The organism is Alteromonas confluentis, from assembly GCF_001757105.1.
GTDB lineage: Bacteria > Pseudomonadota > Gammaproteobacteria > Enterobacterales > Alteromonadaceae > Alteromonas > Alteromonas confluentis.
Window position 1 is genome coordinate 1 of the sequence record NZ_MDHN01000004.1, and the last position, 57,671, is coordinate 57,671.

Genomic DNA, 57,671 nt, shown 5'->3' on the forward strand with positions numbered 1-57,671 from the left:
CGAGGCCCCATGGATGATGAGATGGACACCTAATGTTGATACGGCGTCATAATGCGCCATGATTGAGTTTTCGAAGCAACAATCAAAACAAAAGGTGTCCACCATGAACGTTACGCTAATTAGCATCGATTTGGCAAAAAATATTTATCAGGTCTGTGGTGTCAATCAGGCCTGTAAGCCGCAGTTCAACCGCCCTATCAAGAGCGATAAGTTACTTCCTTTCCTCATTAAATATCACCCGGGTGTCACTGTAGCGATGGAAGCTTGTGGTGGTTCGAATTACCTTGGCAGAACGCTACAGGCGCACGGGTTCAATGTGCGCATTATTCCAACACGGCATGTAAAACCCTTCGTTAAAGGAAATAAAAATGACCGCAATGATGCCTTTGCGATTGCAGAAGCAGCCATGCGTCCAAGCATGCGTTTTGTTTCACCTAAAACCGTTGAGCAAACAGACCTTTCTATTACGCATAACATTCGTGAGCGTCAGGTAGCGGCCAGAACCAACATCGTCAATCAGCTTCGCGGGCTGTTGAGAGAATACGGCATCAACATGCCTCAAGGCATTGAGCGTGTGAAAGAAATGCTGCCGTTCATCCTCGAAGATGCGGAAAACACGCTGACCACAGCGGCACGTCGTAATTTCAACTTGATGATGGAGGAATGGCGCTATCTTGATGACGCGATTCATCAGCAGGAAAAGATTATTCGGGAACAGGCCCGCACCTCGCCAGCTGCAGAGTTAGCCATGACGATTAAAGGGGTCGGTATTATAACGGCGACTGCCGCCGTGGCGCACATGGGAGACCCGTCACAGTACAAGAATGGTCGCCAATATGCAGCGTGCCTGGGCTTAGTCCCCAGAGAATACTCCAGTGGCGGTAAACAAAAACTGGGTGGCATCACCAAACGAGGTAACCGATATCTCAGAAAGTTACTTGTGCAGGGAGCCTGGTCCATCATAAGGCACAGCAAGAATGCGGATGACCGGTTATCTCGTTGGGTCGAGCAAGTGATTATACGAAGTGGAAAACATAAAGCTGCCGTCGCTCTGGCAAACAAACTGGCTCGCATCCTCTGGGCGGTGCTAGCAAAACAAGCGCCCTTCGAGTTGAAGGGAATGTAAGATAAATCTCACCAAAACGTTGTAGATAAAACAGTAATGAAATAACAGGTTACGCCGGGCCAGACCCAACGCTGAGTGAACCCATGACACATGATGTCGGAGGGATGATAAGAGCAAGTCTGGCGCGGTACTCATTAGGGCCAGGGACATATGAAGCTCCCATTAACAGGCCGGATATACGACAGCAGCGTAATATCTGTTATTTAAAACTGAAAAAATATAGCCCTGGTGAAGCTATTCACTTGCACCAGGTGTCCATATATGGGTTTACGCCGTGTTTAGTCTGCGTTTCCTCTCCTCAATGCCGGACACAGCCGAACATTCAATGCCCGCCCTACAGCCCGGCGATGGGTGTGTCGGTGGTCGAAATTTTGCGGCTGCTTTTGATTAGCATGTAAATACAGGTGGCGAACAGACAAACGCCAAGGTACATCGGTAATCCGTCGGCTGAATCTGAAAGTAGTGCAGCAAACAGCGGGCCGAGTACAGAGCCAAAGCTGTAGCTGAGTAACATGATTTCGGTAGCAGAAACGATTTTACTCACCTCTAGCTTATCGCAGGCTAGCGTAATCGCCACCGGATACAAAGCAAAGCTGCACGCGCCCAACAGCATGTAGCTGGCAATCATGAGAGGTAGCACTTCTGCATTCATTACGCCGACAATACTTAGCGATCCGAAAAGACAGAATAAGGCCATCAGTAAACTTTTACTCATTCGAGGCGACAGGTAACTGACTAATGGTTGCACTGCCATACCACCAAGAATAATCACCGCCATCAGTAATCCGGTTTTTGGCGCCGCATCAGTTTGAGCAATATACAATGGCATTAAGCCATAAATCGGCCCCAATACCAGCCCTGATACCAGACAGCCCATTACCGCCGGTTGACTTAAATTCTTTAAGTCACTGAGTTTGAGTTTCTGGGAATGGTGCCCATCTGGTTGGCCTTTTTTGATAAGCAGCGGCACCATTAACGCCACAATCAACAAGCCTGCAACGAAAAAGTAAGGCACGGGTCCTTCTGTTCCCAAAGGTTTGATAGCAAGTTGCCCAACCGCACTACCACCGTACAACGACGTCATATACAGGCCGAGTCGTTTGGCCCGTGCTTTCGGCGTATTAGCCATCAGTAGCCAAGACTCCACCACAACGAACACGCCAGCCACAGCCATGCCTGCGATTAGTCGCGCAAGCAACCAGACAACCGCGCCAGGGGCTGCAACCTGCAGTAACACAGTGAATGTAAGAAGTGCGAGAAAGGCGATAAAAGCCTTACGGTGACCCACATGTGCAACTATACGCTCAATGAAAAATGCACCAATTAGCAACCCGAGATAAAACACACTGGCAAGCCAGGGAGCCAATTCAGCATCAAGTTGATAGTCTGCTAACGACAGCGGGATCAGCGTCATTAGAAAGCCGGAGGCGACAGCAAAAAAAGATAACCCAATCACGGGCACAAGGGGACTATTCGAGCGGGTGCCGACAGCAGCATCAATCATGTTTTTAGAAACTCTGGAATACGAGCGCAAAGACAGCACAGACACTGCCCACAGCGATACCACACGCTGTGGAATCGGGCGCGAATTTATGCTCGTTCGCCGGCAAAGTAAAGTGAATTTTTCGCTTCGATTGAATTAAATTTGGAACAGCTTAAAGAGGTAATCCTGCAGTAAAATTATGCGACTTTCTTTGCTGTTTTTTGTTACTTTACTTTCCGTACCATTAACAAAAAATGTCGCTGCTCCGGGGTATGCCTGAAACGCGATAATCTGACAACCTTGGAACTTTAATGAAAAACTTACTACTTTGCTGGTGCCTGCTCATGACTGCTTTTACAACGACTGTTTCTGCCGATGAATCTCAGGTTCGTCATATTGTGGTATTTAAATATAAAGATGGCGCTGATCCGTCAGAGATAGAAAGAATCAATCAGGCATTCAGCCAACTGCCAGAGAAAATCCCTGGGATCTTGTCTTTTGAGATGGGGGTGAATAACAGCCCTGAAGGTCTGAACAAGGGATTTACCCACGTATACCAACTGACTTTCACCGATGTTGCGGCCCGAGAGGCTTACCTGCCCCACCCTGACCACAAGCGCTTTACCGATTTACTTGGCGAACTGGATATTCTAGATGATGTGTTTGTTGTCGATTATGCGTTCTAAGCGTTTAAAGCAGCGCTCAGTTCTACAGTATTAAAAAAGCTCGCCAGTTGGCGAGCTTCTTATTTTTGCGACTTATTCTGCCGGATTCAGCAACACAGGTTCACCAAAGCCTAAATCATTCAGCCGTGGTAATTGCGTTTCTGCATCGCCTACCACCAACCAAATCATGTGCTCAGGGTCGGCATAGGTGTTTGCCAGACGTTTGATCTCTTCAACTGTCATGCCTTTCACTGTTTCCAGACGCTGGTTCACGTATCCCGGTTCCCAGCCGTAATCAGTCACCTTCTCTAACAGGTTCAGTTTAGCGCCATAAGTTTCAAACTGGCGCGCTGTGCTCTTTTCCATGAAGCTTTTGGTGTTAGCCAGGTCTTCTTCTGTGAACGACGCAGGATAGTCTTCAAGAATTTCCTTTACCAACGCAGCAGACTCGTAAGTAACGTTAGTACGCACGCCACTGGAAATCTGGAACGGACCTACCCGGTCTGAACCCTGGAAACCAGAGCGAATGCCGTAGGTGTAACCCTTGCCTTCACGCAGTGCCTGAGTAAGACGCGACGCGAAACCACCACCGCCGAGTTTGTAATTCATTACTGTTGCCGGGTAGAAGTCTGCATCGGTTTCTGCCAGAGCCAGGTAACCAAAACGCAGCACAGATTGCTTAGCACCTGGCACGTCATAGAAATACACTTTTGAGGCGTCGGGTTTAGCCGGTGTGCCGAAGTCTGGCAGGGCTACTTGTTTCGCTTTCCATTTCGCGGTCAGTTCTGTCAGCGACTCAGTGACTTGCTGTTGTTTCACATCACCCACAATGAGGAAGTCAGCAACCGACGGTGTGAGGTAGTTCTCATAGTATGTTTTGAGATCTGTCATGGTCACATTGTTTACTGACGCCTCGGTGCCTGTTGCGGGAATCGACAAAATACTGTCTTCACCGTAAAGCAGCTTCATAAACTCAATGCTGGCAATGGCGTTTGGCTCTGCTTTTTGCTGCGCAAGCGTGCTCAGTGTGCTTTGTTTTGCCAGTTCAAATTCACGCACATCCCAACGGGGCTCCAACAACAATTCGGTAACCAGTGCCATGGTTTCTGCGTAGTTGTGAGATAAGGTTGTACCGGAAATAGTGAAGCTGTCACTGCTTGCACCGGCATGAATACTGGCACCCAGCATGTCGATGGCTTTTTGCAGTTGTTCCGGTGTCTTCGTTGCCGTACCGCGGGTAAGCAATTCGGCCAGCAGATTTGCAGTTCCTGATTTCTCCGCCGTTTCGAGCAGGTGACCGCCTTTAATGGTAAGGGCGAATTCCACCAGCGGTAGTTCGGTATTATTAATTCCCGATACCGCCATACCGTTTTGTAATTGGGTTTGCCACACATCAGGAATGGCCGGAACCGGCGCTTTACCATAGGCAGGCTCAACACTGCGATCGAAACTCGATGGCGTACGGGCATATTCAGTTTCTGCGGGTAATTCAAAGTCTTCACCGCGACCATTCGCCACAATGACTTCTTCTTCAACCTGCGCTGGGGCAGAGCCTGCTAATGCCAGTTCCTGTTCGCCTTTCGGCACAAAACTCGTTGCAACAAACGGCTGGCCTTTAATGTAGGTGTTATATACCCGCATGATGTCTTCGCGGGTTACTGCCAGGGACTTTTGCAGATCTTCATTAATATAACCCGGGTCGCCGGCGAAAATATTATACTGCGCCAGCTGGAAGGCCTTGCCCAATACATCTGACAACCCGTTGTAAAATTCGGTTTCCAGTCCGGCTTTTACGCGTTTCAGCTCATCATCACTGAAACCGTCTTTTTCAAATCGGGCAAAGGCTTCATTCACGGCTGCCTGCACATCATCGAGGTCGGTACCAGGATATGCGCGGGTGATCAGATTCACTTCGCCGGCAATTTCAGAAGTACTGTTATAAAAATACACATCACTGGTCAGCTCTTTCTCATCCACCAGCACTTTTTGCAGAGGCGATTCTTTACTGCCAGCCAGCAATTCACCGAGAATTTGCAGCGCATAAGCGTCATCTTCAAAATTCGCTACGCCAGGCCATACCATTCTAAGCTCTGGTAATCTTGCGAAGTTATCTTCGTAAAAGCGCTTTTTGATTTCTTCGAGATCAGACGGACGTTCTTCCAGTGGTTTAATATCGTCGCCACGAGGAATCTCATCGAAATATTTGTGTACCCAGGCTTTTGCTTGCTGCGGGTCGAAATCGCCGGCAATTACCAGCGTTGCGTTGTTCGGCACATACCATTTGTTGTAGAAGTCTTTTACATCCTGCAAGGTGGCATTCTGCAGGTCTTCCAGCGAGCCGATAACCTGCCAATTGTAAGGGTGACTTTCCGGGTACAGGTTTTTGCCAATCACATAGCGGGCATGACCATAAGGCTGGTTATCTACGCCCTGACGCTTCTCGTTCTTTACTACCTGCTTTTCTTTTGCCAGAACCGCGTCGGTCACCGTGTTAATGAAATAACCCAGCTTATCGGCTTCTGCCCAAATCATCTTTTCCAGCGCGTCATTAGGCACAGTTTGGAAATAGTTGGTTCGGTCACGGCTGGTAGATCCGTTAGCGCCAGAGCCACCAATGCGTGAACTCATCTTATCCAAGCCGCCTTTACCTAAGTTCTCAGACTCCAGAAACAACAAATGCTCGAACAAATGGGCAAAGCCGGTTCGGCCTTCCAGCTCACGGGCAGAGCCAACGTGGAAGGTGAGCGCAACGGCGGTAATTGGGTCAGAGTGGTCCTGGTGAAGCACCACTTCCAGTCCGTTGTTTAAGGTGAACTTTTCATAATTAACAGAAAAGGCGGTATCTTCTGCCACGGTGGCGGTTGTTGCTTTAGTTTTTGCCGTGGGTGTTTGAGAACAGGATGCGAGCAGCCCTACTGCGGCTGCAACACAGGAGATTTTAAACAGCGATTTTGGATTCATAATGATGTGATCTTGTTGTTTTTTGCCAATATAGCACCGGCCAGAAAGTAAACCAATTTACCAGCCGTTCAGACGCTTTCACGTGCGACGAGCCGATTCTGACACAAACCATTACATATTTAGCTGACAGCAGGCTGACGGTAAATTTATTGTGAAATATCGAAAATACTCTCGACGGTGTCGCAGCAAAACGGAATTAATCCTCCACTTAGCGCAAGTCAGATAATTCAACCTTGAATAAAACTAAACCGTTCAGTACAGTTTGGATGTTACTTTAATTTTATACCTAAGGGAGTGTATGAAAGCCTTCTCCACATCCCTTCTCACCCTGACATTGCTTCTTTCCTTAACCGGCTGTGCCCATCGCTCTGAAATAGTGAGCCAGGCAGACGCAACTCCGTCAGACGTAGAAGTGGATCTAACGCAATACAACGGACTTTCCAACGCCAGTGCCAAACAGCAATGGTGGACAATGTTCAATGATGCGCAGCTAAATGCGCTGGTTAACGATGCACTGCGTTATAACAATAACTTGCAACTCGCTTTGAGCCGGGTGAAAGCATCACAGATAAATCTGGGCCTGCTTGAGTCGAACGATGCGCTGAAACTGGATTTACACGGCGGCTACGACCGCCAGGCTATCAGCGCGAACTCGCCACTAGCCTTACTGGGCGCGCCCAGTTCCGGATTTTCCCTGTGGGATACTGGCCTGGCTGCCAGTTGGGAATTAGATTTATGGGGGTACGAGGAGAAACTTCAGGAAGCGGCCAGCGAGACAATTAACGCTCAGATGTACGCCACCGATGTGGTGCGCATTTCGTTATCAGCTGAAATTGTGGATGCTTATCTGGAGCTGCAGAACACCTTGTTCATGCAAGACGTAGCCACTGAGCGGGTCAATTTACTCGCTGAAGAGTTAATCTATACAGAAAGTCGCCGTCGCAACGGTGCAGCCGCGCAAACCGCGGTAGACAGCGTGCGCGCCGCGTTACTTTCGAGTAAGAGCATTCTGCCCACACTGGTGCAGCAAGAGCGCACATTACGCAACCGTCTTGCCTACCTCACCGGCAAAGTGCCGGGCGAACTGCACATCGAGCTCAACAGTGACCCCATTAACGTACCTGAACAAGTTAACATAGGCATTCCCTCTGAAGCCGTGCACCACCGGCCAGATATTCTGGCGGCGGAAGCTCGCCTGCGTGCCGCCATATCCACCATCGATGCCGCTGAAGCGAACTTCTATCCCCGAGTGAGTCTGGATGGCAGCTTTGGGTTTCAGGCCTTTACCTTACCGGAGGCCGCTACCTGGAACTCTCGTAATTTCATGATTGGCCCCGCTTTTCATCTACCTATTTTTGATGGCGGCGCACTGCAGAAGAATCTGGAACTCACCGAAGTACGTCAGCAACAGGCTGCCATTTCCTACCGGGACACGGTGTTGCGTGCCTGGCATGAAGTAGACAACGCACTATCTGCCTACAAGCAGTCGAAACTGCGCCGGGAAACCCAGTCCGAAGCCCTTGATAGTTGGGACCAGGTGGTGAATTCCGCCTTGAATCAGTTGTCACAGGGTGCAGCCAGTCGTTTGCAAGTGGTGGAAGCGAATCTCGCTCGCCTGAATGCAAAACAACGCTATTTAATGGACGACACCCAATTTAAGCTGAATGTGGTAGCGCTGCAACGCGCGGTCACTCGCAGCTGGTTGGAAGCCCCGTCGGGTGAGCAGAGCGAACATCTGGCTATGCAGGACACAATTAATGAGTAAAGCGGTACCACAAGGACCCGTCTTTGACTTCAGGCTGGCCATGGGGCTGCTGGGTATTCTGCTGGCCGCCATGCTCTCCGGATTGAACAGCCGGATAGTCGGCTTAGCCTTGCTCGATGTGCAAGGAGCGATGCACATGAGCCACGATATCGCCAGTTGGATGGACACGCTGTATTCCGCGGGAGAATTGGCAGCCATGCCATTTGCCAGTTGGTTTGCGATCACCTTCTCACTGCGGCGTTTTCATATTGCCATGCTAGCCGGTGTGATAGTGATTGGCATATTTCTGCCTTTCATTCATCACCCATGTGCGATGTACGCGGCGCGTCTGCTGCAAGGCATTTTCTCTGGCGCACTGATCCCCTTGCTGATGATGTCTGCGCTGCGCTTTTTACCGCCGCCAATCAGACTTCACGGGCTTGCACTTTACGCCCTTACTGCCACCTTTTCGCCAAATGTGGCGCTTTGGCTAACTGGCGCCATTATTTCGAATCTTCACGACTGGCGCTGGATCTTTTGGGAGGTGGTGCCGCTGGGATTACTCTCAGCTGGCCTGGTGTATTACGGCATTCCCAAAATGCCGCCCGCACTGCCCCGTCTTAAACAGGCGAACTGGATGGGCCTGGTGATCGGCGTGAGCGGATTGATTTGTCTTGCCATCGGCATTGGACAGGGCAGCCGACTCGATTGGTTTAACTCTCCGGTTATTCAAGCTGCCTTCTTTGCTGGCTCGGGCTTGCTGCTGCTGTTCGGTATTTCTGAATGGTTTCACCCCGCTCCCTTTGTGCGCTTTCAACTACTGGCAAAAAGAAACATCGGTATTGGCTTTATCATTTTCTTTTTCATGCTCATCGCCATGACCACCGCCGTAGGATTTCCTGCATCTATTTTGCAGCAGCTTCATCACCTGAAAGTCGAGCAAACTGCGTCGCTGGGGCTGATTGTGGGCCTTCCGCAACTCATTCTGGGGTCGGTGATTGCCATTCTGTTGTACCAGAAATGGGTAGATGCGAGAGTCATTTTCATTATTGGTTTGTTGCTGATGGCCACCGCAAGCGGACTGGCATCATTCATTACACATGAATGGAAAATGCAGGAGTTTGTCCTTATCGAGTGCCTTTATGCGCTGGGCATGCCTATGGCTATCGTGTGTTTGCTGTTTATGAGCACCAGCGTGGTAGTGCCGTCTGAAGGGCCCTTCTTGTCGGGCATTATAAATACACTGCGCTCGCTAGGTACCCTTGCTGGCTCGGCATTAATCGGCCAATTCCTGTCTGACAGTACCCGTACTAATCAACTTTACATGCTGGATGAAGCGTCGGGCTGGCGAGCGATGCCAGGCACCGATGTCACCTCTGCCGTCGCCAATCTGTTTACACGGGAAGCGACCATTATCGCCGCTTCCGACATATTTGTATTTTTCGCCGGTTTATTTCTGATCCTGGTACCACTGGTTATGTGCCTGCAATACATACCCGCGCCTGTTATGCAGAACACCGCCGTTAATAAACCTAAAGAGTCTTAATCATTATGAAACTAACCAAAAACCTCGTTTTTGCCGCGTCAGCCATTGTTGTTGTCGGTCTGGCCTGGGTAATTTTAAGCACCGATGAAGCCGATGCTTCTGATCAGCGAACGAACGATGCCTATCTACGCGCACATTTCACTGCAGTTTCTCCCCGCATTTCCGGCCAGATAGAAACCGTATCTGCCATGGACTATCACGCCGTTAAACAAGGCGATGTACTATTCGAACTGGACAATGCCGAGCAGAAAGTTGCGGTAACAGCTGCCGAGGCCGAGTTGGCTCGCACCCAGGCTACCCACACTCGACTTGAGGCAGAACTGGTGAATCAGAAAAACAAAATCGCCATTGCCAAAAGCCGTGTTGATGCCGCTACGGCGCGCTTGAATGTGGCGAGTGCCGACAAAACCCGATACACCAATATGGCAGAAGATGGTTCCGGTACCCGTCAGGATCAGGAAAATGCGCAGACCGCCCAAATCGAGGCGCAAGCCGCGCTGGATGCTGCCCGCCTATCGCTAACCACCGAGCAAGACACCATTGCTATTATTAACGCGCAACTGGCCGAGGCCGATGCGGCGACACAACTTGCCAATGCCCGTTTAGAAAACGCCAGGCTAAACCTCTCATATACTCGCGTCACTGCGCCATCAGACGGCGTGGTTTCACAGCGAGATGTGCGTGTGGGCGGTTATGTTCATGCTGGCGAGCGTGCACTGATGTTGGTGCCTAAAGACGATCTCTTTATTGAAGCTCATTTCCGGGAAACACAGGTTGCGCACATGAAAGTGGGCGATCCGGTTTCGATTACCTTTGACTCACTACCGGGTGAAGTTTTCCATGGCACCATCGAGACCTTTGCTCCGGCCTCAGGCGCCAGCTATTCGCCGGTCGATCCGATAAATGCCACGGGCAACTTCACCAAAATTGTACAGCGATTGCCGGTGCGCATTCAGTTTGATGCCACGCCAGAACAGCAGTCGTACCTGCGGGTGGGCATGTCTGCCATCGTAGACGTACAGGTTATTTAAATGGATTGCCGCGTTAACAGCGCGGCCATATTTGGAGAAAGAAGATGAAAGGTATCGTCATCACGTTTTGCACTACCCAAGGGCGTACTTTGGAAGACAGCACCGTTGCCGAATGGCTAATGGCCAGTGCGAAGAGAATGAATTTATCCGGAGCCACGGTGAATGGTTCGATTTCCAGTTTCGGCCACCATGGTGAGTTCCACGCCACCAATATGTACGACTCGTATGATCAACCCGTACAAATAACTATGGTAGTATCCGAATCTGAACGAGACGAACTGATGGCCGCGATAAAAGCGACCGGCGCACGACTGTTTTACACGCAGCACCCGGTAGATTACGGCTACACCGACGAAGAAAATCAGTAGGAAGCATTATGCATCAGAGCACCCGTGCGGGACGGAATCCGCGACCGGAAAAAGTAGAGGCCGTGCTTGCCGCCGCCAGAAAGCTGTTTCTGACATATGGCTTCAGCAACACCACTACCGACATGGTGCAAAAGGAATCGGGTGTATCTAAAGCAACCCTCTACAATTGCTACGGTACCAAAGAAAGTTTATTTGCTGCGGTAATTGAACAAGAATGCAAAGTCTTCAGAGAAGTCTTTACTGAAATTCTGCCAGAAACCAAATCGCTGGAGAAAGGCTTATACAGTATGGGCCGGGCTTATCTGGATGTTTTAGTTGACCCCGATACGCTGGCTTTTTACCGGGTAATGGTTTCCGAAGCATCCCGCTTTCCTGAATTGGCAAGTAACTTCCTCGACATCGGGCCGAGAACCACCCATGCACTGTTCACCGATTTTATCCATTCACACTGCAACACACTGACAAACGAACAAGCCGACCGTTTTGGTGCGATGTTCATGTCGTTGCTGCGAGGTGAAATGCACACCCGCTGCTTGCTGCTCATCAACTACAGGCCATCGGCTAAAGAGCTCGATGACCATGCCGTTTATGCAGTGCAAATGGTGATGAGGAATATTGAAGCGCTGAGCCGTTCATCTGACCTGTCGTAATCTGTCTAGAGAAGTGCCGGAACATTTTCTTATAAGCATAAAAAACCCGCTGTAGCAGCGGGTTTCTTGTATATGAAACAGATAATCCTAGAACGGAATATCATCATCAAAATCGAAGTCAGGCTCAGCCATTGGGGGCTTATTGCCGCCTTGCTGGTTTCCACCCTGATTGCCGCCGAAGCCGCCACCTTGGTTGCCTTGTGGACCCTGCTGATAACCACCGCCCTGATTATTATTGCCGTAACCGCCGCCTTGTTGGCCGCCCTGGTTACCTTGTGGACGTTGCTGGTAGCCACCGCCACCTTGTCCGCCCTGACCACCACCTTCGCGGCCGCCCAGCATTTGCATCTGGTCGACAATGATTTCTGTGGTGTAGCGATCCTGGCCTTGTTGATCCTGCCATTTACGGGTTTGCAGTTTACCTTCCACGTAAATTTGTGAGCCTTTCTTCAGGTACTCACCAGCAATTTCTGCCAGTCGACGGTACATGGTTAACCGATGCCACTCTGTACGCTCCTGCATCTGACCTTGCTGATCTTTCCAGCTTTCACTGGTCGCCAGACTCAGGTTTGCCACGGCGTTTCCATTTGGCATGTAACGTACTTCAGGATCGTTCCCGAGGTTTCCTACCAAAATGACTTTGTTGACGCCTCTCGTTGCCATCGATGTCTCCTGTAAACTCTGTCTTATTCTGTAACTTGGTGCATTTAAAGCGTTATTTTACGGACTCTGAGCGGTTAAAGTCGCTCGAACGGTTATCAAAAATTTCGCGCCATAAATTGCGATAGTGGGCCAGTATACCTGATTTTTTTCAGCAACTGAGGGATAATTTTCACCAACGCGATTAAGCCATTCTCAGCGCTCAGTTTTCCTGATTTCAGCCACATTCTGATAGCCGCAAGAGTAGCATGGGAGAAGCGTAAGGAAACTGCACCTTTGACGAGTTTTCGCTTGGTCGGTGTATTACGCTACAGCAGGTTGCTCACGCTCAGGGGCTTAATCTGGCGTAAACAGGCTCACGTGACGGAATTCCACTTGCCCGGCTTCTGGCGCTGCATCGTTGTCGGCAATGAAAGTCATATAACGGTAAGCGCCGTGATTCATCAGTTCGCCCACCGGGATCTCAATTCGCTGCCAGCCGTCAGTGGCTGTCACGTTTTCGGCATTCAGCCCGTAGTTTTGACTACCACCAAACGACAACACGGCCTTCTCATTTTGGGAATTATTGGTGTCAAAGCCCAAGCCCGCTATCTCCACGGTACCTGACAGTCGAACCTGAGCCACCAATACAGAATCGGCTTCAACATTGAAATCGCCTTCCACACGTTTCCACGCATTGCCAGATAACGTAAGTGAAAGCCCGTCGTTACTCACTTCGGCGTTGCTGGTCTCTGCGCTGTCTTGTTTAACGTCGTAGGCTGACACTGTGTTCTGAGTAAAGTTAAGCGCATCATAAAGTCGCACATTGGTTAACGACAGCAGCGGTAATTCTGGTGCTGAAGGTGCGTCATCGTCGAGGGCGAAAACCATATTCGAGTACTCACCGTGTTTTAGCAATTGCCCTACCGGCAAAGAAAAGCGCTTCTGACGTGCGCCACTTTCATAGCCCGATACCGGTATGCCAAAAGACTGTGTGCCATAGAAAGCGATCAGCTCATCATCAGCGATACGTTCATCGTTATCGAAGCCTATACCGGCCAACTCAGGATTGCCCTCGCCATAAACGGTTGCGTCCAGAACCGAGTTTTCAGTTATCTGATATTCGCCTTCCAAGGAAAGCCATGTGTTGCCCTCCAGGCTTAATTCATTGTGCCACGGGGTAAACGCGTTCTTCTGGTTCTGCGAACCATAGCTTTGCAGCGAAGCAGTGTTGAAATCTATGGCACCGGCGACTGGTGCTCTTCGATAATGAAAGGCGCCCACGTCTTCGTCGGTAATCCCCACCACGAGTTGTTCACCACCAACGGAAAAATTTGGGATGCGGTCTGTTTCAGGTACGGGCAGCGTTTTTGGCGCGGGCTGTGTTTTTAGCTCGACGGCGACATCTTGATTAACAAGTGAATCATCATAAAAAGGCTCGGAGATATCGGCATTATCCCTAACCTCGCCATCTTCTAGATTAAACGAATAATTATTAATAAAGCGGCTGCGGTAGCCGCGCTGTGGGTCCCACACACCAAAACCACTGTTTTCGCTGGGGTTGTTGCTGAGTAATACGTTATTGATAGCATTCACCCAGAAACTGTTATCCCCTTCCACATTCGAGGCTGTGATGCCGTTACGCTCGGAAATCACATAGTTATTGAAAAAGTTCACCTGGCCTTCGGGATTGGAACTTAAACCACCCGCTTTGAGTGATGCCCACATCTCGCCCCGTTCATCGCCCATCTTGCGAATGGTATTATTAAATATATAGCTTGGACCCTGCCGGTTCGGCGCAACACTGATCCCCCCGTAGGCATGGGAGAATTCGTTGTTGTACACCAGAACATTGTGCTGACTACCGTCGAGTTCGATGATGTCATCGTTAGCGTAGGCAAAGCGGTTGTTGTATATGGCGGAGTCGCGAATGAACCCGCCCACTTCAGACAAGTTATATCGGCTTTCCACCACATCGTTGAACCTTACGCTGTCGCTACCCATGAAGGTGTTGTTGCGCAAAATTATTTGGCCTTGAAATGCTTCGTCCGGGTGATTTGCAAATGCAATAAAAGCATTTGAACCCTTAGGGTGGCCATAGCCCCAGTGGTTGGCGCTCAGCACCGGATCGTGCACGTAACAATTCTCGATGGTAACCACACCGGTTCGGCGTAAATAAAACGCGGAATCGTGATTAATACGACGACCGTCGTGATCATAAGCACGACCACGATCGTAGCCAGCGGCTTCCCGGCCCCAATTCGAAATATCACACCCATTTACCCAAATATGGTGCGCTTCTTCAGCGAAAAAGCCTAAATCGCCGCCCTGCTCAATGACAATATCCTCAAAGTAAACGTAGCTCTGGGCTCCCAGCCAAATTGCTTGTTTCGCATCGTCACCGGCGATTATGGGAGTGGCTTTGTCCCCTTTAATCATTGCCCAGCCATCTTCGCTGCCCTCGATACCCAGCGCTTCAACATTCAGCACGCCACCGTCGTAAATGTCTTTCAGGTTATAGATTTTGTCCGGATCTATGGGCGGTTTGTTGGCACGGGTAGTCACCGTTTCAACTATGCTGTGTTCGCCGTCGTTATCCTGCACGCTCAATTTTACTTCATAAGCGGTGGCAGGCGTGAGTCGTACAATGGCACCGGAAAGCTGCTCGCCTACAGGGTCGTAATATAAACCATTGGCATCAAGCCATTCGCTGTCTCCGACCTTGCGGTACTGAAGGTTGTTCGATGTTGTCTCGTCAGCGCCTGCCATGGTGATGTTTACCGATTCGATTAACGCGCTCAGGTTCATTGATGGCTGCTCTGTACTTATCGCCTCTGCACTGACAACAGACGAACAGACAACAGATGTACAAAGCATTGCAGGAATGAATAAGCGGCGTAATCGTGACATAGCGACCTCGTAAAGTAGCAAGGTGGAAAAAGGTACTACTAGTCGCTACCGCATGGGCTTAGGAAGGAGATCACTAGAGAACATTACAGTATGTAAATCAAATAACCAGATTACATTAACAGAGCATTAATCGATGCCCTAAGCCCTTGAAATAAAATAAATCGACGGCCAATAAAAAAACCGCCCGGAGGCGGTCTTTTCAGATTACTTGTAACCGGTGTTCGCTTACCACCAAGTGATATAGAACGCTGCAGTTACGATAGCGATGGCAACGGCTGCAATGTTGAAGCCTGAAGTGGTAGCAAAGCTCACTTCACCCAGCTCAATCGCATTTTCATGGTCGCCTTTCTTCTCGGCCAGTGACACGATAACTGCCAGTGCCACACACAGCAGGAAAACAATGCCTACACGGTCGATAAACGGCACATCCGGGAAGAACGAACGACCGGCCAGGCTCAGGAAGAATGAACCCAGAGCAGCAATCAAACCACCGTTAGCCGTGGTTTTCTTCCAGAACATACCTAACGCAAACAGCGCTACGATGCCCGGCGTGAAGAACCCGGTGAATTCCTGAATGTACTGGAACGCCTGGTCAAAGTTACCCAGCAGTGGTTTAGCCACAAGCATAGCGATTATCAGAGAAATCAGGCTCACAATACGACCCACTTTTACATAGTGATTCTGTGACTTATCAGGATTTCTTGGCTTGTAGAAGTCCATGGTGAAGATAGTTGACACACTGTTGGTCATTGATGCCAGTGAAGACACGATAGCAGCAACCAGCGCAGCAAAAATCAGACCTTTCAGACCCACTGGCATCAGCGTCATCAGTGATGGATACGCTTCGTCAGCACGGTTCAGATCGGGTACCAGCAGTACAGCAGCAATACCAGGCAGTACAACAATTAACGGCATCAGCAGTTTCAGGAAGGCAGCAAACGCGATACCTTTTTGTGCTTCCTTTACGCTTTTCGCTGCCAGCGTACGCTGGATGATATACTGGTTGAAGCCCCAGTAAGACAGGTTCATGATCCACATACCACCAATCAGTACTGAAATACCTGGCAGGCTCTTATAGTGCGGGCTGTCTTCAGACAGAATCATGTCGAATTTTTCAGGTAGACGCGTAGTCAGTTCATTGAAGCCGTGGATAATACCGTTGCCGTCACCAATTAGATTCAGTGCCGTGTACGACAGGAATAACCCGCCCAATACCAGCAGTACAACCTGAATGATATCTGTCATCGCTACCGCTTTCAGACCGCCGTACAAAGAGTATGCGAGCGAGAAAACGCCAAGGAACAGCATGCCGTACATCATGTCGACGCCCGCAATGGTATTAATTGCCAGCGCGCCAAGCCACAGAACTGCAGTGAGGTTTACAAATACGTAAACCGCTAACCAGAATACTGCCATGACAACGCGAACGCGATGGTCATAACGTTGTTCCAGGAATTGCGGCATGGTGTAGATTTTGTGCTTAAGGAAGATCGGCAGAAAGTATTTACCAACGATTAACAGCGTGATTGCAGCCATCCATTCGTAGGAAGCAATGGCTAGTCCGATCTCGTAACCCGAGCCAGACATTCCGATAATTTGCTCTGCGGAAATGTTTGCTGCAATCAATGATGCCCCAATTGCCCACCAGGGCAAGCTTGAGCCAGCAAGGAAGTAATCATTGGTATCTTTTTCATGGCCTTGTTTCTCACGAGAAACCCACCATGCGATCCCAATAAGCGCGATGACATATATCACAAATACCGTGATATCCAACGTCTCAATGTTCATATTATTTCCCAACGAATGTTATTTTTATCTGAATATTTTTTGTAACAGGTTAAGCGAAAGCCCCCTGTTCAGCCGAGCAGATGTAAATGGATTGTGTATACCCGGTGCGCGCATAATAATGTTTATTAACGATTTCTTCTACTTGGTTAAGCAAGTTTTTTGGCACCAATGCCACTACGCAGCCACCAAAGCCACCGCCTGTCATCCTTACACCGCCCTGCTCTCCAATAACATCGGCGATAATTTCCACAAGAATATCAATAGGTTTAACGGTAATTTCAAAGTCATCACGCATAGACTTATGCGACTCGGCCATTAGTCTGCTAACGTCGGCGGTACGCTCTTCATTTAGCGCGTCAAACATCTCCAAAGTACGCGCGTTTTCCGTTATCACGTGTCGGGCTCGCCTGAAAACTACCTCAGACATGTCGCTTTTCGCTGCGTTTAAATGGTCTATGTGCGCATCGCGCAGGCTTTGCACACCAAGAATCTCAACGGCTTCTTCGCATTGCTGACGACGAACATTGTATTCACTGTCTACCAGACCACGCTTAACGTTTGAGTTAATAATCATGATCGCATACTTGTCAGGAATGGGAGTATGTTGGATGGCCAGTGAACGACAATCGAGTAGCATTGCCTCCCCTTTTTTGCCCATGGCAGAGATCAATTGATCCATGATGCCGCAAGAGCAGCCCACAAACGTATTCTCCGCTTTCTGACCCAACAGCGCAGCCTGAATGCCGTTAACATCGATGTTGTAAAGGGCCTTGAACATTTTCACAATGGCCACTTCAAACGAGGCTGACGAACTTAAGCCTGCGCCTTGAGGCACGTTACCTGTGACCACCAGATTCGCACCTTTCAGATCCGGAAACACCTCCAGCAGCACCTTGCACACGCCGCGAATATAGTTCGACCAGCTGGCTTCTTTCACATGTTCGATGTTATCCAGGGAGAACCGGTTGCGCTCGCCATCGTAATCCAGGGCAACAACGTCGATAACACGGTCATCTCTGGGAGATGCGCTGATCCAGGTGCCAAAGTTAATCGCCGCTGGAAATACGAAACCACCATTGTAATCGGTATGTTCACCAATCAGATTCACCCGGCCGGGCGCCTGAATTGTTACCGTAGGAGCAGTGCCAAAAGCGGTTTCGAATGCGGAGGCAATGTGTGTATTCTCAGTCATGACGTTGTGTCTCTTTATAATGTACTTCTGGCTGTGCTTTTAATCGTTGTGCGGCTTGTTCTGGCGTTAAGTCTCGTTGCGCTTCCGCCATCATTTCGTAGCCCACCATGAACTTGCGCACAGACGCCGAACGCAGTAACGGTGGGAAGAAGTGTGCGTGCAACCCCCACTCAGCATGCGCCTCGCCATCGAACGGAGCACTGTGCCAGCCCATGGAATACGGGAACGAGGTTTCAAACAAGTTATCGTAGCGCGTGGTAATGTTACCGATGATTTGCGCCAGGCTCTGCTGTTGTCCGTCGTTCAGTGACAGCAGTGAGTTCGCTTCAAAGCGCGGCAATAACAAGGTTTCAAACGGCCATGCAGCCCAATATGGAACCACGACCACCCAATCGTCGTTTTTACAAACCACACGTTCATCGCTTTCCACCTCGCGGCGCGCGTAGTCTGCCAGCATGCTTGTACCCTGCTTAGTGTAGTACTCGCTAAAATGCTGCTGCTTTTTTGCCGCTAACGTGGGTAGATGGCGCTGGGCCCACACTTGTCCGTGAGGATGCGGGTTGGAACAGCCCATCATCGCGCCTTTGTTTTCAAACACCTGCACCCAGGTATAGTCTTTACCTAACTCTTCGGTTTGTGCCACCCATGTTTTCACCACTTCTACGCGTGCTTCATCGGTAAGCTCTGGCAGGGTTTTGCTGTGATCCGGGGAGAAACAAATAACCCGGCTGCAACCTTGCTCCGCACTGAAGGTGAACAGCGGATCGTCTGATGACGCGTCTGGCGTATCTTGCTGGAGTGCAGCAAAATCATTGCCGAACACGAAAGTGCCGGTGTATTTCGGATTCACTTCACCATTTACACGGGTGTTGCCCGGGCATAAATAACAACTTTCATCATAAGACGGACGCACTTCATTCGAGGGAGGCTCGTTCTGCCCCTGCCACGGCCGCTTGGCGCGATGAGGCGATACCAGAACCCATTCGCCAATCATTGGATTGTACCGGCGATGCGGATGGTCAGTAGGGTCGAAAGGTGTAGTCATAGTTATCTCACTTTATTGCTCGCGCGCCGGATTATTTTGGCAAAATAATCATACCTGGCGCTGAAAGCGAACGGTTATAACTTGTTGGCAATTTACTGCGGCTTCGCTGCAGCAGCCCAATGCCATTACAATTAAGGTAAACGTTTTACCTAATTATTAAAAAATATCGCTCCCTCAGGAACGATACTAAGATTAATCCTGAACGCTAAAGTTAAGCTTCATCCAGGTTACGTGCTCTTCCCCCGGTTTAATCCAACCGCCTGGAAATTCTGGATGATTGGGTGTGTCTGGAAAAGCCTGTGGCTCTAAACAGAGTGCACCGTCATCAACAAACGTTTGCGAGCCGGCAGAGGCCATACTCAGGCAGTTTGCAGAATAAAATTGCAAACCTGGCGTATTTGTCCATAAGGTCATTACTCGCCCACTCTGACTCTCAATCACTGTTGCAGCCGGCTCTGCGTTAGGCTCGGCAAAGGTATTGAGTACAAAGTTATGGTCGTATCCCGAACCTAGCTGCAGTTGTTCATCGGCTATTGAGATGTCTTCCCCCATGGTCTTCGGCGCTCTGAAATCAAACGGCGTGCCGGACACACTGCGTAACTCTCCAGTAGGCACACAGTCTGCGTTCAATGGGGTAAAAGTGTCGGCGTTGATCATTACCTGATGATCAAGCACATTGCCTTCACCCGCTAAATTGAAATAACCGTGGCTTGTTAAACTTAACGGTGACGTGGCAGTGGACGTGGCTTTCATCACCAGACTTAGCGTATCGGTATTGTCTAATGAATACTCGGCGATGATTTCCCTATCGCCAGGAAAGCCGCCTTCTCCATCGGGGCAAACAACAGTTAGCGTTAACGTTGCAGTATGGTCATTACTAGAAGATGTCGCCTGCCAAACCTTCTTATTAATGCCCGCGCTGGCACTGTGAAGGTTGTTGGTACCTGCGTTCTGTTCAAGTTGATACTTCTGCCCATCGATGGCAAATGCACCATTCGCAATGCGGTTGGCGTAAGGCCCTACCAGCGCGCCAAGGAAAGCCCCATCATTGGCATAATCTTCCGCGCAATCCAGGCCGGCCACCACATTAGTAAAATGGCCCTGTCGATCAGCAACATTGATTGCCGTAACAATACCGCCGAAATTCGTTACCGATACGGTCATGCCGTTATCATTGCGCAACGTGAACACACTCACATCACAGCCGTTCACAGCCCCAAAGGGTTTTACAGAAATGTCTGGCAAACTTTCACCTCAAAAATGGCTCGGTAAATCACGACCTTCTGTCGCGGTCGCTAAGTGCTTTACAGAAGGGTTAAATCACTGTATCTCTTAATATAGCGCAAAATGTTAACACAATGGCAACAATGAGGGTATACGTTTACCCTTAAAAATAACATCATGTTATATTCTCTTTAAATTTCAGGCAAACCGGTTTTTCGTGCATTTGGGATTAAATTTCTTAACATAGGCGGCCTTGTCCGCACTTTAGTAAAAAAGAACCGACTACAGGCACAATAATAAATGGCAACAATTAAAGATATCGCATCTGCAGCGGGCGTTTCACTGGCTACGGTTTCCCGGGTAATTAATAACGGGCCGAAGGTTGGCGATGCAACCCGAGCCCGGGTGAAAACGATCATGCAGGAAATGGGATATCGTCCTAACGCCAATGCCCGCGCACTGGTAACAAAACGAAGCGCGTCATTGGGGGTGGTTATTCCTGAACTACTTGAACCGTTTTTTGCTGCGCTTGGTCAGGGTATAGAAACCGTTACCCGGCAACAAAAAGTCCAAATTCTGCTGAGCGCTGGCTCAATTGAACAAGAGACCGAGCGCAGGGCAATTGAAACCTTGCTTGAGCATCGGGTTGAGGCCATGGTGGTGCATAGCAAAGCATTATCCGATGCGGAACTTATTGATTTTGCTTGTCAGATCCCCGGTTTTGTTTTGATCAACCGCTACATTCCTGAAATAGCCAACCGCTGTGTCTGGCTGGATAACGAGGCGGGTGGTTTTATTATGGCCGAACATATGATTAAACAGGGTCACAGTAAGTTAGCGGTTGTCTCAAGCAATTATCAAATTACCGACCCGCAGATGCGTATCGATGGCATTCGCCGCGCTGCTAACGCCCATGGTATCGACATACCTGATTCACACATTGAATTTTCCACGCCAGATCAGGAAGGCGGCGAACTGGCTATGCAAAAGCTATTAAGTCGTGATGTGGAATTTACCGGCATTCTGGCCTACAACGATGCGATGGCGTCAGGTGCGATGACCATGCTGCAAGATAACAATATAGCCGTGCCGCAGGATGTTTCGGTGATAGGATTCGATGATGTGTTACTCGCGAAATACTGTCGCCCCAAACTGACCACCCTCCACTACCCTGTGGAAATGATGGCCGGACTGGCCACCCGACTTGCACTCGATTTTGCTATGGGTAAAAGCTGTAAAGAAGAGACCCACAAATACACACCAACGCTCATTACCCGCCAGTCTGTGGCGGCGCCTCGCTAGATCCGTAAAGTCTGTTGAACGTTCTTCGCACGCATTTCCTTTTGTCTGCAATATTGGCATTATGGGGGAAAAACATCGGAGAAGTCTATGTCAGATCAAGGGAAATACGATGCGCTGAACTTAGAAGAGCTGCAGGCTCTTCGTGCTGCACTGAATGCTGAAGAAGAGCCTGAACGGGCGGCAGAAATTGATGCCGCGATAGCTCGGAAGCAGGAAGAAATAATAGCCGCACCAGACGCAGAAACTATTACTGAGCCAAGTGATACCACTATCACACGCTCTGTAAGCCATGAAGCTACACCGGCCAGCACCGCGTCAGAAGGCGCAAATGCTGCCTTCAAACCGGAACAAGAACCGGCACATTCAGCACAGCCCGATGATAGACTGGCATCACTCGGAGAACGCCTTGGTGGCGCCATCATAGACATGGTGATCAGTGTGCTTATCTCTATTCCTCTGGCTTTTTTCGTTGGGATGGAAGCCTTGGCCCAACCTACGTTTTCACTACTGCTGATGTCGATGGTCTACTCTGTAGTCACTTACATCGTGGTCCATGGTTACTTTCTGATTAATTTCGGACAAACTGTTGGTAAGCACTTCATTAATACCCGAATCGAAAATCTCGATGGCACCCAGTCTTCTTTTACCAACATCGTGGTAAGACGATACCTGCCGGTGGCCGTAATAGTGAACATACCGTTTATTGGTGGCATTGCCGCATTGGTAGACATTTTTTTCGTATTCCGCAAAGACCGTCGCTGTGTGCACGACTTCATCGCGGGTACCCGTGTTTGCCGCGTGCCTGAATCAATAGACGCGTAAGAACCCTTACAACAGGAACAAGAATGAAAAACAAAACCCTTCTTTCATTGCTGATCGGCGCATCAGCAATGCTTTCTTCACAAAGTCAGGCAGTAACAGACGATCAAAAAGTTATACTCGACTTACTGCAGTCTAATGCCAAACAAGATTCGCTGTCTTATGACGTTATCGAATCTCTCACCACGGAAGTCGGCGCCCGTTATGCAGGCACACCTGCCGCAGACAAATCCGTGCAATGGGCACAGGATAAAATGAAAGCGTTGGGTTTTGATAAAGTTTGGGTAGAAGAAAGCAAGGTACCCCAATGGACCCGTGGCGATCTAACCGCTGCCATTTCGGGCCCTTACCCACACAAGGTTGTTGCCTTGGCGCTGGGCGGTAGCGTGGGAACTAATGGCAAAGAGTTGAAAGCGGAAGTGGTAGAGTTTGCGTCGTTAGAAGCCCTGCAAGCTGCCAAATCAGGCTCCCTGGACGGTAAAATTGCTTATGTTGGCTACCGTATGGAACGTCACAAAGACGGTCACGGCTACGGTGATGCAGTGGGGGCTCGCGTTGCCGGTGCGTCCATTGCAGCTGAAAAAGGCGCTGTGGCTTTTCTACTGCGTTCTGTTGGTACCGACACCAATCGTTTCGCTCACACTGGCATGATGCGTTACAGCGATGGAATTAAGAAAATCCCCGCTGTCGCCATTTCAAACCCAGATGCCGATTTGCTGGAAAATATGCTGAAGCGTGAACAGCCAGTCACTTTCTCACTCACCACTTCAGCCAGTGGCCCTACCGGTAAAACAGCCACCATAGCCAACGTTATTGGCGATGTTACTGGCAGTGAAAAGCCTAATGAAGTCGTTACCATTGGCGCGCACCTCGACAGTTGGGATGTAGGTACCGGCGCAATTGATGATGGCATTGGTGTGGGTATTACGCTGGCGGCAGGCCACTATATCGCAGAATTACCGCAGCGCCCTGCTCGTACCGTTCGCGTTATCCTGTTTGCTGCCGAGGAAATTGGTCTTTGGGGCGCGAAGGATTATGTTGAACAGCACAAAGGCGATATGGATCAACATGTTATTGGCGCTGAATGGGATTTCGGTAATGGCGCGATTTACGAGCTAACCCCGGGTGTGGGCGCAGAAGCACTGTCTGAAGTGCGAAGCTTTGCTGAATACCTGGCACCATTCGGTGTAGGAATGTCGGATAAAAACGATGCCAAAGGTCAGTCGGATATGAGTGCGCTAGGTGAAGCGGGGCAACCCGCCATCAACTTCTCACCGGATGGCAGCGATTACTTCGATTACCATCACACGGAAAACGACACCTTAGATAAAGTAGATGCAGACGCACTGAAAATTAACACCGGCATTTTCACCGCCTTTGCTTATTGGGCTGCAACCTCTGAGACGAATTTCAGAAAGTGATACCGCGCTAAGCGAAAAATCCGTGACAAAAAAAGCAGCTTCGGCTGCTTTTTTGTTATTTACTCGATGGTTATAAATCTCGCAGGAACAACCGATACTGGCCTATTACATCCGGATACGTCATCGACTTGTTATGTTTACCGCCGGGTACCACGTAAATCAATTTATCCTTACTGGGCGAGACTTCGTAAAGTTGGCGACTAAACGTAATGGGTGTCGTGCGATCTTTATCGCCCACAATCAACAATAATGGCTTGTCTAACTGCCGAATAAAGTCGTCATTCTCAATGATGGCCAGTTCTGGAGATACCTGCAGGAAGGTAAACACTTTGGTCCACTCAGGCACCATGTTCTGCACCACATCGTTCACTTTGTTAATGGCACTGTCGAGCACTAACCCGTCGATATCCCGCTTTACCGCTACGTAACTTGCCAGAATAGAGCCCATTGATATGCCATGCACAACCGTTGGCAAATCATTCTGAAACACTTCTTTTCCGTAGTCATAAACCAGCAAGGCATCACGTTTCAGATTGTACATTCTTGCTTTGCCAGGTTTATCGCTGGCACCTGTGCCCTGATAATCCACCCACAGGATGTTCGCGGGCAGTTTACCAAACTCATGAATGAGCGCGGAATTGTTACTAATACTCATGCCGTTGTCTGGAAACAGCACAATGTTGACCTTGGGTTCGGGATACGCAACGGCAACACCCCGTAACGTGAGATCCTGGCTGTTTTTCAATTCCACCGTAGTGATTGTGATCGCCGCTTCATCTTCCGTTACCGCCTGATTTAATGCGGTAGTGTCCAGTGTGGACGGTGAATTATCCTGATGCAGGAAACTGGAAGAACTGACATCTATGGCACAGCCTGCAAGTGCAGACAGCATAGAAATGACGGCGAAAATACGAAAGCTTATGACCACTGAACGTTACGCTCTTATTGTAATTAATCGGAGTGAGTTTTTAGATTATAGAACCAGCTGGCGCTGACAGAAAGCACTATCAACCTTGTTGCACTTTACCGTTGATCACCATGATGCAGTCCATGCCGGCGCGGGAGGCCGCTTCAAAACCAATCTTTGTATCTTCAAACACCACACAATCTTCTGGCGCTACACCGATTGACTCGGCAGCTTTAAGAAAGGTGTCCGGTGCCGGTTTACCGTTGACGACATCAGACGATGTTACCAATGCATCAAGTTTACCCAGTAATCCGTGATGCCCTAATAGCGTTTCAGCACCAGACCGCTCAGCACCAGTGCCTACTGCGATTTTCTTGCTGCCCAAATTCGCATTGAAGATTTGAAACGTATCATCAATCAGCGTGGGGGTTTGGTCCATTGCCAACCAAGTGTTCTTCTTAAACTGCCCTACTTCTTGCGGGTCGTTTTGTTTGCTGTACTTGGCGTTTAGCAGCTCCGCCGTTTTCATGGTTGGCACGCCACCCAAACCGTACATGTAATCTAAATCGAAGGGATAACCAAAATGCTCACAGGTTTTTTCCCAGGCTTTCATATGTGCCCCCATAGAATCAATCAGGGTACCGTCCATATCGAAAATAATGCCTTTGTAGCGACTTAAATCTACCATCACGACTCCTTACGCGTTGTAAAACTGGTTGATGAGGTTATACACCGGAAAACAACAACTGGATGACTTATTCTACAGCTACCAAGCCTCAAGCATACTGGGCGAGCAATTCTCTGGCCGCTTTGGTATCGAATCCCTTACTGATTTTAAGATATACCGTGCCATCAGATTTAGACGCCACCACCTCATGCACACCTTCCAGCTGCAGCAGTGATTTTTCCAGTGTTTGCGGCTGAACATTGGCGAAGGAAACCTGCATGGATAAGCGACGTAATTTCATCACTTCTTTAAGACCAAACAGGATGACAATCCAACATGCTGCACCGATGGCACCGGCCAGATAGGCCGTTATTGGGGTCCAGATATCGGTTACAAGGCCCGACAATAAACCGCCGAGAAACGCGCCGAAGAATTGGAAACTGGCATATATGCCCATGGCGCTGCCCTTCTGACCAGCAGGCGCAATGGTCGAGACCAGCGCGGGTAAGCTTGCTTCCAAATAATTAAAACCGGTAAAGAACAATACAACAGCCGTAACGACTACCCATAAGTGGTGGTCCTGCATATTCATCATCAAAAATGCCATCATCATCAGCGCTGCTGCCGTGATAACTACCGACTTTGGTGTTTGCCCACGACTGATCCCCATCAGCACAATAAGGCCAATAATGGATACCGCCAGCACCGGCAGGTAGATGGTCCAATGGCTTTCCAGCGACATACCGAACTGCGTCAGCGTAAGCGGTAATTGCACGAACAGCAGCGTAATCATCATGTGCAGCACCATCACGCTAACGTTCAAACGCCAAAGCTGCGGTGACACAAACAGAGATTTGATTTCAGAAACGTGTGGCAGGGTGTCGCCACTGGCGCTGATAGTGACATCCGGCACCACCCATTTCACCAACGGCATACAGCAGATGGCAAGCACACCGGTAACGCCAAATACACCGGCCAGTCCCCAGTTCTGGGCAATCAACGGGCCAATGAGCACGGCAAGGTAGAAAGAGAAGCCAATCGCGATGCCAATCACCGCCATTACCTTTGCCCGCTGGGTTTCCCGGCTCACATCGGTGGCCAGTGCCATAATCGCACCGGCAATCGCGCCCGCACCTTGCAGAATCCGACCAACAATCATCACCATCATGCTGTCTGCCGATGCCGCGATAAACGACCCCACCGCGAACACACACAGCCCCAGCAGGATGACCGGTTTGCGCCCCCAGCGGTCGGACATCATGCCCATAGGAATTTGCAACGCTGCCTGCGTTAGCCCATACCCACCAACGGCCAGGCCCACCAGCAGAGGTGAATAATCAGGATAGTCCATCGCGGCAACTGCCAGCACAGGCATGACCATAAACAGGCCCATCATGCGCAATACATAAACCAGCGCCAGTGCTAATGCGGCGCGAACTTCTAATGCGTTCAAGTGTGTTCTCGACCTAATTCTTGTATGGCGGCGAAGTGTAGCACAAAACCACTCGTCGCCCACCTCCCCGTGCCGGTGAATGAGTGATCTACACCGACAGTTAAACGTAGTTAATGATTAATTTCCGCGCCGTCTGTGGCATACTTTCTCTTTTGGCAATTCTCAGGTTTCAATGGATAAAATCGAAATACGGGGTGCCCGCACCCATAATCTGAAAAACATCGATTTAACCCTCCCCAGAGACAAACTGGTAGTTATTACCGGCCTTTCCGGTTCTGGTAAATCGTCTTTAGCTTTCGACACCCTTTACGCTGAAGGTCAGCGTCGTTACGTGGAATCGCTGTCGGCCTACGCCCGTCAGTTCCTCTCGATGATGGAAAAGCCTGATGTTGACCATATCGAAGGTTTATCTCCGGCAATTTCAATTGAACAGAAATCCACCTCTCACAACCCCCGTTCAACGGTAGGTACGATTACTGAGATATACGATTATCTGCGCTTGATGTTTGCCCGTGTGGGTACACCACGTTGTCCGGACCACGATGTACCACTGGATGCACAAACCATCAGCCAGATGGTAGATAAAGTGCTATCTATGCCCGAAGGCAGCAAGTTGATGCTGCTGGCACCGGTAATTCAGGAACGTAAGGGGGAGCACGTTAAAACCTTACAGAACCTGGCAGCCCAAGGCTTCATTCGTGCCCGTATCGACGGTGAGGTGTGTGATTTATCTGATCCGCCTGAATTGGATTTACGCAAGAAGCACACAATCGAAGTGGTGGTCGACCGCTTTAAAGTGCGTGATGACTTGCAACTGCGATTGGCAGAGTCGTTCGAAACCGCCCTTGAACTGGCAGGCGGTAACGCGAAAGTGGCGTTTATGGACGATCCTGACGTTGAAGAAATTATGTTCTCAGCCAATTTCGCCTGCCCGCATTGTGGATACAGCCTGAGCGAGCTGGAACCGCGCCTGTTTTCGTTTAACAATCCGGCGGGTGCATGCCCCACTTGTGACGGTTTAGGTACTCGTCAGTTTTTCGATCCGGCGTTGATTGTATCTAACGATGAGCTGAGCTTGTCTGGTGGCGCTATCCGCGGCTGGGACAAGCGCAGCTATTACTACTTCCAAATGCTGCAGGCTGTTGCCGACGCCTACGGTTTTAGCCTTACCACGCCGTTCTCAGAACTGTCGAAAGAAGCGAAAGACGTGGTACTGTTCGGCTCTAAAGGTAAATCGCTGAACTTCAAATATATTAACGAGCGCGGCGACGTCATGGAGCGCAAGCATCCATTCGAAGGCATTATTCCGAATATGGAACGCCGCTACCGTGAAACCGAGTCCAACGCTGTTCGTGAAGAACTGTCGAAGAACCTGAGTCAGCAGCCGTGTAACAGCTGTGGCGGTACCCGTCTTCGGGTAGAAGCGCGCAATGTTTTCATTGAAGGCACCAACCTGCCAAAAATCGCCGATATGTCTATCGCCGACGCTTTTGATTTCTTTGAAACACTGAACCTGACGGGGCAGAAAGCGCAAATTGCCGAGAAGATCTTAAAAGAAATTCTCGATCGCCTTGGCTTCCTGGTGAACGTTGGCTTGAACTACCTCTCTATGTCACGCAGTGCCGATACCCTTTCCGGTGGTGAAGCTCAGCGTATTCGTCTGGCCAGCCAGATTGGTGCCGGCCTGGTGGGTGTAATGTACGTGCTCGATGAGCCGTCTATCGGATTGCACCAGCGCGATAACGAACGCTTGCTGAAAACATTGACTCACCTGCGTGATCTTGGCAACACCGTGTTGGTGGTTGAGCACGACGAAGATGCCATCCGCGAAGCCGATTACATTGTTGATATCGGCCCTGGTGCCGGTGTTCACGGTGGTCAGGTAATTGCTGCTGGTACTATGCAGGATATCTTAGACAGTGAAGACTCACTTACTGGGAAATACCTGTCTGGTCGTGAGAAAATTGAAGTACCGAAAAAGCGCAACAGCGCCAAAGACGATAAATGGCTTACGTTAACAGGCGCGTCAGGCAACAACCTGAAAGACGTGACACTGAACATTCCCGTTGGCGTGATGACCTGTGTGACCGGCGTATCAGGGTCGGGTAAGTCTACACTTATCAACGATACCTTTTTCAAAATCGCGCACCGCGAGTTGAATAAAGCCACCACGTCAGAACCGGCCCCTTACAAAACCATGGAAGGGTTGGAGATGATGGACAAGGTAGTCGACATCGACCAAAGCCCTATCGGCCGTACACCCCGCTCTAATCCAGCGACTTATGCAGGCATTTTCACGTCTATTCGTGAATTGTTTGCCGGTACGCAGGAAGCCCGCTCACGGGGTTACAAGGTTGGTCGCTTTAGCTTCAACGTCAAAGGTGGTCGCTGTGAAGCCTGTCAGGGCGACGGAGTGATTAAGGTAGAAATGCACTTCCTGCCAGACGTGTATGTGCCCTGTGATGTGTGTAAAGGCAAACGGTACAACCGCGAAACTCTGGAAATTCAGTACAAGGCCAAGAACATCCACGAAGTGCTGGAAATGACGGTGGAAGAAGCACGAGAGTTTTTCGACGCAATCCCGGCCATCGCCCGTAAGCTACAAACACTAATCGACGTGGGCTTGTCTTACGTTCGATTGGGTCAGGCGGCAACCACACTATCTGGTGGTGAAGCACAGCGGGTAAAACTGGCGAAAGAACTGTCGAAGCGAGACACCGGCCAAACCCTGTACATTCTAGATGAGCCAACAACGGGGTTGCATTTCCACGACATCAAACAGCTGCTGGCCGTTCTGCACAGACTGCGGGATCATGGCAACACCGTGGTGGTTATCGAGCATAACCTCGACGTGATCAAAACCGCCGACTGGCTGGTTGATTTGGGTCCAGAAGGGGGCTCTGGCGGTGGCCAGATCATCGCTGAAGGCACCCCGGAAGACATCGCTAAAGCGAAGCAGTCTCATACCGGTCGATTCCTGAAACCCATGCTGTAAACACGGTAAGCGCAGGATAGCGGTAGCTGAGTCGCCGCTACCCTGCGCTTATTTATGTCATAATCGCTTTGTCAAAACCTAAGATGAGTGAAGAATGGCTTTATCACGCAAATTTTTGAGCATGTTCATGCTCCTTTCCGCTTTTATCGCAACCGCCACACAAGCTGCAGAGCCAATTGAGGTGTTCTGGGAAGATCTGGAGCCTCCAGGATTCAGTGCGTTGCCGCCAGAACCAGTTTCTGACCATCAAAGCACTATGGCACAGGCCCAACCTAACGCGCCAGTGGTAAAAAAATACGATGGAAAACTGGTAAAAGTCCCGGGCTTCGTGGTGCCGCTGGAAGGTACAGACGAACTCACCACAGAATTCCTGCTGGTGCCATTTTTTGGTGCCTGCGTGCACGTGCCGCCACCGGCATCCAATCAGATTATTCACGTTACCTTTGAAGAAGGCGTTGCCGTGGAATTCAGCAGCAGCCCAATTTGGGTGACCGGCGTTATTTCCACCGACGGCTGGCAGGGTGACATTGCGTCAGTAGGTTACAGCATGAAAGGCGCAGAAATCGCACCGTATAGTTTGTAGGTGGCTTAAGAGTGAAGGCTTAGCGTCGCGCTTCCGCGGGGATGGTTTCCAGAGACAAAATCTTATCCCGCTGCGCTGCTATTCTCGGTTTCATTTACACACGACTTCGGTTACCAGCAAGTAAACCGGATACACTTAAGTCCTCGTCAAGCTGTGGCCAGTGAATCCCCTCTCCGTCTCCTAACAACTCCCACTCCTTTAGCTGAGACTCGCTGGCTTGAGAAAGTACTGGGAACCAGGAAAGTGGAACCGAGATAGTTCTCCCATCAATGAGATCTACGATTAAAGAGCTATCATCAAATGACACTGCCAGTGCCTGAGGATGATGTTCAACTGCCAAAGTAGCCACCCCTCTATTTCGTATAAATGTGCTCGGCGCGGTTGAACAGCATCCATGAAGTAAGTATGTACTTATCGTTGCTTTCAGGTATGCAGCCGCGATGGGTGTGAGTGAAGCCTGCTGGGGCGATGACCATGCGTCCCGCTTTGGGTTTCACACTACGCTGCTGATAGTAAAACTCGGTCTGACCGCCCTCTTCCACATCATTCAGATAGAACATAAACAGCACCACCCGGTGCAAGGCATCGTTGTGCTGCATCTGCGGATACACTTCTGAATGCCAGTAAGGATAACCACCTTCACCGGCTTTGTAGCGCTGGGCGTTAATATCTCCGATACGAAACAGGTAGTTCACCAGATTCGGTAATGCCGGACGACCCACTTCGGCGTAGTTCTCGCCGGTCATTTTTACCGGCTCGCCGGTTTTCGGATGGCGAACAGTGAGGCCAATAGGGCCTACCAGTGAGAAGAAATACTCATCGATGTATTTCATCAATTCGTTGCCTACCTGGGCCATCACGTCCTTCAGGTAGGGTCTGAATACTTCATCCCGGGAGAATGACACGTCCACGCTGCGCTTTTTATCCAGATCTACGCCGCCACCAGTCTGACCCGGCTTAAGATTGGCGCTTTCCTCGAAAGCGGCAATAATGCTTTTACATTGCTCTGGCGACAGTACGTCATCGATTACGGCGATAAAGTCGGTTTCTTTCGGGTGCATGCTCAGTCCTTTAAATGCTGTTCCATTTTTGCGCGAATGTCGTCGGGGATAGGCGCTGATTTCTGGGTTTCATAATTAAAGTGAACCATCGTAGTGGTACCGGTGGCGCAATGCTTGTCGTCCTGCCAGATTTCCTGATACACATCAAAAGAACTACCGCCCAGACGTCCTATCCAGGTTTTCACCGTAGCGGACTTGCCGTAGTAAATTTGCTGAAGAAAGTCGACTTTGTAGCTCGCCAGGATGAGCGGCCAGCGGGATAAATCCAGATCTGGCAGGAAAAGTTTAAACACCGGATCCCGCGCCGCTTCCAGCCAACCAACATGCACTGTATTTCCCACGTGCCCGAGCCCGTCGGTTTCGTAAAAACGTACGTCAAATGTGGTTTCAAAAGGTGTTGTTGTCATTGTTGTACCCTTTATTTTCTGTCGATACTCCCAGCATATCATTTATAACAGGATTCTGTAGCGCCATTCCGAAGCACACGTCACCCCATCTTGCTACTGCCTGAGTCGACAAGTGAATTCTGGGTAATTCGGCTCCTCTGCCCCCACATCCAATTCAGAAAATGCGTTTACCACTTCCTGATAAGCGGGCTTATCCCGCAGTTTCAGCACATCCATCTGCATAAAGTGCATAGGTTCGATAACAGGATCATATGCCATAATCGCTGACAACATCTCAATCATGTTACTGCGCTTACCCTGTGTGGCAATCTGGTAGAGCACAAGATAAAGCGGATCAGGCATATCGGCACCGGTCTAATAGGGCACCTCGCGTTCAGACAAATAGGTCATTTGCTCCGGTAGCCAGGCAGCTGCAGCCACATAAAGTAGCGAACGGCCATATTTATCCAGTTGGTAGAGGTCAAAGCCTTGCTCGGCCAGCAGTGAAAAGCTTGCGTTGAAGCGGGCGGAATAATCCAGTTGCTCAGGCACCAAACCGACGTTTAGCAAACCACTTAACGCATCTGCTTTATATTCTAAAACTGCGTAAAACGTGTAGTCGATTGCGGCAGGCTCACCGAACAACATTTCCTGGGCCTTGCCGGGATCATCATCCAGAATACGGGAGAAGGCTCTGCCACCTTCTTTTTCAGCATAAGGGTGATGAAGTACGTGCCATGTGTGCCGTTCTTTTCGTCGACATGCCACTAATTCGGGCGCTAACGCAAATAGTTCGAAGTCACTCAAAGATGAATTTCTAATACCTGAAAAATGTTCCGGAGACCAACTATTTTCAAGATTTCTGGCAAATTGAACGCAGCTTGTCATCCGGCTATTAAACTGCCCGTCATTCACTTCGTTTAAGCGACTATCGAGCCGTTCTCTATCAAGAGCAAGAAGCTCTTCCCCGCGGGGACTTGCCATTCTATTAGCTGCAGGTAAGCCTATAACATTCAGACCTGTAAGCTCACTAATACCATTAATCTCGTCGATACTTATAAAATACGGGTTCCGCACTCCGCGATAAGACGCATACCCTTCTTCACCATCAAATCTTATTTCAATACCCGCATGTGCAAACTGACCGAGGGAAGCCAACTCATCGATTAATCTAACCTGCATTTGCAGCTTGCTCAGAGCATCCTCAGATTCATGTCCTCGGTAAGCACCGTAGAGTTTTTCCAATCCATAAAGCCCATTGTCCAGCGCACCGCCGGTATAGTCATCCTGCAAAGGCTCAGCGTTCATGCTCAGCAGCCAGAAGCCCAGGTCGCTTCGGCCTTCGCGAAGGGCTGCATCAAGTATATTCACTTCATTTCTAATGCTACCATCAACTGAGATGGTGGCGTTGATATCATCCAGCAGCATTACCGCTTGCTTGATCGCCTTATCAGCTACGTCGTTTTGTTTAATCAGCCAAGCCACATCATCCGGGAGCATCTCGTCCCAGATAGGCACTTCAAATTGCTCCCCCTGTTTAACCGCCTTTCTGAGCCAGTCAGGCGCGGCTCTGCGCTCAGTATTAAGCGAAGCCTTCCCACCCATCACATCAAATGAAGTCAGTAATTCAGGGAAGTGTTCTTTGATAAATTCATGAATGTACTGATTAATAGTATCCAGTTCACTTTCCTGAAGTCGGGTTTGATCACGCCACATTATGGCCTGATTAGTGTGCCTGCTATCCAGCAACACTGTAACATCATCAACACTAAAGCCTTCCTGCAGATAATCTTCAGGACTGTAAGAGCGAAAATGCTCCCGCATTATAGTGTTTGCATTAATCTCGAACGCCTCGCAGGTTGTCGAATTAACAATAAACGGTTTGTCAGGCTCGGTGATGGTAGGCAAGATTGTAGAGGTTGACTTGTTCAGTCCGCTGACTGTTCGCGATGCCTGCATTGTATGGCTTTGAGTTGTTTCGTGGTCTTCACTGGGGGTGTTTATCCACACCCAAAAACAAGTTCCTAGTGCGGCAATCACACACAAAACAATCCCTGTTTTTTTCATTTTTAATCCTTTATTCGCTCTAACTTTCGCTTAGAGGCATCTCTTGCAAACTTACTTTTATCGATGCTTGCAGACGTGCGGTTCTTGTTAGTCCAGATAGCAGGTATAGGAAGGATATTCCGTATCCGCTCCTTCTACCCCAAGCTGAGGAAACTGTGCTTCAATAGCGGCATACACTTCTGGCGAGCGAAGTTTCAGCACCTGCATCTGACTAAGGTGCATAGGTGTTATGGGTGGGTCGTACGACATCACCGCTTCGAGCATTTGCTGATAATCCTGCTTATTGCGGGTCGCAATGTAATAGAGAACCAGATACAAAGGGTCTGGCGCGTCTGGAAGATGATAGTAAGGAACCCGTTGCTCAACCAGATATTCCATCTGCTCTGGTGACCACTGGGAAGCTGCAACATAGAGTAGGCTGCGCCCATACTTATCCGGCTGTTGAAGATCGAAACCCTGTTCAGCCAGCTTTGCAAACCGGAGGCTGAAGCGGTAAGAATAATCCAGTTCGGTGGGTATCAATCCGGCGTTCAGCATGGGCTGATAGGCTCGGTCCAGCATGTCGTATACTACTTCATCGGTAACAGAGGGATTTTCAGCAACTAACGCGAAGGCCGCTTCATAATCCTTTTTACTTATCAAACGAACAATGGGGTAGATGTCGATATCACCATCTGCTCGGAAGCGAGATCGGTGTCGTCTTTGTAACATTTCACGCTGGCAACTAACCAGCTCAGGGGCTTTGGTAAACAGTTCGTCCTGCGTCGAATCCTGAAAGTCGGCAGTGTGTAGTGTTTCCGGCTTCCACTTTATGGCAATTCGCTCCCTGAATTGCTTACAAGACGCAAGTTGTGTTTCGTAATCTTGCCCCGCCACTTTCGTTATCTCTTCCGCCTTCGCCTGTTTATACGATGCGATTATGTCTTCGCTAGTTGCGCTTGATAAAGGAGGAGCTTGCGGAATTGAAAGTAAGTTAACTCCGTACTGTTGCTCAATATAATCAATAGCGACACGCTCTATATAAAAAAGATTCACAGCGAAGTAGCTATTCAGGGTTTTGGTACTTTTTCCTACGTAATATTCACCATGCAATTCAAGCCCTAACCCCTGGAGCCGTTGAATCAGTGCGAGCTGCGCCGCGATAGTTTGTTGCGGCACGCTTTCGCTTACTATTTCAGGTTTATCCTCTTCAACGGGCCAGGATATGCTGAACATTCCCTGCAGGCCTCGTAGTGCAAAGTCTAGCGTTCCGCCCAGATAAGCGTCCTCAACAGGGCTAACGCCCTGATTTAATAACCACTCAGCTAAAGCCGGGCGACCTTTCATCGCCGCCGCATCCAAAATGTTAGTAGCCTGGCGGAATTCCATAAGTTGGACATTGCTCGACAACATCGCTTCCGGTTCACTCATTAACGCAAACGCTTCTTTGAGCCGGGAATCATCGATATTTTCCTGCCCGATCAGCCAGGCAATATCTTCTGGCGATACTTCTTTGTCCTGGTATTTGGTGAAAGGCTGGTTCGCTTCTATTGCCTGTTTGAGCCAGGGAGATGGGATTTTTGTGACAACGCTTAAGCCTGAAGCTCGCAGCTTATCTGAAAGCAATGCCTGGAACTGTTCATTCAGCGATTTGTCCAGCTGACTCAGTTTGGCAGCCTCTTTACGCTTTACATCCCGCCATTCTCTGGCGAAGTTTTCATTTTTCATCGCCTGAATGAGTAGGGTTACATCATCAATGGAATTGCCTTCTGATAAAAGCGTATCGGCATCGATAGCTTGTCCGAACATTCTGGAGGCTTGCTCGACAAGACGTTCAAGATTATCACAGCGGGATTCTGAAGGCTCAGACCAGGAGACATCTGATGACGGCTGCGGAGCCGACATGACATTTAAGTCTCCAATAAAGATTTTTCCGTCGGATGTTTTGATTACGTCAAGACCATCCTGTAGTGGCTCTTCATCAGAAGTCGCCAACAAAAAGTAAGCGCCCACTAGCATCGCAATGCCTAGCAGGCTAAATATTAGCTTTCTCACATCTATCCTTGCTGTTGAGAAATTGAAGAAAGAAAAAGCTATCACATCAGGTGGAGCATTACCAAATATCTAATCAATCTTGTTACTCAGCCACAGCGTGCGACAGAAGCTATTTGTAATGTTTGTAAATGATCTTCCTTTACAAACCCTCCCGTAGAGAACAGGACTTATTCAGTTCCACCGGCCACATTGTCGCAGTCTGACATTCAACACACCACAGGCCATTGCTGAATTTACTACAGGCAAAAACACCACAGATAAACCAGGAGTGATTCATGGCACATGATAAATCAAGGCCATTAAGTAAACACCGGGAAGGTTTTAAAAGTTATACGGCATCCCGTTCCCGCAGAAACTTCATAAAAGGCGTTGGTTTATCCGGCGTTGCCGTTGCCGCCAGCGGATGCGCAACTCAGGGTATGGCGCTGGATCAGGAGGATGAAGCTATGTCTGATCCAGAAGCTGTGAATAAAGTCGAAATTACCTTAAACGTCAATGGTCAGCCTCGCAAGATGAAGGTTTTACCCAATGCAGTGCTGCTCGACGTTCTACGCGATGACCTGGTATTAACGGGCACTAAAAAGGGCTGTGATCACGGCCAGTGCGGTGCCTGCAACGTACACGTAAATGGCGATGTGATTAATTCTTGCCTAAGTCTGGCGGTGATGCACGACGGCGATGATATCACCACTGTTGAGGGACTTTCGACAGAGGGTGAAATGAGCGCGGTGCAAAAAGCATTTCACGAATGCGACGCTTATCAATGTGGCTACTGTACTGCCGGGCAAATGATGACGGCGACGTATGTGCTTAACAGTGATGATATTCCTGCCAGCCCCGAAGCCTGGAAAGAGGCGATGAGCGGCAACATCTGTCGCTGCGGAGCGTACAAGAATATTCTTTCTGCTATGCAGCAAGCCAGTGAAACCGCGTAGGAGGCGAACATGAGACAATTTTCATATGTACGCGCAGAAAGCGCAGCGCAAGCCGTTTCCGCAAAGGGCATCGAGGCTAACGAATTTCTTGCTGGCGGCTCCACACTCATTGATTTGGTGAAGCTGGATGTGATGCAACCTGAAACGGTTGTCGATATAAACAGTCTGCCACTTTATGACATTGAAGAGCTGGCTGATGGCCGACTTAAAATTGGTGCATTGGTGTCGAATACTGCTTTGGCCTATCACCCCGTAGTCAAAGAGAAATACGCGGTGCTTTCAGCGGCCTTGTTATCTGGCGCATCGACTTCCCTGCGCAACAAAGCGACGACCGGCGGCAACGTGATGCAGCGGGTTCGTTGTTCTTATTTTCGCGACGGCATATCACCTTGCAATAAACGCGAGCCCGGAAGCGGCTGTGCGGCCATTGGCGGTCATAACCGATCTGTGCATGCGGTACTTGGTACCAGCGAGCATTGTATCGCCAGCCATCCGTCAGACATGTGTGTAGCCATGGCAGCCATTGGCGCTACCGTTGTGGTGAAAGGTCCGCAAGGCGAACGCGAGATTCCGTTTACCGATTTTCACTTGCAGCCTGGTAACACGCCACAGAAAGAACATGCCAAGGCTGCTGATGAACTTATCACCCACGTGATCCTTGATAAACCCATCGCGGGCAACCGATCTCATTACCTTAAACTGCGCGACCGGGCTTCCTATCAGTTTGCGTTGGCGTCCAGTGCGGTCATCGTGTCTGTTGAAGGCGGTGCAATCAAAGAGGCACGACTGGCTATGGGCGGCGTTGCCACAAAGCCCTGGCGTGCATTCGAGGCAGAGCAGTCGTTAATCGGCAAAGCGCCTTCTGCACAGGCTTTCCAGCAGGCCGCTGAAATTGCGTTTAAAGATGCAGTGCCGCAGTCGCAAAATGCGTTCAAAATCCCGCTCGGTAAAAACGCCGTGATTCGCAGCCTGAAAACCGTGACCGCTTAGGAGGACAGCAAAATGGAAATGAAAGACGCAAAAGTTTTGGGTGCTGCCCTTCCTCGTGTAGACGGCCCGCAGAAACTTACTGGTCAGGCCATGTATGCTGCCGATCACCATCTTGAAAATATGCTTTATGGCTATGGTGTGTACAGCACCATCAGCAAAGGAACGATTACAGATATTGATACCAGCGCCGCGAAGCAAATGCCCGGCGTGGTGGATGTGTTCCATCACAATCACTTTACTGATCGTATCTATAAAGCCCCTACCAGTATGAAGAAGGGTTTAAAGGTGGACGAAAGTCGCCTGCCTTTCGAAGATAATAAGGTGTATTACGCCGGCCAGATGGTAGCTTATGTGGTTGCCGACACCTTTGCTAAAGCCCGGGAAGCGGCACTGAAAATTAAGGTATCCTATCAAGAAGACAGCAATCCGGTATCGTCAATAAATCAAGCCCGGGCTGCTGGCGTTGAGGTGCAGGAACAGAAGCCGGTTGGTAAAAGTCGTGGTGATGCAGAGACTGCATTCAGTAATTCAGCCTATACCCACGAAGCAACCTACACCACACCAGTTGAAACGCATAATCCTATGGAAATGCATGCCACCACGGCGTATTGGGAAAATGGTCGTTTGGTAGTCTATGAAAGTACCCAGGGCGTAACGTTCAGTCGTAACACCATTGCTCGGGTATTTGGCCTGGTGCAGGAAAACGTGGTGGTTAAAACCCCGTTTCTTGGTTCAGGTTTTGGCGGCAAGCTTTTTAGCTGGCCCCATTGTTTCGCGACAGCGGCCATCTCACGTGAACTGGGCAAACCGGTGCATTTTATGGTGCCCCGTGCACAGATGTTTACTACAACCGGTCACCGCTCTAGTACGGAACAAACGCTGCGCATGAGTGCAGATGAAAACGGGAATTTCACTTCAATTGCCCATCACACGCTGAACAGCACTTCAGAAATTGATACCCGGGTAGAAAGTGCTGGTGTCATCACCCCGATTTTCTACAAGTGTCCCAATGTGGATGTGGCGAACAATGTGATTCCTTTGAACACGGGCAGCCCGGCTTCCATGCGAGCCCCGGGCGCAGCGCCAGGTCTGTTTGCGTCGGAGTCCGCCATTGATGAACTCGCTGTCGCGATGAACATGGATCCGCTGGAATTACGCCGCAAAAACTATACTGACCGCGACCAGACCGAAGATTTACCGTGGTCAGATATTAATATTCTGGAAGCTTACGATAAGGGCGCGGCTAAATTTGGCTGGGACAAGCGAACTCCCGAGCCCGGCTCTATGCGTGATGGCAAGGATGTGCTTGGCTGGGGCGTAGCTGCCTGCGCCTGGGATGCCATGAAAAACCCCAGTAAAGCCAGTGTGTCCTTTCTGTCGAACGGAAAAGTCCGCGTGTCTTGCGCGATTCAGGATATTGGTACAGGTACCTACAATGTGATGGCGCAAGCGGTGGCTGCTGCCACCGGTGTTGACGTTGAGAACGTTGAGGTCAAAATTGGTGATTCAGATTATGTGGACGGCCCGCTATCCGGCGGCTCCTGGGCCACAGCCAGTGTGCTGCCTGCGGTGAAAGACGCCTGCGAAAACGCCATTGAAGAACTGAAATCCTACGCGGTAATGAAAAACTCGCCGTTCGCTGATGCAAAAGAAGACGACCTCACCTTTGCCGATGGCATGCTGTCTGATAGCAACGGCACCTCCATCGCCTTTGCCGACATCCTGAAATCGCAAAAACTGGCGAGCGCAGAGGGCGAAGGCAGTTCAGATGCCTCCATGAAGGAAGGGTTCTCCAGCCGGGTATTCGGTGTTCACTTCGTGGAAGTAAAATGGGACCCGGAAATTGCTGATTTACGGGTTTCCCGGGTAGTCAGCGCTATCGATGTGGGTAAAATCATTAACCACAAAACTGCTACCAACCAGGTTTCGGGGGCAGTGGTGATGGGTATTGGCATGGCGATGTTCGAGCATACTGAGTATGACGAACGTACCGGTCGCCCGACCAACAATAATATCGCTGAATATCTGATGCCGGTGCATGCCGACATGCCTGACGAACTGGACGTGATCCTGCTTGATAAGCCGGATTACAACTTCAGTGAAGTGGGTGCAAAAGGTTTAGGAGAGATAGGGATCACCGGTCTGGCCGCGGCAGTAGCCAATGCGGTTTATCATGCTACCGGCAAACGAATACGTGATTTACCCATTACTATCGATAAGCTGATTTAGTCAGTTCGCAGATATATCAAAGGCGCCGATGGCGCCTTTGTTATTCTGAGCGGATTGTCCGAGAGGTTGTCCCCTTCGACAGCTGTTCATAACGATTCATTGCCGCCTGCGCATGTTCTTTCATCAGCGATTCGGCCCTCGCACCCTGCCCTGCTTCTATTGCCTGCACAATATCGTGGTGCTGCTGATGGGCGTAGTACAGTCTTTCGTATTCCCGGTCGGATTCGTCCGGATTGAACACCAGTGAGCTCACAGACGCCATAGGCATGTGTTCGTTTATCTGCAGTGCCATGGCAATAGCATTGTTCTGACTGCCTTTTACCAGCACGTCGTGAAACTTACGGTTCATTTCCACGTAGGTCTGCACTTTTTCTTCGTTGAAGGAGCGGTCACTGAACAACGCATCGCCGTCACTCAAACATTGTTTCAACTCCGCGATAACCTCTCCGGCCAGGCCTTTTTCCACTATCTGTCGTGCCGCCAACCCTTCGAGCACACCGCGAACCTCAACAGAACCCGCAATTTCATCATTGGTGATTTCTCTTACCTGGTAGCCCCTGCGTGGTAACTGAGTAAGCAAGCCCTCCTGCTCCAGGGCGCGAAACGCAATGCGAACCGGCGTGCGGGACACTCCAAGCATCTCTGCGGTCGGTATTTCCACCAGCCGGTCTCCCTGTTTTAACGCACCGGATAGAATTTTATCCCGCAAAATACTGAGCACAGCATGTTTGTCTTTTTTCATTATCGCTTTACTCTCATTTTCGCTTGCTGCCCACGATGACAAAGGTAGCCAGGACGAATTAACATTCCGGCTATTTTGCGATGTTACGCCGGTAAGAACAAGTCAGCCCGCCCTGTTAGTTGGATCCAGAAAATTTTCTCTCTCCTTTTTCAGCCGGTTTTAATGGGGTTAGAGAGGATCTTAATATTGAAATTGGATCCAATTGATCAAAAAAACGATAGAAACATCTTATTTACATTGTTAACATTGGATCCAATTAAACAGTTACGTTATTACAAGGGATCCGATAATGAGCACCTTTATCCGCAATGCATGGTACGTGGCAGCCTCCAGTGACGAGATTGGTTCAGAGAAGCCGTTAGGTCGTACTATCTGTAATATCCAAATCGCTTTTTTTCGTGATAGTAAGGATCAGGTTCAGGCCGTCGAAGATTTCTGTCCCCACCGCGGCGCCCCCCTCTCTCTGGGCTACGTAGAAGGCGACAATCTGGTGTGTGGCTATCACGGCCTGCAGATGGGTGCTGATGGTTCAACCCAAAGCATGCCTAGCCAGCGGGTTGAGAAGTTTCCCTGTATCAAACAAATTCCTGTGGTCGAACGTTACGGCTTCATCTGGATTTGGCCGGGCGACAAACAGGCTGCTGATGATTCGCTTATCCCGGTTCTCGAGTGGGCATTGGATCCAAAGTGGGCATATGGCGGCGGTCTGTATCATATCAAATGTGATTATCGTTTGATGATCGACAACCTGATGGATCTGACCCATGAGACTTACGTGCACGCCAGCTCCATTGGTCAGAAAGAGATTGATGAAACCCCGGTAAAAACCACAATGGAAGGTACGCAGGTTGTCACCAGCCGTTATATGGAAGGTATCCTGCCACCGCCTTTCTGGCAAAACGCGCTGCAGGCCAACGGACTGCCAACCGACCAGCCTGTAGATCGCTGGCAGATTTGCCGCTTTGACGCGCCCAGCCACGTTATGATTGAAGTAGGTGTAGCGATGGCGGGCAAAGGCGGCTACGAGGCCCCTGCTGAACAGAAAGCCAACAGCACGGTAGTGGATTTCATTACCCCTGAAACCGATGGCAGCATCTGGTATTTCTGGGGCATGGCCCGCAATTTCAAAGCTGACGATGAAGCACTGACAGCGTCTATCCGCGAAGGGCAGGGACAGATTTTCTCAGAAGATCTGGAAATCCTTGAGCGCCAGCAGCAAAATTTGGATCGTTTCCCGGACCGTCACCTGCTGAAACTGGATATTGATGCCGGTGGTGTGCAGGCACGACGTATTATCGAGCGAACCATTAAACGTGAACAGCCATCGGCCACCAGCGGAGCGGCATAAATGATTCAGGTTATTATTACCCACAAAGCGGCGATGACGCCGCGGGTTTGTCTGCTGATGCTAAGCGCAGCAGACGGCTCTGCACTGCCAGCCTGGACACCCGGCGCGCATATCGACCTGTTTCTGGCGAACGATATGATTCGGCAATATTCTCTGTGCGGTAAGCTCGGAGAAGATACCTATCAGGTTGCCGTTCAGCTTGAAGCAGACGGCAAAGGGGGTTCTAAGTTCATTCATGAGGTTCTGCAGGAAGGTGCCGAACTGACCATCAGCGAACCCCGTAATCATTTCCCGCTCGCTGAAGGAAACAGCCCCAGCGTGTTTTTTGCCGCCGGGATTGGCATCACGCCGTTTCTGCCTATGATTGAACAGTGTCAGGCTCAGGATCGGGATTTTATTCTGCATTATGCGGTAGCACGTGCTGAAGACAGTCTGCTTTCTGATGAATATGCGGCGCTTAAGAACGTTATTTTGCATGATAAGGCTATCAAACAGGAGCGATTGAACATTGCTCAGGCACTGGCAGCGGTGCCACCAGAGGCCCATGTTTATATTTGTGGGCCCGGCAGTTTCATTAACGATGTAGTGGCGCTGGCAGCAGATGCAGGAATAGCCGGAAACCGGCTGCACCGCGAGTTTTTCTCCGCAGAGCCTATCGATCACAGTAATGATGGCAGCTTCGAGGTGGAAATCGCCAGTACCGGACAGGTAATCCAGATTGGCGAAAACGACACCATCCTCAACGCGCTGGAAGATGAAGGACTATTTATTCCGGTTTCCTGTGAAGAAGGGGTGTGCGGAACCTGTGTCACCCGTTTACTGGGCGGTGAAGCAGACCATAAAGACGTATTCCTGACTGACGAGGAAAAAGCGCAGATGGACCAGATTGCCGTGTGCTGCTCTCGGGCAAAGTCGCCAAGGCTGATCCTGGGCTTGTAACCTGTTTATCAATTTCTTATGTGTAGAGGGCCGTCAGGCCCTTTTCTTTTGCTTTCCCGCAAAATGGTGTTGGTGTTTGTCGCCAACGGACAGCAAGTACGTATGGTCAAAAATCGTGGTCGCAAACGTTGACCAGCATTTCCACCGGCCAAACGCCGACAGGGCCCGGTGAATACTTCCTGCTCCGACACTGCGCCCCAACCCGCTTCCCGATACACGCCCGCCTCATCCGGCATGATTTCTGCTGAGTCACATCAGAGGTACGCGAGAACTGAACTCAGCGACATAACAGTAAGCATCGCTTCAGCTTGATGAAAAGCGGTCGGGACCTGCTGTCATGTGTTCCGCCGAAGATGCGACGACACCGATACAAAAGCTTGCCTGGCAGGAACAGTCTCGTCCCGTTTCAGAGCCGTTTGCATTAGCAATCTAAATTTCATATCCCATTAAAAGATAAGGATATCTGATGAAATCAGCTTATATTCCAGCCATTGACGGACTACGCGCGCTTGCCGTGATCGCCGTGATGATTTTTCACTTGCAAGGTAGCTTTTTACCCGGCGGATTTACCGGCGTTGACATATTTTTTGTAATCTCCGGCTATGTGGTTGCTCGCTCACTCGCGGCCAGGGAACCCGGTAACTTTTCCTCATACATTGTCGCTTTTTACCGACGCCGCATTCTTCGGATATTTCCTGCCCTGATCACCTGCCTGGTGCTCACCAGTTGTATTGTAATTTTCTTCATTCCTCAGGCGTGGTTGAGTCAGTCCATTTCCAACACCGCCCTGGCTGCCTTCTTCGGCGTCAGCAACATTGCCCTAGCGATGAACACTGATACTTATTTTTCACCTTCAGTAGAATTTAACCCTTTTGTGCACACTTGGTCGCTGGGTGTAGAAGAGCAGTTTTACATTCTTTTTCCTGTACTCTTTTATTTTTGGCTGCAAGGCAAATTCCGCCCTGCCGTTGTGACAGTTGGCCTGATATCACTCGCCATCTCTGCCTGGCATTCGGGTAGCAATACAAATCTGGCTTACTACCTTCTCACCAGCCGATTTTGGGAGCTAGCCGCTGGCGCCATGCTGTATCAATATCATCACGGCAAGGATATGGCAGGAAGTAGGGGCAAAGCGAACGCATTTGCTGTTTCTGGCCTTATACTCATTGCTGCCGGACTGATGTTCGCAGACAAGGCATCCTTTCCGTTACCGTGGGGGCTGTTACCTGTTTTGGGAACCGTTGCGCTTATCCACGGCATTATGGTGTCCGGCGAGGCCGCAATCATCAAGCCGTTCTCGTTACGGACAATGACCTATATTGGCAAGCTGTCCTATTCGCTGTATCTCTGGCACTGGCCGGTATACACCTTCTTCCGATGGTCCACCGGGTTGCAAACGGCTTATGAAATGGCGAGTGCTGTGGCGATTACTATCGTACTGGGCGTATTGTCCTATCACTTTATTGAACGGGGCATTCCGAAACTGCCGTTCATTCGTAACCTGTCACCTAAAGGGACTGTCGGCTGGGGTAGCGGTGCTATTACGCTCACATTCGTGTGCACTTTTCTTGGCTTCACAGGCCAGAAGTTTCTGAATTTCAGCAATACCAATGACCGTTACGTTTGGTACCCCTACTATTCCCACCAAGCAGAAGTAGAGCAAGGTGACGCCCTTAAAGGACGTACGCTTTATGTCATTGGCGATTCCCACGCCGGCGCATACTCCACCATGCTGCGGATGCTGGCCGATGAGACAGGCATCAAGACAAAAATATACAGCAGTGGCGGCTGTGGCGTTTCCAATCTTCGCGAACCCGTACTGGTTGCCGAAAATGCCTGTCAGGAAAAGCTGGCGGGTTGTGTATCCGTCATTCAGAGATTCGGTGATGAATATGATGTCGACTGCGGCGCTGTAACATCATTTTCTTGGGTAGAACTGGATACCGGTGACTGCGAAATCTATTGCATCCACCAGCAGATGCCGTGAATGGCTTAGTGAACCATGTGGTGCTTGCAGCAATTCAGCAGGAACTGCTGCAAGTTGCGGCATCATAAAGATAAAACTGGCTTCGTCTATGGTTATTTCCGGAGTCAGTTTTGCCATCGACATCCCAGGCTTTCTGCTGGCACTCACCAACGGTACAACAAGCCGGGTAGCAAGATGTGAGAGCGCATCATGCTGAATATCGACAAGGTAGGGGTATATCTTCCTGGTGTTTCGGTTGTTGTTCACATACACATCGAACTAGGCCATTAAAACGCCCTGAACTCGTCACTAAAATTTCCATGCTCCTCGACAAATTCGTTGTACTTCTGCATGGCAATTTTATTCTCAGCTTGCCACTGTTCAGACGCCTTTTGCGCCAACTGTTCTTTTAGCGCCTCTTCCAGCGTTGCCGACAGATTAATGTTCATTCCACGAGCCTTTTCCAATAAGTCACTATTAACACTCAGGCTAGTTGCTTTCTTTGGTGCATTTTGATCATACAGGGCATTCATTTCATGTCTCCGGATCTGAGGTCCAGAAACAAAATATACGCATAACTATGCGCATTGAAAAGCCAGACACGGCCATCCCAGTGAAGAGCACGGCCATTCGAAACCGTCTGCCGCAGGGATGCGGCAGCCGAGCCTACATGGATGTATTCACGGCGTGTTTCAAATGGCCGTGCTCTTCACGATCTAGTGGTCGTGGTCGTGGTCGTCATGATCGCGACAGACTTCGCCGGGCATTTCAAACTCTATGGTGGTGTGGGCTAATGCAAAATCGGCCAACTTGTCATCAATTTGCGCTTTCAGTCGGCGATTGGTGGCGGCGTCGATATCGCATTGTAATTCGACATGGGCGGTGAGAACGTGCTGTTCGCCGTCCAGCGACCAGAAATGCACGTGATGCAGGGCTTTCACGTGCTCGACAGACATCAGCGCATCGTGAATTTCCCGCTTTTTCTCTACATCAGGGTTGCCCTGTAGAAATAACTTAGTTGTGTCGATAACGTATCGAACCACGTTGAACAGAATAAACAGCGTGAACAGTACGGAAAGCAGTGGATCAAGGATTGGCCAGTGCACAAAGTGCAACACAATGCCCACAATCAATACAGCGACCCAGCCGAGCACATCTTCCAGTAAGTGCCAATTAAGCACTTTTTCATTCATAGAACTGCCGCCTGAGAGCTTGTAAGCGGCATAACCGTTTACCGCAATTCCCAAAATAGCCAGACCAATCATGCCTTCCGTTACCGGCATTTCCGGGTCCCACAACCGTGGAATCGCTTCAGAAAGCACCCAAACCGAACCCACCACCAGAATGAGACCGTTTATCATGGCACCAAGTAAACTTAAACGTTTGTAGCCATAGGTGTACTGGTCATCAGCTTGCTTATGACCCACTTTACTAAGGTACCACGCCAGTCCGATAGAGAGGGAATCACCTAAGTCATGCACGGCATCAGCCATTATGGCTACGGAGTTGGTAAGCCAGCCACCGATAAACTCAATAATGGTAAAGATAAAGTTGAGCCAGAACGCCCAGCCGATACGTTGCGAATCACTCACATCGTGATGATGGCGGTGGCCATGAGAATGACCGTGATGATGACCATGAGAGTGCAAGGTGAGTCTCCGCCTGCCTGAGGTCCGACATGATGGGCGCTTCAGAAAGCGCTATCAGCATGCCAGCATTGAATTATTGTATAACCTGAGTGTGCAGTCTTAGCTGTCACATTTCAATAATTTGTGCAGCTCTGTCAGTCAGTTCCGCTGGCAGAACGTGCGTGGCGACAATCACCAGATTGCCCCCAGCGGCTTGCAACAAACCCGCTTCAACCAGTTGCTGATTACGTTCGTCCAGCCCTTCAAATGGCTCGTCCACCAGCCACACATCAGGTTCGGCTAGCTGCGCCCGTGCCAAAGACAATCGGCGAGATTCACCGCCAGAGAGACGACGTCCGCCCTGCCCCAGCCATTCATCAGGATTCGTTAAACTTTCCAAGCCAAACTGCGCCAACGCTTGTGTCATGACTTCTGGTGTCATCGGTTTTTCAGCCGGATTGAGGTTCATTTTTAAAGTCGCTTCAAGAATACGGGGAGACTGCTCTACATACACCCAGCCTTCACGACGACCGGCGGCCACGGTGTTGCCGTCAAACAGCAATTCGCCCTGTGCCGGAACCAGCCCTGCCAGCGCTTTCATCAGAGATGATTTACCGCAGCCTGAGGCGCCGAGTAATACCACCAGCCCAGAAACCGGTAGCTTCACAGACACTCCGTGAGGCATGGTCTGCGCCTGAAAATCCTGTAGCTCAATCGCCCGTTCCGGTGATCCTTTCACCATGGGCGGCAGTGGCGCGGCATCATCACGCTTAAGTGCCTGTGCTGCCTGCCGGTATTTACCCAGATGTGCCACCGTACCTACAGGACGTCCCAGCCAGTCGGTAATACTCAGGAGCAACATAGGCACGATGATCGCCGTGGCGTCGCCGAAGCCGTCCTGCTGATTGCTCCAGAACAGCGCACCTATGGCTGCGATAGCGGCACCGTGAATAAGCCACAATCCCCATTGACCGGCGGATTCCACCGCCTGCTGCTTCTGCCATACCGAGGAAAGCTGCGGTGCATTGCGAAACTGCTGGTTGTTTTCATTCAGTTGCAGGTGCCACAAGCTGCTGGCAGCAAAGAAATGTTCAGACTGATAACGAAATGCCTGCTCGTCTTTCGCCTGACTGGCGGCCTTATTCAGCCCGAAGTACACAAGCCAGAGGCTGATCACCAGCCACAGTCCGGCCATGATCCACATTAAAGCCGCACCGGGCAATGTCAGATACGTCACTACAGAAACCGACAGCAGTACCAGCACCGCAGCGCTGGCCTGATGGGCAACCCAACCTACCCACACCGATGACAACATTTCAGTCTGTGCAGCGAGCTTTTCCACATCACCGGCCTTTTCCACCAGGATATGGTCTTTTAGGCGATTGAACAGCTCGCTACGCAACCAGGTCGTGCGGCCCAATAAGTCATGGTGGGCCAGCCACATATGGCCATAACCGGCGCCAATACGGGTAAGTGCGAGGGCACGGATAATCACAGCTGGCAGCATGTAATTAAAGTTAACCGGCAAAAGCGCGCAGGCAGCGAGAAACCAGGAAGAAAATATAAGAATGAGCAGTCCTGACGTAGTGTGCAGGATGGCTAAAAGTAAACTGATGAACGGTATGTTTCTCATTGTGACACCACCCCGTTGGCAACCTGCCAACGGCGATTGAACCACGCATCGGGCAAAGGTTTATGTGACGCCCAGATCACGGTGGCATCGCCGCAAGTACGATGAATGAGAGCGCTGATCGCGTCATGCTGTGCCTGCGGCAAGTGGGCGGTGGGCTCATCCAGAAACCACACTGGGGCTTTACGTAACAGCAAGCGGGCGATGGCCAGCCGCTGTGCCTGACCGCCCGACAAGGGCGGATGCTCACCCATTGGCGTATCCAGTCCCTGCGGCAATGATGCTACCCAGCCATTCAGCTCGACTTCGGCCAGCACCTGACCAAGCACATCGTCGGTAAAATCACCACCGAGTGTAAGATTCTCTCTCACAGAAAACGGCAAGATAACCGGGGTCTGAGTGAGTAGTGCATAGTGGGTAACCGGGGCTTCAAGGCCCGGACGCTGGCCGCTTAACAGCTCCATCAACACGGTCTTACCGGCACCGGATTCGCCACCAAGTCTTACCCAGTCTCCGCTTTCAAGGTTCAGCTGTTCGGTGCGCAAATCCGGCGCCGTTGTAAGCTCGCCGGACAGTGAAAGCGACGAGAATACAGCATGGTTAACTACCGAATCATCGTTTTTCAACATATCGCCCATGGCTTCCCGGGCAGATTCCGCCTGGGCTTTCTGGTGATAAAACTGTCCCAGCTTCTTCATTTCAGACAGCAGTAACGGCGCAGTAAGCAGAAGCCACAACCCCTGCTGCAAATTAATGGATTCGCCCAAATCAAATTCACCCAACAGCGTGAAACCGATATAAACGGCAATCAACGCTACTGCCAGTGTAGAGAAGAAATCCAGTACAGTGGTAGAGAGAAAAGCGATAGACACCACTTTCATGGTGCGTTCCCGCAGGCTGTTCCCGGCGGTGTCCAGCAATTCCCGCTGTGCATCATGGGCGCGGAACGAGGCCAATAATGGCAGTGCTGATACCCTGTCGACGAAAAGACGGCCCAGCCTTTCCAGCGCGATGAAATGTTTGCGATGCTGGGCTGCTGCGCCTTTACCCACCAGCACCATAAATAACGGTACGATGGGTAGGGTGATCAGCAGGCTCGCCCCTACCACCAGATTCACCGTAAAAATCGCCACCAGTGCAATGATCGGTACCACCACGGCCACCATCTGTTGCACCCGGTAATCAAAATGCCAGTTCACCACAGCGGGCAAATGCATTTGCCACAAGGTTTGCCAGTGGAAAGCCGAATGCTGGCGCACCAAGGCGTGCTGCTGACGGGAAAAAGTGAGTAACAACCGCGATTGCAACTGCGCCAGCAGACCAAGGCGGTAGCGGTGGTTGAGAAACAAAGATAGCCCCTGACTCACCCATACTAACAGCAGACTAACGAGGGTAAGCACAAGCATCGAGGTTGAAGCAGAACTTTCTTCCATAATCCACTGGGTAATCATGGCAGAGAAGCCCCAGTAAGCAGCAATGAGCGCGATATCGCGGAAAACCTGTAGAAGTATTAACGCCACCAGAGCGCCGCGGGAAGCGGCATCTCCGGTGGCGACAGATTGCTGAAACCAGCCAGATAGTGAGGGGGAACGACTCAAATTATCCCTTATTCTTCAGTATCGGGGCGGTCCAGGTTCTCGGTCGCTTCCAGCCACATCGCATTAATAATGCCGAATGAGCAAGCCAGCAGTACACCAAGGATCCAAGTGAAATACCACATAGTATCTTCTCCTAGTAAATTGCGTGAGATTTGTCTAAATCAGCGTTTTTAATGCGACCGCGCATCACGTAAAAGCCGTAAGCGGTGTAAGACAAAACAATTGGTACAAACACACAGGCTACAAAAAACATGATACGTAAGGTCGTTTCGCTGGATGTCGCATCCCACATTGTCAGACTCACGTCTGGCATGGTGCTGCTTGGCATCAGGAACGGGAACATGGAGAAACCCGCAGTTAAGATGACGCCCGCAATCATGACAGAACTAGAGACAAATGCCCATCCGCCGCGCGCTGCTTTTGAAAAGAATGCACAGGCTAATCCGCCCAGAATACCCAGCGCAGGTGCAACCACCATCCAGGGATACAGGCCATAATTGTTCATCCAAGCACCGGTTTCAGTGGCGACCGTTTTATGCATAGGATTAGTGACTGCACCCGTATCGATAGTGGACGTTACTACGTAGCCATCGACGCCGAACGCAATCCATACGCCAGCCAGAATAAACAGTGTCACAGTAACCAGCGACAACACCATTGATGCAGAGCGAGCACGAGACTCAACAAAACCGTCGGTTTTCATTTGCAGCCAGGTTGACCCATGGTTCAGCAGCAGCGCCACAGATACCAGACCACACAAGATAGCGAATGGGTTCAGCAGGCCAAAGAAAGAACCACTGTAAGTAGATTTCAGGGTGTTATCCAATTCAAAAGGTACGCCCTGCAGCAGGTTACCGAAAGCTACACCGAAAATAAGGATAGGCACGAAACCACCAAAGAACAGCGCAATATCCCAGTTCTTGCGCCATTTCTGGCTGGGTAGCTTACTGCGATAATCAAAGCCCAGCGGACGCATCCACAGTGCAGCTAGGGTCAAAAACAATGCAATGTAAAACCCGGAGAACGCGGTGGCATAAATCATTGGCCAGGCAGCGAAAATAGCGCCACCTGCGGTAATAAACCAGACTTGGTTACCGTCCCAGTGAGGGCCAACCGTGTTAATCATTACCCGACGCTCTTCGTCGGTTCGGCCAATAATGGTAAGCAGTGCGCCTACCCCTAAGTCAAAGCCGTCGGTGATGGCGAAACCAATCAGCAGCACGCCAACCAGCACCCACCAAACTACCCGTAGAACTTCATAATCAATCATGCGTGTACTCCTTCATTCAAGCCAATAACGCTTTCTTCTTTCTCATCCGCTGGCGGAGTGGGTCCTTTTTTGGCGAACTTCTTCATCAGGTAGAAGCTAATGATGAACATCACGGTGTAGAACAGGGTGTAGCCAACCATAGTGAACACCACATCACTTACACTTAAATTCGACACTGACACATGAACCGGTAGTACTTCGGCGATAGACCATGGCTGACGACCAAACTCAGCCACAAACCAGCCTGCTTCACAGGCAATCCATGGCAACGGCAGACCATACAACGCAGATTTCAGCAACCAACGTGGTTGGGTGATACGGTGCTTAGTGCTGTACCAGAATGCAGTGGCAAACAGTACCAGCATCAGGAAGCCTGCAACCACCATCAGACGGAAAGAGTAGAACAGCGGTGCCACTGGCGGAATGCTGTAATCAACAGCTTTTTTCAGCGCTTCAGGTGTAGGCTGGGTGATATCGTCGGTGTAAGGTTGCAGCAACATGGCGTAACCCAGGTTCTCTCGGTTTGCTTCAAACAACGCTTTTTCTGCTGGCGTTGCAGAACCGTCACGCACCGCATCCATGTATTTGTAAGCCTGAACACCAGACAAAATACGCACACGGTGATTCTCTTTCAGATCTTTGATGCCAATCACTTCTTCGTCGAAGCTGCGGGTAGCAATAATGCCCATGGCATAAGGGATCTGAATGGCGTAGTCCATACGCTCTTCTTCATCATTCGGAATACCGAAGATGGTGAATGGCGCCGGAGCAGGATGGGTTTCGTATTCAGCTTCAACAGTAGCCAGTTTTACTTTCTGCACGTCACCAATTTCATAACCACTTTCGTCACCGAGGATGATTACAGACAATACCGATGCCAGACCGAAGCTTGCTGCAATTGCAAACGAACGACGAGCGAAAGCAACGTGTTTGTGCTTCAGCAGGTAATAGCTAGAAATCGCCAGAATAAACATGGCGCCGGTGGTATAGCCCGCAGAAACGGTGTGAACGAATTTAACCTGAGCAACCGGGTTGAAAATTACATCAGCGAAGCTGGCCATTTCCATACGCATGGATTCGACATTAAACTCGGCGCCCACAGGATTTTGCATCCAGCCGTTGGCGATAAGGATCCACAGTGCAGAGAAGTTTGAGCCAATAGCAACCAACCAGGTCGCCATGAGGTGCTTCACTTTTGACATGCGGTCCCAGCCGAAGAAAAACAGGCCCACGAACGTTGATTCGAGGAAGAACGCCATTAATCCTTCAATTGCCAGCGGTGCGCCAAAAATGTCACCTACGTAATGAGAATAATAAGACCAGTTCATACCGAACTGGAACTCCATGGTAAGACCCGTGGCCACACCAATTGCGAAATTTATCCCGAACAACTTACCCCAGAACTTGGTCATCTCTTTATAGATTTCCTTGCCGGTCATCACGTACACCGATTCCATAATGGCAAGCAGGAACGTGAGTCCGAGGGTGAGAGGAACGAAGATAAAATGGAACATAGCAGTTAATGCAAACTGCCAGCGCGATAACTCAATTAATGTATCGCTCATTAGGAACATCTCCCGGTTAATTAGTAATTTGGCTCTATCTTTGGCGACACATCGGCTGCCATTTATTCACTTCCTGAGCACGTGTCGTGCCAATGGTTGAATGCATGGCGTATTCCTCTCATCTGGTGCTTGCAAATAGCTAATAACCGATAGATATACGCATACAGCAGAGACAACAGGCTAGTCGATAAGACTCAAGACACGTCGCTGGATTCATGGCGCTACATTACACCTTTAGATTTTGACGCAACTTGATCCATCGCAAGATTTATCTTCATAGAATTGGCAAACTTTCATTGCGAACATTGATAATTTTTGACAAATTTGACACCACCGCGCCAATAACGTCAGACAAGGTATGAATATCAGCATCATTCAGTCGATGATTAACGCCATCGACAAGCCGGCCATTTTTATTACGCCGGACTATGTTATCCACGCCGTTAATCAGCCTTATCGCGACACTTATCAGGATGACGTTATTACGGGTCAGAGTCGTTGCCACCAGATATCTCATCGCAACACGGTGCCATGCGATCAAGCAGGAGAATCCTGCCCGCTGGCAGAGTGCCAGCAGTCCGGACGCGCCACCACAGTGGTGCATAATCATAAAACCCAGCATGGCGATTCATACTGCGACATTCTGATGAAACCGGTGCACGATGAAGACGGTATGGTTCTCGGGTATTTGGAAATCCTGGAGCGAATTCAATACGCCTCGAGTCAGGCAGGGAAAGGCAAGCTCATTGGTAACGCCCCATCTTTCCGCCAGATGTTGCAGCAAATTAGCCGCGCGGCGCCGGCAGATATTGCGGTATTACTCCAGGGGGAAACCGGTTCGGGCAAGGAACTGGTTGCTCAGGCTATTCACGACAGCAGTAAGCGTAGTAAAGAAGCCTTTGTAGTAATTGAGTGTACAGGTCTAACCGAAACCTTATTTGAGTCAGAGCTATTTGGATACGAGAAGGGCGCATTCACCGGCGCCAGCACGTCGAAAAAGGGGCTGATAGACGCAGCTGACGGTGGCACTGTGTTCTTTGATGAAATTGGCGATGTACCTTTGAGTATGCAGGTAAAATTACTACGTTTGCTGGAAACCGGCAGCTATCGCCCGGTGGGCAGCTTAAAGCAAAGAAAATCCAATTTCCGCCTGGTGTGTGCCACCCACAAGAATCTAAAAGAGATGGTGGAGAAAGGTCTGTTCAGGCAGGATCTCTATTATCGTATCGCAGGCTTTCCCATATTGCTGCCATCGCTGCGACAGCGCAGGGAAGATATCGCGGAGCTTTGCCATCACTTTCTTATTCAAACAGGGCATGCAGATAAAAATTTCACCCGAGAAACATTGCTGCTCCTGAGTCGCTACAGCTTCCCCGGCAATATTCGTGAACTACGTAACATTGTGGAGCAATCAGCGCTGCTTTCTGTTGACGAGCTGATTACCCCTGCCGACTTACCGATGCACCTGAGCGTACAGAATACTGCTGGCGAGCCTGAATTTACCCCTCACCTTAAAACGTTGGATGAGGCAGAAGCCAGTTATCTTTCTGATATAGCAGCTACTTACGATGGCACACCGGAATCACTCGCAGAAGTGCTGGGCGTGAGCACCCGTACGCTGTATCGTAAGTTACAGCGATATGGGCTGACGTTACGCAAGCGGTGACGTAAGCTTTTATGTAAGCTTTGATGTAAGCGCCTCAAAGCTTGGCCATCATAGCCCTTCTATTCCCTGCCAGATAAGACGCATGGCTAACAGTGTTACCACTACACGGAATATTAGACGAAACTTTTCAGCCGGGACTTTTTTCAGAAATTTAAGCCCAAGCCAGGTTCCGGCATAGCCACTGGCACTCATTGCCAATACTAATGGTAACCACTGAAAGAAAGCGAACCCTGCAAGACTGAATACAAACGCTTTAAGCAGATGCTGAAAAGTCATACAGGTAGCAAATGTCGATACCAGCTTCATCTTGTCGCTGGTAGAACGATGCACGAAACCCGCCACCAGCGGCCCGGTGGCGCCCACGAACATGGTTGCCACCGTGGTAAAAATACCCGCAACAAAGCGGCCTTTGTCACCCAACTCCCGGTTTTTCTGTTTAGGCCCCCACACCAGAAACAAAATAAAGCCAGCAATGGCAAACTGAATAGCCACTAACGGTAATTGCACCACAATAAAAGATGCCATGACAGCACCAATCAACGCGCCAGCCACAAACCACTTCACCATGTTCCAGTCGGTATGCTGCCGAGTCATAAACGCCCGGCTACCATTTGTACCCAGTTGCACCAAACCATGAACAGGAATGAGCGCCGCCAGCGGCATCACCGTCGCCATGGTTGCCAGCAATAAAACGCCACCGCCAATACCAATGGTGGCAGTAATGATGGTGGTAATGAATGTAAGCGCGATGAGGCCTGCGGCAACCAGTGAAGAAAGCTCACCGGCACCGGTAAACAGCTCGAAAAATGCAATGCCTTCCAAGAAAACTCCGAAAAAAGAAAAATAAATAACCCGTTTGAAGAAGCTGCCCCGTTACTTTGTTAAGACGAGCCAGTCAAAAGGAGACAAGCCATGCAGCTCACCTACTCTCAAACATACAATTTACCACAGTCTTTGCTGCGTACTGCTACGCTGTGTATCTGCGGATTAACGATGACCTTTGGTTTGTTTGTGCTTATGGCCAAACTTATCGAACAAGAAGATGTGCGAATTGTTGAAACCGAAAACTTCTCCATCGGCCCGGTTATTTACATCGAAGAACCCGGAAGATCAGAAATTACTTCTGATGCGCCAGTTCCCGTTCAGTTTTAAAACCGAAGACTTTACGTAGAACGATGGTCGCCGGACAAAAGCCGGTAAAGCTCTGCTGGAACAGATTGGCGCCAATGAAAACCGTAAACCAGAGAAAATACTCACTAACAAACCAGGTGAGCACCACACTAAGTAACACCATAAAACCGGCAAATGCCGTTAACCCGCGTTCGGCTGACATAAGTTATCCCTCAAAAAAGTAACGAAAAGACGCGTACACATTGGACGCATCTTCAAACTGACCATAAAACGTATGTGCTTCATCGCCATAAAACAGATTCATGCCGCCGGAGACCTGCCATTTGTCTGTGGGCGAGTAAGTTGCCCGGAAACGCAGGAAACCATCGTCATCGGTGGGCGACCAGAAATTGAACGCATGCAGCACCAGGGTTTGTTGCAACGCCTGATAGCGCAGTTGTGTAGTGAAAACATGGCGACGCTCCGTCGCCTCGAATTGGGGCCACGAGCTGTTGGCTATCCGCACATCGAAATCATGATTAAACTCGGTGTACCACTGCACGCCAGCGGTCAGATTCGCAACCAGTTCCTGCTCGTAGCCAATGAGGAAGCGGGTCTGATCGTTGGGAATTAATGGATTGGAACCGTCGGTATCATCACCGTCATGGAAAGCATATTCCAGCTTGCCGATACCCGGCCCGACTGGCCTTATGGCACTGAATCCGGTGACGGTAAGGTCGCTGTACAAGGGCCTACCAAGTTCATCAGCCGCTTCAGGCAGCTTGGTGAACCCCTTGTAACCGTAAATCGCCAGTTCTGTTCCCGCCACACTGCGATATAAACGCATCGCGTATTCCGGGTCGTCGGGCTTGTTTTCATCCGGGATCTCCATACGGGCACCGGTGTTTTCCGCGAGCATGGGATTAAAATACGAGAAATACTCACCGTTGATGCCGTTGTCCGGCTCGAATTCCGGCATCACCACAAAATCCACGTTCACGAGGTCGAAGTAGCCGCTGAGCTTTACTGCCAGTGACGGATATTTCAGGTAATCGTCATCCCGCCCGGCGAAGAAGGACTGATAATCCTTAGGGAATAAGTCGTTGAGGAAAAGATAATCGCCGACACCCCAGGTGAGAATTTGTTGTCCGGCTTTAAGGTCGAACTTCTCTCCAGCGTTACCGAGAAAACCGAGATTGCCCTGCCAGTAAAGCTCACGGATTTGTGACTCCCAGCTATCGGTGACACCATCGTACCAGACGTCACCACGAAAGCCGATTTTCGAGCTATCAAAGGCGTAATCCGCCTGAAACTGACCACGAATATCAGTCAGTGTAGTATCACCACGAATAGCGCTGTCGCTCTGCAAACGGGTACCGGCGGCGATATCAATAAATCCGGCCCAGCTGAACGGAGACGCGACGTCTTCATCGTCCCAATCGCCCATTTCATCAAAAGCGCCCCAATCGTCTACAGTTGGTGGCGCTTCCTGCGCGAACACGCCAACACTCACCGCAAGTACCGCCGTCAGCAGGCTTGTACGAAAGCTGTTACCGGCCATATTATTTCAACCACTGCATAGGCGGCGTGCGCAGACTACGTTCACTGAAGATGTCGTCTTCCAGGCCCAGGTTGTAGTCCATATTTCGGAATTCCATCAGCGTGTAACCACCAGAAGCCAAATCAGACACTTTCGAGCGGGTCACTGTGGGAAAACCCTCAATCGTTTCAACTTCCACCGCCTCTACCCGGCGATAGTTCTCACCATTCGCTTTGTAGAAGTTGATCAGCATAGGTATTTTCGTAGTTTTATCGATTTCCACCACGTAGTAGCTGAACTCAACGGAATCAGGGTTTTTCGGTTCGGCTTTCAGTACGTAACGGCTGTCGGTTTCTTCCTGTAGGGTGAAGGTATCTTCGCTGACAGCACGGCCGGAAACGTCTTCGTAGAAAAAGTGTGAACCAACAAATGAAGTGCGTTTGTCACC

The 57,671-nt window shown here is 50.0% G+C and carries 50 protein-coding genes (1 of these 50 running past the window's edge); 20 read left to right on the top strand and 30 right to left on the bottom strand.

What is annotated here, in order from left to right; all coding sequences use genetic code 11:
• The first annotated feature begins 103 nt into the window (after positions 1-103).
• Complete coding sequence (locus tag BFC18_RS00960; RefSeq protein ID WP_070123325.1) at positions 104-1,126, top strand: IS110 family RNA-guided transposase; 1,023 nt, start codon at positions 104-106, stop codon at positions 1,124-1,126.
• A gap of 334 nt (positions 1,127-1,460) precedes the next feature.
• Here BFC18_RS00960 and BFC18_RS00965 read toward each other — a convergent pair whose 3' ends face one another.
• Positions 1,461-2,630, bottom strand: a complete 1,170-nt coding sequence (locus BFC18_RS00965) for an MFS transporter (RefSeq protein WP_070123326.1) — start codon at positions 2,628-2,630, stop codon at positions 1,461-1,463.
• A gap of 323 nt (positions 2,631-2,953) precedes the next feature.
• On the opposite strand from BFC18_RS00965, the gene BFC18_RS00970 reads away from it, so the two are divergent.
• A complete protein-coding gene (locus BFC18_RS00970; protein WP_070123327.1) occupies positions 2,954-3,295 on the top strand; it encodes a Dabb family protein in 342 nt (113 codons plus the stop codon).
• 72 nt (positions 3,296-3,367) lie between these two features.
• On the opposite strand, the gene BFC18_RS00975 is transcribed toward BFC18_RS00970, so the two are convergent.
• Complete coding sequence (locus BFC18_RS00975) at positions 3,368-6,235, bottom strand: M16 family metallopeptidase (protein ID WP_070123328.1); 2,868 nt, start codon at positions 6,233-6,235, stop codon at positions 3,368-3,370.
• 298 nt (positions 6,236-6,533) lie between these two features.
• On the opposite strand from BFC18_RS00975, the gene BFC18_RS00980 reads away from it, so the two are divergent.
• From BFC18_RS00980 to BFC18_RS01000, 5 genes are read left to right on the top strand one after another with little or no spacing between them, the layout of a single operon-like run.
• A complete protein-coding gene (locus tag BFC18_RS00980) occupies positions 6,534-8,000 on the top strand; it encodes an efflux transporter outer membrane subunit (RefSeq protein ID WP_070123329.1) in 1,467 nt (488 codons plus the stop codon).
• Complete coding sequence (locus tag BFC18_RS00985) at positions 7,993-9,525, top strand: MFS transporter (protein WP_070123330.1); 1,533 nt, start codon at positions 7,993-7,995, stop codon at positions 9,523-9,525. The genes BFC18_RS00980 and BFC18_RS00985 overlap by 8 nt, the downstream gene beginning before the upstream one ends.
• A 5-nt stretch (positions 9,526-9,530) precedes the next feature.
• Positions 9,531-10,556: an HlyD family secretion protein gene (locus BFC18_RS00990; protein WP_070123331.1), complete on the top strand. Its 1,026-nt coding sequence runs from the start codon at positions 9,531-9,533 to the stop codon at positions 10,554-10,556.
• A 44-nt stretch (positions 10,557-10,600) separates the two neighbouring features.
• Positions 10,601-10,924 (top strand): DUF190 domain-containing protein, encoded by a 324-nt coding sequence (locus tag BFC18_RS00995; protein WP_070123332.1) that lies wholly within the window; start codon positions 10,601-10,603, stop codon positions 10,922-10,924.
• Positions 10,925-10,932: 8 nt separating this feature from the next.
• Positions 10,933-11,574: a TetR/AcrR family transcriptional regulator gene (locus tag BFC18_RS01000; protein ID WP_070123333.1), complete on the top strand. Its 642-nt coding sequence runs from the start codon at positions 10,933-10,935 to the stop codon at positions 11,572-11,574.
• 87 nt (positions 11,575-11,661) lie between these two features.
• On the opposite strand, the gene ssb is transcribed toward BFC18_RS01000, so the two are convergent.
• The 6 genes from ssb to BFC18_RS01030 form a co-directional block, all read right to left on the bottom strand.
• Complete coding sequence (gene ssb, locus BFC18_RS01005) at positions 11,662-12,237, bottom strand: single-stranded DNA-binding protein (RefSeq protein WP_070123334.1); 576 nt, start codon at positions 12,235-12,237, stop codon at positions 11,662-11,664.
• 333 nt (positions 12,238-12,570) lie between these two features.
• The gene (locus tag BFC18_RS01010; RefSeq protein ID WP_139138920.1) at positions 12,571-15,123 is read right to left on the bottom strand and encodes a right-handed parallel beta-helix repeat-containing protein; all 2,553 of its coding nucleotides are present in this window, start codon (positions 15,121-15,123) and stop codon (positions 12,571-12,573) included.
• A gap of 225 nt (positions 15,124-15,348) precedes the next feature.
• Positions 15,349-16,911: a sodium/sugar symporter gene (locus BFC18_RS01015; protein ID WP_070123336.1), complete on the bottom strand. Its 1,563-nt coding sequence runs from the start codon at positions 16,909-16,911 to the stop codon at positions 15,349-15,351.
• Between the two features lie 49 nt (positions 16,912-16,960).
• Positions 16,961-18,103 (bottom strand): galactokinase, encoded by a 1,143-nt coding sequence (gene galK, locus BFC18_RS01020; RefSeq protein ID WP_070123337.1) that lies wholly within the window; start codon positions 18,101-18,103, stop codon positions 16,961-16,963.
• Positions 18,096-19,148 carry a UDP-glucose--hexose-1-phosphate uridylyltransferase gene (locus BFC18_RS01025; protein WP_070123338.1) on the bottom strand — a complete coding sequence of 351 codons (1,053 nt, stop codon included), beginning with the start codon at positions 19,146-19,148 and terminating at the stop codon, positions 18,096-18,098. The genes galK and BFC18_RS01025 overlap by 8 nt, the downstream gene beginning before the upstream one ends.
• Before the next feature lie 192 nt (positions 19,149-19,340).
• Complete coding sequence (locus BFC18_RS01030; RefSeq protein ID WP_070123339.1) at positions 19,341-20,393, bottom strand: aldose epimerase family protein; 1,053 nt, start codon at positions 20,391-20,393, stop codon at positions 19,341-19,343.
• 279 nt (positions 20,394-20,672) lie between these two features.
• On the opposite strand from BFC18_RS01030, the gene BFC18_RS01035 reads away from it, so the two are divergent.
• From BFC18_RS01035 to BFC18_RS01045, 3 genes are all read left to right on the top strand, one after another.
• Entirely contained in the window at positions 20,673-21,674 is a 1,002-nt protein-coding gene (locus tag BFC18_RS01035) for a LacI family DNA-binding transcriptional regulator (RefSeq protein ID WP_070123340.1), read from the top strand.
• A gap of 87 nt (positions 21,675-21,761) precedes the next feature.
• Positions 21,762-22,496 (top strand): RDD family protein, encoded by a 735-nt coding sequence (locus tag BFC18_RS01040; RefSeq protein WP_070123341.1) that lies wholly within the window; start codon positions 21,762-21,764, stop codon positions 22,494-22,496.
• 23 nt (positions 22,497-22,519) lie between these two features.
• Positions 22,520-23,914, top strand: coding sequence for a M20/M25/M40 family metallo-hydrolase (locus BFC18_RS01045; RefSeq protein ID WP_070123342.1), 1,395 nt, complete (start codon positions 22,520-22,522; stop codon positions 23,912-23,914).
• 70 nt (positions 23,915-23,984) lie between these two features.
• Here the strand turns inward: BFC18_RS01045 and BFC18_RS01050 are convergent, their stop codons facing one another.
• The 3 genes from BFC18_RS01050 to BFC18_RS01060 all read right to left on the bottom strand — a co-directional run bounded on the left by BFC18_RS01050 (position 23,985) and on the right by BFC18_RS01060 (position 26,941).
• A complete protein-coding gene (locus BFC18_RS01050) occupies positions 23,985-24,842 on the bottom strand; it encodes an alpha/beta hydrolase (protein WP_083272845.1) in 858 nt (285 codons plus the stop codon).
• Between the two features lie 79 nt (positions 24,843-24,921).
• Positions 24,922-25,509 (bottom strand): beta-phosphoglucomutase family hydrolase, encoded by a 588-nt coding sequence (locus BFC18_RS01055; protein WP_070123343.1) that lies wholly within the window; start codon positions 25,507-25,509, stop codon positions 24,922-24,924.
• Between the two features lie 88 nt (positions 25,510-25,597).
• Positions 25,598-26,941, bottom strand: a complete 1,344-nt coding sequence (locus BFC18_RS01060; RefSeq protein WP_070123344.1) for an MFS transporter — start codon at positions 26,939-26,941, stop codon at positions 25,598-25,600.
• 172 nt (positions 26,942-27,113) lie between these two features.
• Here BFC18_RS01060 and uvrA point away from each other — a divergent pair, with 172 nt between their 5' ends.
• Positions 27,114-29,936: an excinuclease ABC subunit UvrA gene (gene uvrA / locus BFC18_RS01065; protein WP_070123345.1), complete on the top strand. Its 2,823-nt coding sequence runs from the start codon at positions 27,114-27,116 to the stop codon at positions 29,934-29,936.
• Positions 29,937-30,030: 94 nt separating this feature from the next.
• Positions 30,031-30,519 (top strand): DUF3299 domain-containing protein, encoded by a 489-nt coding sequence (locus BFC18_RS01070; protein WP_083272846.1) that lies wholly within the window; start codon positions 30,031-30,033, stop codon positions 30,517-30,519.
• A gap of 94 nt (positions 30,520-30,613) precedes the next feature.
• On the opposite strand, the gene BFC18_RS21335 is transcribed toward BFC18_RS01070, so the two are convergent.
• The 6 genes from BFC18_RS21335 to BFC18_RS01095 all read right to left on the bottom strand — a co-directional run bounded on the left by BFC18_RS21335 (position 30,614) and on the right by BFC18_RS01095 (position 36,067).
• Positions 30,614-30,868: a DUF2442 domain-containing protein gene (locus BFC18_RS21335; protein WP_083272847.1), complete on the bottom strand. Its 255-nt coding sequence runs from the start codon at positions 30,866-30,868 to the stop codon at positions 30,614-30,616.
• 4 nt (positions 30,869-30,872) lie between these two features.
• Positions 30,873-31,580, bottom strand: coding sequence for a 2OG-Fe(II) oxygenase family protein (locus BFC18_RS01075; protein WP_070123346.1), 708 nt, complete (start codon positions 31,578-31,580; stop codon positions 30,873-30,875).
• A gap of 2 nt (positions 31,581-31,582) precedes the next feature.
• Positions 31,583-31,987: an acyl-CoA thioesterase gene (locus BFC18_RS01080; protein WP_070123347.1), complete on the bottom strand. Its 405-nt coding sequence runs from the start codon at positions 31,985-31,987 to the stop codon at positions 31,583-31,585.
• A gap of 93 nt (positions 31,988-32,080) precedes the next feature.
• Entirely contained in the window at positions 32,081-32,329 is a 249-nt protein-coding gene (locus BFC18_RS01085; RefSeq protein WP_070123348.1) for a hypothetical protein, read from the bottom strand.
• A 12-nt stretch (positions 32,330-32,341) separates the two neighbouring features.
• A complete protein-coding gene (locus tag BFC18_RS01090; protein ID WP_070123349.1) occupies positions 32,342-34,033 on the bottom strand; it encodes a hypothetical protein in 1,692 nt (563 codons plus the stop codon).
• 87 nt (positions 34,034-34,120) lie between these two features.
• On the bottom strand, positions 34,121-36,067 hold the full coding sequence (locus BFC18_RS01095) for a hypothetical protein (RefSeq protein ID WP_139138921.1): 1,947 nt from the start codon (positions 36,065-36,067) through the stop codon (positions 34,121-34,123).
• A 275-nt stretch (positions 36,068-36,342) separates the two neighbouring features.
• On the opposite strand from BFC18_RS01095, the gene BFC18_RS01100 reads away from it, so the two are divergent.
• The 3 genes from BFC18_RS01100 to BFC18_RS01110 are packed head-to-tail and all read left to right on the top strand — an operon-like array spanning position 36,343 to position 40,221.
• A complete protein-coding gene (locus BFC18_RS01100) occupies positions 36,343-37,002 on the top strand; it encodes a (2Fe-2S)-binding protein (RefSeq protein ID WP_070123351.1) in 660 nt (219 codons plus the stop codon).
• 9 nt (positions 37,003-37,011) lie between these two features.
• Entirely contained in the window at positions 37,012-37,992 is a 981-nt protein-coding gene (locus tag BFC18_RS01105) for an FAD binding domain-containing protein (RefSeq protein WP_070123352.1), read from the top strand.
• Positions 37,993-38,004: 12 nt separating this feature from the next.
• Positions 38,005-40,221 (top strand): xanthine dehydrogenase family protein molybdopterin-binding subunit, encoded by a 2,217-nt coding sequence (locus BFC18_RS01110; RefSeq protein WP_211481000.1) that lies wholly within the window; start codon positions 38,005-38,007, stop codon positions 40,219-40,221.
• A 40-nt stretch (positions 40,222-40,261) separates the two neighbouring features.
• Here the strand turns inward: BFC18_RS01110 and BFC18_RS01115 are convergent, their stop codons facing one another.
• Positions 40,262-40,963 (bottom strand): GntR family transcriptional regulator, encoded by a 702-nt coding sequence (locus BFC18_RS01115; RefSeq protein WP_070123353.1) that lies wholly within the window; start codon positions 40,961-40,963, stop codon positions 40,262-40,264.
• Between the two features lie 289 nt (positions 40,964-41,252).
• On the opposite strand from BFC18_RS01115, the gene BFC18_RS01120 reads away from it, so the two are divergent.
• The 3 genes from BFC18_RS01120 (at position 41,253) to BFC18_RS01130 (ending at position 45,237) form a co-directional block, all read left to right on the top strand.
• Positions 41,253-42,311, top strand: coding sequence for an aromatic ring-hydroxylating dioxygenase subunit alpha (locus tag BFC18_RS01120; protein WP_070123354.1), 1,059 nt, complete (start codon positions 41,253-41,255; stop codon positions 42,309-42,311).
• Positions 42,312-43,250, top strand: a complete 939-nt coding sequence (locus BFC18_RS01125) for a PDR/VanB family oxidoreductase (RefSeq protein ID WP_070123355.1) — start codon at positions 42,312-42,314, stop codon at positions 43,248-43,250.
• A 466-nt stretch (positions 43,251-43,716) separates the two neighbouring features.
• Positions 43,717-45,237 (top strand): acyltransferase family protein, encoded by a 1,521-nt coding sequence (locus tag BFC18_RS01130; RefSeq protein ID WP_070123356.1) that lies wholly within the window; start codon positions 43,717-43,719, stop codon positions 45,235-45,237.
• Here the strand turns inward: BFC18_RS01130 and BFC18_RS21340 are convergent.
• From BFC18_RS21340 to BFC18_RS01165, 8 genes are all read right to left on the bottom strand, one after another.
• On the bottom strand, positions 45,169-45,489 hold the full coding sequence (locus tag BFC18_RS21340) for a CcdB family protein (protein ID WP_083272848.1): 321 nt from the start codon (positions 45,487-45,489) through the stop codon (positions 45,169-45,171). The genes BFC18_RS01130 and BFC18_RS21340 overlap by 69 nt on opposite strands.
• A gap of 14 nt (positions 45,490-45,503) precedes the next feature.
• Positions 45,504-45,749: a type II toxin-antitoxin system CcdA family antitoxin gene (locus BFC18_RS01135; RefSeq protein WP_070123357.1), complete on the bottom strand. Its 246-nt coding sequence runs from the start codon at positions 45,747-45,749 to the stop codon at positions 45,504-45,506.
• A gap of 183 nt (positions 45,750-45,932) precedes the next feature.
• Positions 45,933-46,865 (bottom strand): cation diffusion facilitator family transporter, encoded by a 933-nt coding sequence (locus BFC18_RS01140; protein WP_070123358.1) that lies wholly within the window; start codon positions 46,863-46,865, stop codon positions 45,933-45,935.
• Between the two features lie 106 nt (positions 46,866-46,971).
• Positions 46,972-48,477, bottom strand: coding sequence for an ATP-binding cassette domain-containing protein (locus BFC18_RS01145; protein ID WP_070123359.1), 1,506 nt, complete (start codon positions 48,475-48,477; stop codon positions 46,972-46,974).
• Positions 48,474-50,072, bottom strand: coding sequence for an ATP-binding cassette domain-containing protein (locus BFC18_RS01150; protein ID WP_070123360.1), 1,599 nt, complete (start codon positions 50,070-50,072; stop codon positions 48,474-48,476). Before BFC18_RS01150 ends, BFC18_RS01145 begins: the two co-directional genes overlap by 4 nt.
• An 8-nt stretch (positions 50,073-50,080) precedes the next feature.
• Positions 50,081-50,194, bottom strand: a complete 114-nt coding sequence (gene cydX / locus BFC18_RS01155) for a cytochrome bd-I oxidase subunit CydX (RefSeq protein WP_070123361.1) — start codon at positions 50,192-50,194, stop codon at positions 50,081-50,083.
• A gap of 11 nt (positions 50,195-50,205) precedes the next feature.
• Positions 50,206-51,342 (bottom strand): cytochrome d ubiquinol oxidase subunit II, encoded by a 1,137-nt coding sequence (gene cydB / locus BFC18_RS01160; protein ID WP_070123362.1) that lies wholly within the window; start codon positions 51,340-51,342, stop codon positions 50,206-50,208.
• On the bottom strand, positions 51,339-52,907 hold the full coding sequence (locus tag BFC18_RS01165; RefSeq protein WP_070123363.1) for a cytochrome ubiquinol oxidase subunit I: 1,569 nt from the start codon (positions 52,905-52,907) through the stop codon (positions 51,339-51,341). Before BFC18_RS01165 ends, cydB begins: the two co-directional genes overlap by 4 nt.
• Positions 52,908-53,265: 358 nt before the next feature.
• Between BFC18_RS01165 and BFC18_RS01170 the strand changes: the two genes are divergently transcribed.
• Positions 53,266-54,573, top strand: coding sequence for a sigma-54 interaction domain-containing protein (locus BFC18_RS01170; protein ID WP_245680307.1), 1,308 nt, complete (start codon positions 53,266-53,268; stop codon positions 54,571-54,573).
• A 48-nt stretch (positions 54,574-54,621) separates the two neighbouring features.
• On the opposite strand, the gene BFC18_RS01175 is transcribed toward BFC18_RS01170, so the two are convergent.
• Positions 54,622-55,386 carry a sulfite exporter TauE/SafE family protein gene (locus BFC18_RS01175; RefSeq protein ID WP_070123486.1) on the bottom strand — a complete coding sequence of 255 codons (765 nt, stop codon included), beginning with the start codon at positions 55,384-55,386 and terminating at the stop codon, positions 54,622-54,624.
• Between the two features lie 99 nt (positions 55,387-55,485).
• Between BFC18_RS01175 and BFC18_RS01180 the strand changes: the two genes are divergently transcribed.
• Entirely contained in the window at positions 55,486-55,725 is a 240-nt protein-coding gene (locus tag BFC18_RS01180; RefSeq protein ID WP_070123364.1) for a hypothetical protein, read from the top strand.
• Here BFC18_RS01180 and BFC18_RS01185 read toward each other — a convergent pair.
• The 3 genes in view from BFC18_RS01185 to BFC18_RS01195 are tightly spaced (at most 3 nt apart) and all read right to left on the bottom strand, a layout consistent with a single transcriptional unit that may run on beyond the window.
• Positions 55,691-55,906 (bottom strand): YgaP family membrane protein, encoded by a 216-nt coding sequence (locus BFC18_RS01185; RefSeq protein WP_070123365.1) that lies wholly within the window; start codon positions 55,904-55,906, stop codon positions 55,691-55,693. The genes BFC18_RS01180 and BFC18_RS01185 overlap by 35 nt on opposite strands.
• A gap of 3 nt (positions 55,907-55,909) precedes the next feature.
• Complete coding sequence (locus BFC18_RS01190) at positions 55,910-57,244, bottom strand: hypothetical protein (RefSeq protein ID WP_070123366.1); 1,335 nt, start codon at positions 57,242-57,244, stop codon at positions 55,910-55,912.
• 1 nt (position 57,245) lies between these two features.
• Positions 57,246-57,671 carry the 3' portion of an outer membrane lipoprotein-sorting protein gene (locus BFC18_RS01195; protein WP_425388343.1) on the bottom strand. Its footprint extends 384 nt past the window's final position, so the window shows 426 of its 810 coding nt (coding positions 385-810); its start codon lies off the right edge, out of view; its stop codon occupies positions 57,246-57,248.

Excerpts from the sequence above, each read along its gene's own strand:
- BFC18_RS00990 (WP_070123331.1), top strand. The coding sequence starts at position 9,531 with ATGAAACTAACCAAAAACCTCGTTTTTGCCGCGTCAGCCATTGTTGTT.
- BFC18_RS01085 (WP_070123348.1), bottom strand. The coding sequence starts at position 32,329 with ATGCCTGATCCGCTTTATCTTGTGCTCTACCAGATTGCCACACAGGGT.
- BFC18_RS01080 (WP_070123347.1), bottom strand. The coding sequence starts at position 31,987 with ATGACAACAACACCTTTTGAAACCACATTTGACGTACGTTTTTACGAA.
- BFC18_RS01040 (WP_070123341.1), top strand. The coding sequence starts at position 21,762 with ATGTCAGATCAAGGGAAATACGATGCGCTGAACTTAGAAGAGCTGCAG.
- BFC18_RS01130 (WP_070123356.1), top strand. The coding sequence starts at position 43,717 with ATGAAATCAGCTTATATTCCAGCCATTGACGGACTACGCGCGCTTGCC.
- ssb (WP_070123334.1), bottom strand. The coding sequence starts at position 12,237 with ATGGCAACGAGAGGCGTCAACAAAGTCATTTTGGTAGGAAACCTCGGG.
- BFC18_RS00995 (WP_070123332.1), top strand. The coding sequence starts at position 10,601 with ATGAAAGGTATCGTCATCACGTTTTGCACTACCCAAGGGCGTACTTTG.
- BFC18_RS01165 (WP_070123363.1), bottom strand. The coding sequence starts at position 52,907 with ATGAGCGATACATTAATTGAGTTATCGCGCTGGCAGTTTGCATTAACT.
- BFC18_RS01055 (WP_070123343.1), bottom strand. The coding sequence starts at position 25,509 with ATGGTAGATTTAAGTCGCTACAAAGGCATTATTTTCGATATGGACGGT.
- BFC18_RS01115 (WP_070123353.1), bottom strand. The coding sequence starts at position 40,963 with ATGAAAAAAGACAAACATGCTGTGCTCAGTATTTTGCGGGATAAAATT.
- BFC18_RS00975 (WP_070123328.1), bottom strand. The coding sequence starts at position 6,235 with ATGAATCCAAAATCGCTGTTTAAAATCTCCTGTGTTGCAGCCGCAGTA.
- BFC18_RS01135 (WP_070123357.1), bottom strand. The coding sequence starts at position 45,749 with ATGAATGCCCTGTATGATCAAAATGCACCAAAGAAAGCAACTAGCCTG.
- cydX (WP_070123361.1), bottom strand. The coding sequence starts at position 50,194 with ATGTGGTATTTCACTTGGATCCTTGGTGTACTGCTGGCTTGCTCATTC.
- uvrA (WP_070123345.1), top strand. The coding sequence starts at position 27,114 with ATGGATAAAATCGAAATACGGGGTGCCCGCACCCATAATCTGAAAAAC.
- cydB (WP_070123362.1), bottom strand. The coding sequence starts at position 51,342 with ATGATTGATTATGAAGTTCTACGGGTAGTTTGGTGGGTGCTGGTTGGC.
- BFC18_RS01180 (WP_070123364.1), top strand. The coding sequence starts at position 55,486 with ATGCAGCTCACCTACTCTCAAACATACAATTTACCACAGTCTTTGCTG.
- BFC18_RS01045 (WP_070123342.1), top strand. The coding sequence starts at position 22,520 with ATGAAAAACAAAACCCTTCTTTCATTGCTGATCGGCGCATCAGCAATG.
- BFC18_RS01145 (WP_070123359.1), bottom strand. The coding sequence starts at position 48,477 with ATGAGAAACATACCGTTCATCAGTTTACTTTTAGCCATCCTGCACACT.
- BFC18_RS01100 (WP_070123351.1), top strand. The coding sequence starts at position 36,343 with ATGGCACATGATAAATCAAGGCCATTAAGTAAACACCGGGAAGGTTTT.
- BFC18_RS00980 (WP_070123329.1), top strand. The coding sequence starts at position 6,534 with ATGAAAGCCTTCTCCACATCCCTTCTCACCCTGACATTGCTTCTTTCC.
- BFC18_RS00960 (WP_070123325.1), top strand. The coding sequence starts at position 104 with ATGAACGTTACGCTAATTAGCATCGATTTGGCAAAAAATATTTATCAG.
- BFC18_RS01120 (WP_070123354.1), top strand. The coding sequence starts at position 41,253 with ATGAGCACCTTTATCCGCAATGCATGGTACGTGGCAGCCTCCAGTGAC.
- BFC18_RS01090 (WP_070123349.1), bottom strand. The coding sequence starts at position 34,033 with ATGAAAAAAACAGGGATTGTTTTGTGTGTGATTGCCGCACTAGGAACT.
- galK (WP_070123337.1), bottom strand. The coding sequence starts at position 18,103 with ATGACTGAGAATACACACATTGCCTCCGCATTCGAAACCGCTTTTGGC.
- BFC18_RS01110 (WP_211481000.1), top strand. The coding sequence starts at position 38,005 with ATGGAAATGAAAGACGCAAAAGTTTTGGGTGCTGCCCTTCCTCGTGTA.
- BFC18_RS01035 (WP_070123340.1), top strand. The coding sequence starts at position 20,673 with ATGGCAACAATTAAAGATATCGCATCTGCAGCGGGCGTTTCACTGGCT.
- BFC18_RS00985 (WP_070123330.1), top strand. The coding sequence starts at position 7,993 with ATGAGTAAAGCGGTACCACAAGGACCCGTCTTTGACTTCAGGCTGGCC.
- BFC18_RS01015 (WP_070123336.1), bottom strand. The coding sequence starts at position 16,911 with ATGAACATTGAGACGTTGGATATCACGGTATTTGTGATATATGTCATC.
- BFC18_RS01010 (WP_139138920.1), bottom strand. The coding sequence starts at position 15,123 with ATGTCACGATTACGCCGCTTATTCATTCCTGCAATGCTTTGTACATCT.
- BFC18_RS01000 (WP_070123333.1), top strand. The coding sequence starts at position 10,933 with ATGCATCAGAGCACCCGTGCGGGACGGAATCCGCGACCGGAAAAAGTA.
- BFC18_RS01125 (WP_070123355.1), top strand. The coding sequence starts at position 42,312 with ATGATTCAGGTTATTATTACCCACAAAGCGGCGATGACGCCGCGGGTT.
- BFC18_RS01190 (WP_070123366.1), bottom strand. The coding sequence starts at position 57,244 with ATGGCCGGTAACAGCTTTCGTACAAGCCTGCTGACGGCGGTACTTGCG.
- BFC18_RS01185 (WP_070123365.1), bottom strand. The coding sequence starts at position 55,906 with ATGTCAGCCGAACGCGGGTTAACGGCATTTGCCGGTTTTATGGTGTTA.
- BFC18_RS01025 (WP_070123338.1), bottom strand. The coding sequence starts at position 19,148 with ATGACTACACCTTTCGACCCTACTGACCATCCGCATCGCCGGTACAAT.
- BFC18_RS01105 (WP_070123352.1), top strand. The coding sequence starts at position 37,012 with ATGAGACAATTTTCATATGTACGCGCAGAAAGCGCAGCGCAAGCCGTT.
- BFC18_RS01075 (WP_070123346.1), bottom strand. The coding sequence starts at position 31,580 with ATGCACCCGAAAGAAACCGACTTTATCGCCGTAATCGATGACGTACTG.
- BFC18_RS01170 (WP_245680307.1), top strand. The coding sequence starts at position 53,266 with ATGAATATCAGCATCATTCAGTCGATGATTAACGCCATCGACAAGCCG.
- BFC18_RS01070 (WP_083272846.1), top strand. The coding sequence starts at position 30,031 with ATGGCTTTATCACGCAAATTTTTGAGCATGTTCATGCTCCTTTCCGCT.
- BFC18_RS00970 (WP_070123327.1), top strand. The coding sequence starts at position 2,954 with ATGACTGCTTTTACAACGACTGTTTCTGCCGATGAATCTCAGGTTCGT.
- BFC18_RS00965 (WP_070123326.1), bottom strand. The coding sequence starts at position 2,630 with ATGATTGATGCTGCTGTCGGCACCCGCTCGAATAGTCCCCTTGTGCCC.